Source organism: Amycolatopsis camponoti (assembly GCF_902497555.1).
Lineage (GTDB): Bacteria > Actinomycetota > Actinomycetes > Mycobacteriales > Pseudonocardiaceae > Amycolatopsis > Amycolatopsis camponoti.
Genome location: NZ_CABVGP010000001.1, coordinates 3,683,925 through 3,737,206, shown reverse-complemented (window position 1 = coordinate 3,737,206; position 53,282 = coordinate 3,683,925). Strand labels below are relative to the sequence as shown.

The 53,282-nt window shown below is 72.3% G+C and carries 61 protein-coding genes (2 of these 61 cut by a window edge); 32 read left to right on the top strand and 29 right to left on the bottom strand.

The features are described from left to right. Positions 1-369 carry the 5' end (the start) of an ABC transporter permease gene (locus AA23TX_RS17735; protein ID WP_155543605.1) on the bottom strand. Its footprint begins 591 nt before the window's first position, so 369 of the gene's 960 nt are visible here — the first part of the coding sequence; it begins with the start codon at positions 367-369; its stop codon lies beyond the left edge, outside the window. 13 nt (positions 370-382) lie between these two features. Continuing rightward, the gene (locus AA23TX_RS17730) at positions 383-1,981 is read right to left on the bottom strand and encodes an ABC transporter substrate-binding protein (RefSeq protein WP_155543604.1); all 1,599 of its coding nucleotides are present in this window, start codon (positions 1,979-1,981) and stop codon (positions 383-385) included. Between the two features lie 142 nt (positions 1,982-2,123). Between AA23TX_RS17730 and AA23TX_RS17725 the strand changes: the two genes are divergently transcribed. From AA23TX_RS17725 to AA23TX_RS17715, 3 genes are all read left to right on the top strand, one after another. After that, on the top strand, positions 2,124-2,849 hold the full coding sequence (locus AA23TX_RS17725) for a FadR/GntR family transcriptional regulator (RefSeq protein ID WP_155543603.1): 726 nt from the start codon (positions 2,124-2,126) through the stop codon (positions 2,847-2,849). Between the two features lie 112 nt (positions 2,850-2,961). After that, a complete protein-coding gene (locus AA23TX_RS17720; RefSeq protein ID WP_196425365.1) occupies positions 2,962-5,079 on the top strand; it encodes a hypothetical protein in 2,118 nt (705 codons plus the stop codon). Between the two features lie 12 nt (positions 5,080-5,091). Beyond that, complete coding sequence (locus tag AA23TX_RS17715; RefSeq protein ID WP_230862551.1) at positions 5,092-6,234, top strand: S53 family peptidase; 1,143 nt, start codon at positions 5,092-5,094, stop codon at positions 6,232-6,234. Between the two features lie 334 nt (positions 6,235-6,568). Here AA23TX_RS17715 and AA23TX_RS17710 read toward each other — a convergent pair whose 3' ends face one another. From AA23TX_RS17710 to AA23TX_RS17690, 5 genes are all read right to left on the bottom strand, one after another. Next, on the bottom strand, positions 6,569-7,210 hold the full coding sequence (locus AA23TX_RS17710) for a response regulator transcription factor (RefSeq protein WP_155543602.1): 642 nt from the start codon (positions 7,208-7,210) through the stop codon (positions 6,569-6,571). A gap of 2 nt (positions 7,211-7,212) precedes the next feature. Then, entirely contained in the window at positions 7,213-7,602 is a 390-nt protein-coding gene (locus tag AA23TX_RS17705; protein ID WP_155543601.1) for a hypothetical protein, read from the bottom strand. A 28-nt stretch (positions 7,603-7,630) separates the two neighbouring features. Continuing rightward, positions 7,631-8,839: a cytochrome P450 gene (locus tag AA23TX_RS17700; RefSeq protein WP_155543600.1), complete on the bottom strand. Its 1,209-nt coding sequence runs from the start codon at positions 8,837-8,839 to the stop codon at positions 7,631-7,633. 262 nt (positions 8,840-9,101) lie between these two features. Next, complete coding sequence (locus tag AA23TX_RS17695; protein ID WP_155543599.1) at positions 9,102-10,493, bottom strand: aspartate aminotransferase family protein; 1,392 nt, start codon at positions 10,491-10,493, stop codon at positions 9,102-9,104. A 117-nt stretch (positions 10,494-10,610) separates the two neighbouring features. Beyond that, positions 10,611-11,105: an Lrp/AsnC family transcriptional regulator gene (locus tag AA23TX_RS17690; RefSeq protein ID WP_196425455.1), complete on the bottom strand. Its 495-nt coding sequence runs from the start codon at positions 11,103-11,105 to the stop codon at positions 10,611-10,613. A gap of 170 nt (positions 11,106-11,275) precedes the next feature. Here AA23TX_RS17690 and AA23TX_RS17685 point away from each other — a divergent pair, with 170 nt between their 5' ends. Beyond that, positions 11,276-12,652, top strand: coding sequence for an APC family permease (locus AA23TX_RS17685; protein ID WP_155543597.1), 1,377 nt, complete (start codon positions 11,276-11,278; stop codon positions 12,650-12,652). A 1-nt stretch (position 12,653) separates the two neighbouring features. Here the strand turns inward: AA23TX_RS17685 and AA23TX_RS17680 are convergent, their stop codons facing one another. Further along, positions 12,654-13,202: a copper resistance CopC family protein gene (locus AA23TX_RS17680; RefSeq protein ID WP_155543596.1), complete on the bottom strand. Its 549-nt coding sequence runs from the start codon at positions 13,200-13,202 to the stop codon at positions 12,654-12,656. Positions 13,203-13,327: 125 nt separating this feature from the next. Here AA23TX_RS17680 and AA23TX_RS17675 point away from each other — a divergent pair, with 125 nt between their 5' ends. The 5 genes from AA23TX_RS17675 to AA23TX_RS17655 are packed head-to-tail and all read left to right on the top strand — an operon-like array spanning position 13,328 to position 16,546. Beyond that, a complete protein-coding gene (locus tag AA23TX_RS17675; protein WP_155543595.1) occupies positions 13,328-13,795 on the top strand; it encodes a hypothetical protein in 468 nt (155 codons plus the stop codon). Further along, positions 13,788-14,975, top strand: coding sequence for a PPE domain-containing protein (locus AA23TX_RS50755; protein ID WP_155543594.1), 1,188 nt, complete (start codon positions 13,788-13,790; stop codon positions 14,973-14,975). Before AA23TX_RS17675 ends, AA23TX_RS50755 begins: the two co-directional genes overlap by 8 nt. Continuing rightward, positions 14,972-15,268: a type VII secretion target gene (locus tag AA23TX_RS17665; RefSeq protein WP_155543593.1), complete on the top strand. Its 297-nt coding sequence runs from the start codon at positions 14,972-14,974 to the stop codon at positions 15,266-15,268. Before AA23TX_RS50755 ends, AA23TX_RS17665 begins: the two co-directional genes overlap by 4 nt. After that, positions 15,261-15,953: a hypothetical protein gene (locus AA23TX_RS17660; RefSeq protein ID WP_155543592.1), complete on the top strand. Its 693-nt coding sequence runs from the start codon at positions 15,261-15,263 to the stop codon at positions 15,951-15,953. Before AA23TX_RS17665 ends, AA23TX_RS17660 begins: the two co-directional genes overlap by 8 nt. Then, positions 15,950-16,546 carry a hypothetical protein gene (locus AA23TX_RS17655; RefSeq protein ID WP_155543591.1) on the top strand — a complete coding sequence of 199 codons (597 nt, stop codon included), beginning with the start codon at positions 15,950-15,952 and terminating at the stop codon, positions 16,544-16,546. Before AA23TX_RS17660 ends, AA23TX_RS17655 begins: the two co-directional genes overlap by 4 nt. Here the strand turns inward: AA23TX_RS17655 and AA23TX_RS17650 are convergent. Beyond that, positions 16,458-17,243, bottom strand: a complete 786-nt coding sequence (locus AA23TX_RS17650) for a helix-turn-helix transcriptional regulator (RefSeq protein WP_155543590.1) — start codon at positions 17,241-17,243, stop codon at positions 16,458-16,460. The two genes, AA23TX_RS17655 and AA23TX_RS17650, sit on opposite strands and share 89 nt — an antisense overlap. A gap of 48 nt (positions 17,244-17,291) precedes the next feature. Between AA23TX_RS17650 and AA23TX_RS17645 the strand changes: the two genes are divergently transcribed. After that, positions 17,292-18,065: an ESX secretion-associated protein EspG gene (locus AA23TX_RS17645; protein ID WP_155543589.1), complete on the top strand. Its 774-nt coding sequence runs from the start codon at positions 17,292-17,294 to the stop codon at positions 18,063-18,065. Between the two features lie 72 nt (positions 18,066-18,137). Here the strand turns inward: AA23TX_RS17645 and AA23TX_RS17640 are convergent, their stop codons facing one another. From AA23TX_RS17640 to AA23TX_RS17625, 4 genes are read right to left on the bottom strand one after another with little or no spacing between them, the layout of a single operon-like run. After that, positions 18,138-18,530, bottom strand: coding sequence for a hypothetical protein (locus AA23TX_RS17640; RefSeq protein ID WP_155543588.1), 393 nt, complete (start codon positions 18,528-18,530; stop codon positions 18,138-18,140). Beyond that, on the bottom strand, positions 18,527-18,781 hold the full coding sequence (locus tag AA23TX_RS17635; RefSeq protein WP_155543587.1) for a YbaB/EbfC family DNA-binding protein: 255 nt from the start codon (positions 18,779-18,781) through the stop codon (positions 18,527-18,529). The genes AA23TX_RS17640 and AA23TX_RS17635 overlap by 4 nt, the downstream gene beginning before the upstream one ends. Beyond that, a complete protein-coding gene (locus AA23TX_RS17630) occupies positions 18,778-19,791 on the bottom strand; it encodes a CHAP domain-containing protein (protein ID WP_155543586.1) in 1,014 nt (337 codons plus the stop codon). The genes AA23TX_RS17635 and AA23TX_RS17630 overlap by 4 nt, the downstream gene beginning before the upstream one ends. Position 19,792: 1 nt before the next feature. Beyond that, a complete protein-coding gene (locus AA23TX_RS17625; protein WP_155543585.1) occupies positions 19,793-20,512 on the bottom strand; it encodes a transglycosylase SLT domain-containing protein in 720 nt (239 codons plus the stop codon). 139 nt (positions 20,513-20,651) lie between these two features. Between AA23TX_RS17625 and AA23TX_RS17620 the strand changes: the two genes are divergently transcribed. The 8 genes from AA23TX_RS17620 (at position 20,652) to AA23TX_RS17585 (ending at position 25,999) form a co-directional block, all read left to right on the top strand. After that, entirely contained in the window at positions 20,652-21,152 is a 501-nt protein-coding gene (locus tag AA23TX_RS17620) for a L,D-transpeptidase (RefSeq protein ID WP_155543584.1), read from the top strand. Positions 21,153-21,164: 12 nt separating this feature from the next. Further along, the gene (locus tag AA23TX_RS17615) at positions 21,165-21,932 is read left to right on the top strand and encodes a putative protein N(5)-glutamine methyltransferase (protein ID WP_155543583.1); all 768 of its coding nucleotides are present in this window, start codon (positions 21,165-21,167) and stop codon (positions 21,930-21,932) included. A gap of 137 nt (positions 21,933-22,069) precedes the next feature. Then, on the top strand, positions 22,070-22,408 hold the full coding sequence (locus tag AA23TX_RS17610) for a hypothetical protein (protein WP_155543582.1): 339 nt from the start codon (positions 22,070-22,072) through the stop codon (positions 22,406-22,408). A 121-nt stretch (positions 22,409-22,529) separates the two neighbouring features. Continuing rightward, entirely contained in the window at positions 22,530-23,006 is a 477-nt protein-coding gene (locus tag AA23TX_RS17605) for an RNA polymerase sigma factor (RefSeq protein ID WP_155543581.1), read from the top strand. Then, entirely contained in the window at positions 23,003-23,596 is a 594-nt protein-coding gene (locus tag AA23TX_RS17600; protein WP_155543580.1) for a methylated-DNA--[protein]-cysteine S-methyltransferase, read from the top strand. Before AA23TX_RS17605 ends, AA23TX_RS17600 begins: the two co-directional genes overlap by 4 nt. A gap of 827 nt (positions 23,597-24,423) precedes the next feature. Beyond that, entirely contained in the window at positions 24,424-25,137 is a 714-nt protein-coding gene (locus AA23TX_RS17595; protein WP_155543579.1) for a 2OG-Fe(II) oxygenase, read from the top strand. Then, positions 25,134-25,511: a type 1 periplasmic-binding domain-containing protein gene (locus AA23TX_RS17590; RefSeq protein ID WP_155543578.1), complete on the top strand. Its 378-nt coding sequence runs from the start codon at positions 25,134-25,136 to the stop codon at positions 25,509-25,511. The genes AA23TX_RS17595 and AA23TX_RS17590 overlap by 4 nt, the downstream gene beginning before the upstream one ends. Further along, positions 25,511-25,999 carry a methylated-DNA--[protein]-cysteine S-methyltransferase gene (locus AA23TX_RS17585; RefSeq protein WP_196425364.1) on the top strand — a complete coding sequence of 163 codons (489 nt, stop codon included), beginning with the start codon at positions 25,511-25,513 and terminating at the stop codon, positions 25,997-25,999. Before AA23TX_RS17590 ends, AA23TX_RS17585 begins: the two co-directional genes overlap by 1 nt. Position 26,000: 1 nt before the next feature. Here the strand turns inward: AA23TX_RS17585 and AA23TX_RS17580 are convergent, their stop codons facing one another. Beyond that, complete coding sequence (locus tag AA23TX_RS17580; protein WP_155543577.1) at positions 26,001-26,603, bottom strand: LysE/ArgO family amino acid transporter; 603 nt, start codon at positions 26,601-26,603, stop codon at positions 26,001-26,003. Positions 26,604-26,672: 69 nt separating this feature from the next. Between AA23TX_RS17580 and AA23TX_RS17575 the strand changes: the two genes are divergently transcribed. Together AA23TX_RS17575 and AA23TX_RS17570 are read left to right on the top strand one after the other, a co-directional pair. Beyond that, a complete protein-coding gene (locus AA23TX_RS17575; protein WP_439328758.1) occupies positions 26,673-27,551 on the top strand; it encodes a LysR family transcriptional regulator ArgP in 879 nt (292 codons plus the stop codon). A 293-nt stretch (positions 27,552-27,844) separates the two neighbouring features. Then, complete coding sequence (locus AA23TX_RS17570; RefSeq protein ID WP_155543575.1) at positions 27,845-28,774, top strand: DMT family transporter; 930 nt, start codon at positions 27,845-27,847, stop codon at positions 28,772-28,774. Between the two features lie 51 nt (positions 28,775-28,825). Here AA23TX_RS17570 and AA23TX_RS17565 read toward each other — a convergent pair whose 3' ends face one another. Beyond that, complete coding sequence (locus tag AA23TX_RS17565; RefSeq protein ID WP_155543574.1) at positions 28,826-29,458, bottom strand: TetR/AcrR family transcriptional regulator; 633 nt, start codon at positions 29,456-29,458, stop codon at positions 28,826-28,828. A 65-nt stretch (positions 29,459-29,523) separates the two neighbouring features. On the opposite strand from AA23TX_RS17565, the gene AA23TX_RS17560 reads away from it, so the two are divergent. Then, positions 29,524-31,041, top strand: a complete 1,518-nt coding sequence (locus AA23TX_RS17560) for an FAD-dependent monooxygenase (protein WP_155543573.1) — start codon at positions 29,524-29,526, stop codon at positions 31,039-31,041. 45 nt (positions 31,042-31,086) lie between these two features. On the opposite strand, the gene AA23TX_RS17555 is transcribed toward AA23TX_RS17560, so the two are convergent. Beyond that, positions 31,087-32,106, bottom strand: a complete 1,020-nt coding sequence (locus tag AA23TX_RS17555) for a hypothetical protein (RefSeq protein ID WP_155543572.1) — start codon at positions 32,104-32,106, stop codon at positions 31,087-31,089. A 123-nt stretch (positions 32,107-32,229) separates the two neighbouring features. Here AA23TX_RS17555 and pip point away from each other — a divergent pair, with 123 nt between their 5' ends. After that, positions 32,230-33,156 (top strand): prolyl aminopeptidase, encoded by a 927-nt coding sequence (gene pip, locus AA23TX_RS17550; RefSeq protein ID WP_155543571.1) that lies wholly within the window; start codon positions 32,230-32,232, stop codon positions 33,154-33,156. Positions 33,157-33,181: 25 nt separating this feature from the next. On the opposite strand, the gene AA23TX_RS17545 is transcribed toward pip, so the two are convergent. The 4 genes from AA23TX_RS17545 to AA23TX_RS17530 form a co-directional block, all read right to left on the bottom strand. After that, positions 33,182-34,105 (bottom strand): NADP-dependent oxidoreductase, encoded by a 924-nt coding sequence (locus tag AA23TX_RS17545; RefSeq protein ID WP_155543570.1) that lies wholly within the window; start codon positions 34,103-34,105, stop codon positions 33,182-33,184. A gap of 105 nt (positions 34,106-34,210) precedes the next feature. Continuing rightward, positions 34,211-34,600 (bottom strand): MerR family transcriptional regulator, encoded by a 390-nt coding sequence (locus tag AA23TX_RS17540; protein WP_155543569.1) that lies wholly within the window; start codon positions 34,598-34,600, stop codon positions 34,211-34,213. A 45-nt stretch (positions 34,601-34,645) separates the two neighbouring features. Then, positions 34,646-35,701 (bottom strand): 4-hydroxy-2-oxovalerate aldolase, encoded by a 1,056-nt coding sequence (gene dmpG, locus AA23TX_RS17535; RefSeq protein WP_155543568.1) that lies wholly within the window; start codon positions 35,699-35,701, stop codon positions 34,646-34,648. Next, positions 35,698-36,597 carry an acetaldehyde dehydrogenase (acetylating) gene (locus AA23TX_RS17530; RefSeq protein WP_155543567.1) on the bottom strand — a complete coding sequence of 300 codons (900 nt, stop codon included), beginning with the start codon at positions 36,595-36,597 and terminating at the stop codon, positions 35,698-35,700. Before AA23TX_RS17530 ends, dmpG begins: the two co-directional genes overlap by 4 nt. A gap of 75 nt (positions 36,598-36,672) precedes the next feature. On the opposite strand from AA23TX_RS17530, the gene AA23TX_RS17525 reads away from it, so the two are divergent. Both AA23TX_RS17525 and AA23TX_RS17520 read left to right on the top strand, forming a co-directional pair. Next, positions 36,673-37,056: an OsmC family protein gene (locus AA23TX_RS17525; RefSeq protein ID WP_155543566.1), complete on the top strand. Its 384-nt coding sequence runs from the start codon at positions 36,673-36,675 to the stop codon at positions 37,054-37,056. A gap of 78 nt (positions 37,057-37,134) precedes the next feature. After that, positions 37,135-37,350, top strand: a complete 216-nt coding sequence (locus AA23TX_RS17520; RefSeq protein WP_155543565.1) for a hypothetical protein — start codon at positions 37,135-37,137, stop codon at positions 37,348-37,350. A gap of 206 nt (positions 37,351-37,556) precedes the next feature. Here AA23TX_RS17520 and AA23TX_RS17515 read toward each other — a convergent pair whose 3' ends face one another. Beyond that, on the bottom strand, positions 37,557-39,041 hold the full coding sequence (locus AA23TX_RS17515) for a rhamnogalacturonidase (RefSeq protein ID WP_196425454.1): 1,485 nt from the start codon (positions 39,039-39,041) through the stop codon (positions 37,557-37,559). Between the two features lie 197 nt (positions 39,042-39,238). Next, on the bottom strand, positions 39,239-40,426 hold the full coding sequence (gene tuf, locus AA23TX_RS17510) for an elongation factor Tu (protein ID WP_155543564.1): 1,188 nt from the start codon (positions 40,424-40,426) through the stop codon (positions 39,239-39,241). Between the two features lie 326 nt (positions 40,427-40,752). Between tuf and AA23TX_RS17505 the strand changes: the two genes are divergently transcribed. Further along, positions 40,753-41,046: a hypothetical protein gene (locus AA23TX_RS17505; protein ID WP_155543563.1), complete on the top strand. Its 294-nt coding sequence runs from the start codon at positions 40,753-40,755 to the stop codon at positions 41,044-41,046. Here AA23TX_RS17505 and AA23TX_RS17500 read toward each other — a convergent pair. Then, positions 41,043-41,618, bottom strand: a complete 576-nt coding sequence (locus AA23TX_RS17500; protein ID WP_155543562.1) for a helix-turn-helix domain-containing protein — start codon at positions 41,616-41,618, stop codon at positions 41,043-41,045. The genes AA23TX_RS17505 and AA23TX_RS17500 overlap by 4 nt on opposite strands. A gap of 18 nt (positions 41,619-41,636) precedes the next feature. On the opposite strand from AA23TX_RS17500, the gene AA23TX_RS17495 reads away from it, so the two are divergent. Next, on the top strand, positions 41,637-42,131 hold the full coding sequence (locus AA23TX_RS17495; RefSeq protein ID WP_155543561.1) for a GNAT family N-acetyltransferase: 495 nt from the start codon (positions 41,637-41,639) through the stop codon (positions 42,129-42,131). A gap of 22 nt (positions 42,132-42,153) precedes the next feature. Next, positions 42,154-43,143, top strand: a complete 990-nt coding sequence (locus AA23TX_RS17490; protein WP_155543560.1) for a sigma-70 family RNA polymerase sigma factor — start codon at positions 42,154-42,156, stop codon at positions 43,141-43,143. A 63-nt stretch (positions 43,144-43,206) separates the two neighbouring features. Here AA23TX_RS17490 and AA23TX_RS17485 read toward each other — a convergent pair whose 3' ends face one another. Then, on the bottom strand, positions 43,207-43,791 hold the full coding sequence (locus AA23TX_RS17485) for a helix-turn-helix domain-containing protein (RefSeq protein ID WP_155543559.1): 585 nt from the start codon (positions 43,789-43,791) through the stop codon (positions 43,207-43,209). Positions 43,792-43,868: 77 nt separating this feature from the next. On the opposite strand from AA23TX_RS17485, the gene AA23TX_RS17480 reads away from it, so the two are divergent. The 3 genes from AA23TX_RS17480 (at position 43,869) to AA23TX_RS17470 (ending at position 46,027) form a co-directional block, all read left to right on the top strand. After that, positions 43,869-44,804: an NAD(P)/FAD-dependent oxidoreductase gene (locus AA23TX_RS17480; RefSeq protein WP_155543558.1), complete on the top strand. Its 936-nt coding sequence runs from the start codon at positions 43,869-43,871 to the stop codon at positions 44,802-44,804. Positions 44,805-44,844: 40 nt separating this feature from the next. Next, positions 44,845-45,300, top strand: a complete 456-nt coding sequence (locus tag AA23TX_RS17475) for a group II truncated hemoglobin (RefSeq protein ID WP_155543557.1) — start codon at positions 44,845-44,847, stop codon at positions 45,298-45,300. 160 nt (positions 45,301-45,460) lie between these two features. Then, on the top strand, positions 45,461-46,027 hold the full coding sequence (locus AA23TX_RS17470; RefSeq protein WP_155543556.1) for a TIGR03086 family metal-binding protein: 567 nt from the start codon (positions 45,461-45,463) through the stop codon (positions 46,025-46,027). Here AA23TX_RS17470 and AA23TX_RS17465 read toward each other — a convergent pair. Both AA23TX_RS17465 and AA23TX_RS17460 read right to left on the bottom strand, forming a co-directional pair. Beyond that, entirely contained in the window at positions 45,999-46,904 is a 906-nt protein-coding gene (locus tag AA23TX_RS17465) for an NAD-dependent protein deacetylase (RefSeq protein ID WP_155543555.1), read from the bottom strand. The two genes, AA23TX_RS17470 and AA23TX_RS17465, sit on opposite strands and share 29 nt — an antisense overlap. Continuing rightward, positions 46,904-47,806: a bifunctional helix-turn-helix transcriptional regulator/GNAT family N-acetyltransferase gene (locus AA23TX_RS17460; protein WP_155543554.1), complete on the bottom strand. Its 903-nt coding sequence runs from the start codon at positions 47,804-47,806 to the stop codon at positions 46,904-46,906. The genes AA23TX_RS17465 and AA23TX_RS17460 overlap by 1 nt, the downstream gene beginning before the upstream one ends. Before the next feature lie 64 nt (positions 47,807-47,870). Here AA23TX_RS17460 and AA23TX_RS17455 point away from each other — a divergent pair, with 64 nt between their 5' ends. Next, positions 47,871-49,301, top strand: coding sequence for a serine/threonine-protein kinase (locus tag AA23TX_RS17455; RefSeq protein WP_155543553.1), 1,431 nt, complete (start codon positions 47,871-47,873; stop codon positions 49,299-49,301). Here AA23TX_RS17455 and AA23TX_RS49625 read toward each other — a convergent pair. Continuing rightward, on the bottom strand, positions 49,291-50,205 hold the full coding sequence (locus AA23TX_RS49625) for a DUF3800 domain-containing protein (RefSeq protein WP_196425363.1): 915 nt from the start codon (positions 50,203-50,205) through the stop codon (positions 49,291-49,293). The two genes, AA23TX_RS17455 and AA23TX_RS49625, sit on opposite strands and share 11 nt — an antisense overlap. Before the next feature lie 669 nt (positions 50,206-50,874). Here AA23TX_RS49625 and AA23TX_RS17445 point away from each other — a divergent pair. Further along, complete coding sequence (locus tag AA23TX_RS17445) at positions 50,875-52,386, top strand: hypothetical protein (RefSeq protein ID WP_155543552.1); 1,512 nt, start codon at positions 50,875-50,877, stop codon at positions 52,384-52,386. On the opposite strand, the gene AA23TX_RS17440 is transcribed toward AA23TX_RS17445, so the two are convergent. Next, positions 52,383-52,808: a Rieske (2Fe-2S) protein gene (locus tag AA23TX_RS17440; protein ID WP_155543551.1), complete on the bottom strand. Its 426-nt coding sequence runs from the start codon at positions 52,806-52,808 to the stop codon at positions 52,383-52,385. The two genes, AA23TX_RS17445 and AA23TX_RS17440, sit on opposite strands and share 4 nt — an antisense overlap. A gap of 9 nt (positions 52,809-52,817) precedes the next feature. Further along, on the bottom strand, positions 52,818-53,282 hold the 3' portion of the coding sequence (locus tag AA23TX_RS17435; protein ID WP_155543550.1) for a DUF6529 family protein. 81 nt of this gene lie beyond the right edge of the window; only the last 465 of its 546 coding nucleotides appear in the window; its start codon lies off the right edge, out of view; it ends in the stop codon at positions 52,818-52,820.

The following is a 53,282-nucleotide window of genomic DNA, read 5'->3' as shown; positions in this document are numbered from 1 at the left end:
CGTCACGCCGAGCACCAGCGCCGTCACCAGCGCGAGGACCAGGCCGAGCAGGGTCAGCTGGACGGTCAGCGGCAGCGCCGTCGAGATCGTGTCGCCGACCGGCTGCTTGGTGATCACGCTGGTCCCGAAGTCGCCCTGGGCCAGGTGCCAGACGAAGTGGACGTACTGCAGCGGCAGCGGGTCCAGCAGCCCGTTCTCGAGCCGGAACTGCTGCAGCTGCTCGGCGGTGGCGTTCGCGCCGTCGAACGCGGCCAGCGCCGGGTCGACCGGCGCGAACCGCATCACGATGAACACGAACAGGATCACGCCGAGCAGCAGCGGGATCAGGGCGAGGATGCGGCTGAGCAGCATCCGCACGACGACGGCCACGGGTGTTCTCCTCCTAGACCGGCTTGGCCTGGTTCAGGTAGATGCCCGGGTAGCCCTGGGCGCGCACGCCGCTGAGCGCCTTCGGGTCCCACGCCGTGCCGAGCTGGGTGAACACCACCGGGTAGATGACGGCCTGCTCGGAGATCAGGTCCAGCAGCTGCTTGTTCAGCGCCGTCCGCTTGGCCTCGTCCGTCTCCGCCGCGGCCTGGTCCTGCAGGGCGAGCAGGGACTGGGCGTCGGGGCCGGTGAAGCGGGCGTACTTGCTCGTGAGGATGGACTTGGCGTCGTAGTAGTACCGGATCATCAGGTCGGGGTCGTTGCCGAACTGCAGCGGGTTGTTCGTCGTGGCGACGACCTGGAAGTCGGTGCCCGCGTCCAGCTTGGAGAACAGCGCCTTGGTGTCCTGGCTGTCCAAAGTGGTCTGGACGCCGATCGCGTCCCAGCCCTCCTTGATCACCTTCACGCAGTCGGCGACCAGCGAGGTGTTCGTCGTGGACAGCGTGACCTTGAGGTTGCTCACGCCGGCCTGCTGCAGCAGCTGCTTCGCCTTGTCGGGGTTGTAGGCGAAGTCCTGCGACGCCGGCTGTGAGGACGGGAGCTTCGGGTTGATGAACGACGTCCCGGGCGAACCGGCGCCCTTCAGCCCGATGTCGATCATCTTCTTCTTGTCGATGGCGTAGTGCAGCGCCTGGCGCACGAGGTTCTTGTCGAACGGCGCGTGCGCGGTGTTGAAGAGCAGGAAGAGGTTGTTGCCGCCGTCGGCGAACTCGACCGTGCGACCGGCCTTGCGCAGCTGGTCGGCGTTGGCGGCCGGGATGTTCTCGGCGATCTGCGCGTCCGGCTTGGCACCGGAGATCGCGGCGACGCGCGGGGCGGAGTCCACGATGGACTTCCAGAGCATCTTGTCGTAGGCCGCCGGGCGCGGGCCGTTGTAGTCGGCGAACTTCTCGAAGCTGGTGTGGGACAGCGGGGCCTGCTCGACGACCTTGTACGGGCCGGAGCCGACGACCTTGCCGCCCTTGGCGTCGTCCCACTTGCCGTCGTAGACGTGCTTCGGGACGATCTTGCAGCACTGGATCCGCTGCAGCGCGTACGGGAACGGGAACTTGAGGACGAACTCGACCGCGCGGTCACCGGTCTTGCGTACCTCCTGCAGCCAGTGCGAGAAGAAGCTGTGGATCAGCACGTTCTCCTTCTCGTCGAGCGCACGGGCGTAGGTGAAGACGACATCGTCGGCGGTCACGGGCTGGCCGTCGTGCCACTTCGCGCCGTCGCGCAGCTCGAACTTCAGGCTGGTGCCGCTCGCGTCGGCGGGCAGCGCCTTCGCCAGGCCGGGGAAGGGAGCGCGGGTGATCGGGTCACCCTCCACGAGGGACTCGTAGCAGTGCAGGATCGCGGCCATCGAGAACGCGGACGCGGTCTGCAGCGGGTCCCACGTCTGGTTGTTGCCGTAGCCGATGACGGCGGTGAGCGAGCCCGCCGAGCTGCCGGTCTTGTTGGTGGACGCCGGCCCGCCGCACGCGGCGAGCACGGTCGGGAACGTCATGGCCGCCCCGGCGAAGGTGGTGTAGCGCAGCAACTGGCGGCGGCTGAGCGACGGGCTCTGGGACATCGGTGTCTCCGGCTGGCCTCGAACGGTAGGACATGGGACGTCCTATGACCGGCGTGAGCCTAGGATGGGTTCGCGTGCTGGTCAACCCTTCTGGACGTATGACGTAGGATGTCCTCTCACGACGCATCCGGGGAGGACAGCAGTGGCCCGTCCGCAGCGCAGCGAAGAGATCACCAAGCGCATCATCGACCTGATCGTCGAGCGGGAGCTCCCGCCGGGCGCACCCATGCCCACCGAGCTGAGCCTGATGGAGGACATCGGCGTCAGCCGCAACTCCATCCGCGAGGCGATCAAGGCCCTGCAGGCCCTCGGCATCGTCGAGATCCGCCACGGCTACGGCACGTTCGTCGGGTCCGCCGGGTCGGAGTCGCTGCAGACGTGGCTGCTGTTCCGCACCCGCGCCCGCGGGGCCACCGACGTCGGACGGCTGCGCGACCTCCTGGAGGTGCGGGAGATGCTCGAGACCGAGCTGACCCGCCGCGTCGCCACCGACCACCGGCCCGGCCTGGTCGAGGAGCTGCAGGCCTGCGTCGCGCGGATGAAGCGCAAGGGCCCGGACGCCGCGGAGGCCGACCGCGAGTTCCACGACCTCATCTGCGCCGAGGCCGGGTTCGACCTGGCGCGCGAGCTCACCGGGCTGTTCTGGGACGTCTACCGGATCGCGGAAAGCGAGCTGGGCGGACCCGCGTCGTCGCCGACGGCGACCGCGAAGCGGCACCAGGCCATCGTCGACGCGCTCCTGCTGCGCGACGCGGACGCCGCGGCCGAGGCCGTGCACCGGCACTTCGACGAGGTCCGCAAGCGCGCGAAAGCCGGTCCGTACGGCGGTTTCGGCGTCGCCCGGCCGGTGCCCGCGGCCCATTCCTGACTCTCGGTCGTTGACCCGATCGAGGTAACTTCGCGAAGATCGAGAACCGGCCTCAACGGCTTCGGCGTCTGGCTCGTCGGTAGTGGTGATCAACCACCACACGGAGGTGCCAGTGCGAAGAACTTTGTCCGTCCTGGGGGTCGTGCTCGCCGGGCTCGGGGGAATCGTTCCCCCGCAGGCCGGCGCCGCGGTGCCCACGACGTCCGCCACCTTGATCACCGGCGAACGCGTCAGCGTCCGGACCACCGCCGACGGCCGGTCCCTGTTCGACGTCCGGCCGGCCGCCGGGAAGGGCATGGCGCGGGCGCTGGTGCACCTGCGGCTCGGCGCCCGCGACTACGAGCTGCCCGGTACCGCGCTCCCCTACCTCGGGCGCGGGCTGGACCTGAGCCTGTTCGACGTCGGCGCGCTGCTGGCCGGCGCACCGCTGCCCGCCGACCCGGCGACGTTCGGGCCCGCGCTGGCGAAGCAGTTCAAAGAGGACAACGCGCGCGGGCACTTCGGCGGGCAGGGACTGTTCGCCGGCGGCGCCCGGTTCGCGCTCCCCGGTGCGCGCCCGGCCGTTCAGCCGCGCTCGGTGATGCGCACGGTGTCGGTCGACGCCACCGACATCGCCGGCCACCCGGCCGACACCGGCGTCGCGTTCCTCTACAACACCGACGACGGGAACCTGCTCGACCCGGTCGAGAGCGTCAACTACTTCGCGAGCGGCACGGCGAAGTTCAGCGCCCCGGACGGGAACTACAGCGCGCTCGGGCTGTTCTGGACGGCCGACGCCGACGGCAACCCGACGGAGGTGCGGTTCAGCGCGCAACCGGAGTTCGCGGTCAAGGCGGACAAGACCGTCCGCGTCGACGCTTCCCGCGCTTCGAGCAAGCTGACGTGGGTGACGCCGCGGCCGGCGCTGCTCGACGACACCGGGTTCCTGTTCCGCCGGGCGGCCACGACGGGACCGGCGCTGCTCGTCGACTTCGACGCCGGGCCCGGCGTCCCGATCGCGGTGTCGCCGACGGCGGTCCCGGTGCGCACGGGCGCGCTGCAGACGTACCCGTACAGCAGGCTGGTGTCCCCGCCGGGGCCGGGCACGCCGTACGAATACGTGCTGCAGAAGGCCTCGCTGGGAACGATCCCGCAGCAGCGGTACGTGATCACCGCTCGCGACGTGGCCGCGGTCGACTCGACCTACTTCAGCGAGTACTCGTCGCTGGGGTTGCGGCAGCGCAGCGGGATGTTCTCCTTCGAGGACGTCAGCGGCCGTGTCTCGCACCCGATCCAGCTGCCGCGCAAGCAGGTCGAGTACGTCTCGGCGGCACCGGACCTGCGCTGGTTCGGCGGGTTCTCGAAGTACGTCCTGCCCGGGCCGTTCCCCGGCTGGGCCGGCGGCCAGTACGAGCCGTTCCACGCCTACCGGGGCGGTTCGACGGTCACCGAGGAGTGGAACAAGTTCCCGCTGCACCCGGCGGGCGAGGTCGCGCTGCTGCCGCCGGACGACGGCAGCGCGCCGGTGGCGCCGGCCGCGACGAGGGCCGGGGACCTGCTGCGGCTGTCGATCACGCCGTTCAGCGACAACCAGCCGGGGCACACCGGCTTCGGCTTCTACGGCGAGTCTCGCGACACCGTCACCGGGCACTACACGCTGACCCAGGACGGCGCCACGCTCGCCGAGGGCGACCCGGCCGGGACCACCGAACTCACGCTGGAGCAGCCGGTGGCGTCCGGACCGTCGACACTGGGGCTGACGATCGATGCCGGGCGCACCGGGCCGATGTACCGCCAGAGCACGGCGACCCACACCGAGTGGACGTGGAAGTCGCAGCACGTCGAGGGTGCGCAGCTCCCGCCGTCGCTCGTCTGCCTGCGTCAACGGGGCGGAGTCGACCGGTCGTGCGCGGTCGAGCCGATGCTGACCCTCGGGTACGCCGTCGGCGGGCTGCGTCCGGACGGCTCCACGGTGTCCGGGCCGCAGAGCCTCGACCTCACGGTCGGGCACCTGCAGCAGAGTGTCGCCTCGCCGATCACCGGCGCGACGGTCCAGTACTCGACCGACGGCACGACCTGGCTCGACGCGCCGGTGACCGCCCGCGGCGCCGGGGTCTTCCACGCGGACTTCACCGCGCTCACGGAGGCCTTCCGCGGCGCGGACGTCTCGCTGCGCGTGACGGCGTCCGACGCGGCCGGGGCCACCGTGGCCGAGTCGATCACCGCCGCCTACCACGTCTACCCGGCCTGAGGAGAGTCCACTGTGAACAGAAGATGGATCGGCCTGCTGGCCGCGCTGGTGGCGGTGGCCGGGTTCGCGCCGGCCGCGACGGCCGCCACGGCACCTCGCGCGGCGTGCCCCGACCCGGGACCGGGCCTGCTGCGCTGCCTCACCACGTACACCTCCGCGCCCGCGTTGGCCGACGGTCCGATCGGCTGGGGTGCGGACGACCTGGCGTCGGCCTACCGGCTGCCCGCTTCGCCGGGCCCGGAGACGGTCGTCGGCATCTCGATCGCCTACGACGCCCCGAACCTGGAGGCGGACCTGGCGGTGTACCGGGCGCAGTACGGCCTCCCGCCGTGCACGACGGTGAACGGCTGCTTCCGCAAGGTCAACCAGCAGGGCCTTGCCGCACCGCTGCCCGAAGCGGACTTCGGCTGGGCGCTGGAGTCCACTTTGGACGTCTCGATGGTGTCGGCGGCGTGCCCGTCGTGCCGGCTGGTGGTCGTCGAAGGCAACACACCGGGCTTCGCCGACCTGGCGGAGACGGAGGACACCGCGGTCCGGCTGGGCGCTTCGGTGGTCTCGAACAGTTACGGCGCACGGGAAGGCGGCGCACCGCTGGCGTTCGCGAGCCACTACCGGCACCCGGGCGTGACAGTAGTGGCGTCCTCGGGAGACGCCGGCTTCACGGCGGCGAGCTACCCCGCGGTCCTGGCGACCACGGTCTCGGTCGGTGGGACGACGCTGGCCCGCGACCCGTCGTCGGCCCGAGGGTGGGCGGAGTCGGCGTGGCAGTACGGCGGCAGCGGCTGCTCGGCGTACATCGCGAAGCCGTCGTGGCAGAAGGACACCCACTGCGGCAAGCGCACAGTCGCGGACATAGCGTCGGCGGCGGAGGACATCGCGATCCACTACACGGACGCGGGCGGCTGGCTCCCGGTGAACGGCACCAGCGCATCGGCGCCGTACATCGCGGGGTTGATCGGCCGCTCAGGCCAGGCGGGCGCGACACAGCCGTCGAGCCTGTACGCGAAGGCGGCGTCGTTCGTGGACATCACGACGGGCAACAACGACCCCTCGGGCGCGGGCAGGAAGTGCGGCAATGACTACCTGTGCGTCGCAGGCCAGGGCTACGACGCCCCGACGGGGCTGGGGGTACCCAACGGCCTGACCGGCTTCTGACGCTCGCACCACCGAGGTGATCGCCCCTGGGCCGCTTCGCCGGGCTTACTCGGCGAGGCGGCCCTCGGGCGGCTGTCAGCTCGCTGGTCACCTGCCCGGCCGGGTCGGCATCCGCCCCGGCGGCCGCCCGCGCCCGGCCACTCACAGACTCCGCCGGGCGACTGCCGGTCCGCTGGTCAGCCGCCCCGGTCGACCAGTACCCCGCCAAAGGCCGTCCCACATCCGACCGCTCACGGACCCCGCTGGAGCCACCTCCGGCCGCCCTCAGCCGACCCGGCTCAGCCGCCAACCCCGCCTCCGCCCGGCGCCACCAACTCCGCACCACCAGCCTCACTCAGCCAGGCCGGCACAACCCCCGCTCATACGCCAGCAACCCCGCCTCGGTCCGATGCGCACACCCCAGCTTCCGCACCACCTGGGCCACCAAACTCCGCACCTCCGGCTCACCCAGCCCGAGCCGCGCGGCGATCTCGGCGTTCGTCAGTGCGGAACCCACCCCGACCAGCACCTCACGCTCGCGCACCGACAACCGGTCCACTCCGGCCAGCCGCTCGTCCCTCGGGCCCGACAGCCGCGTCGCCGCCGATACCAGGCGGCGGGAAGCGTCCGGGGACAGCACCACGTGCCCGTCGGCCGCCAGCCGGACCACCTTGATCAGCTCGTTGCGCCGGGCCGAGCGCAGCACGTACCCCGAAGCGCCGTCGCGTAGCGCACGGAGGATCCCCGCGTCGGAGTCGAACGTCACCAGCGCCAGCACCGCCGGGCGGCGGAACACCGGCCCGAGCGGCCCCAGCCGCAGGTCCAGCAGCACCACGTCCGGCAGGCGGCTGCGCAGCGTCGTGCGGGCCGCCGTCGCGTCCGGGGCCGAGCCGATCACCTCGATGCCGTCGGTCTCGGCCAGCAGGGAGCCCAGGCGGGCCCGCACCGCCGGGTCGCGTTCGGCCACCAGAACGCGGACCGGGGGCGGGGGCAGCACCGTCAGTCCTTGGGTCGCAGGCGGATCAGCGGCAGGTCGGTCCGCGACGCACCCACCAGGTCACGCCCGCCCGGGCCGCGCAGCCGCAGCTCGCGGAACCGCACCGAAGACAGCTGCGCCGCTTCGATCGGGTACACGTCGCCGTAGCGCTTGATCTTCTCGACCAGTTCCTTGCCCAGCAGTTCCACCAGGCCCGCGTGCCGGCTCGCGCCGCCGCCGAGGGGCACGTCCAGCTGCTTGCGCACCTCGGGGAACCGCTGGTCCAGCTCGACGGCCAGCTGGTGGATCGTGACGTAGGCCGGGCCGAACTCCGACGCGTCCGGGCCCGGAGGGATCTCCTTCAGCACCTTGATGAGCTTGTCGTCCATCCCCAGTTTGTCCCACAGGGTCACGTTTCCTCCTGTCGTGGCCGCCGCAGGTCTACCAGAGGACCGGCACGCGGTCCACTCCCCCGGTCACCCGGTTCGACCGGACCTCCAGTTGCCCGACCGGCACCGCGAGCCGCAGTCCGGGGAACCGGCGGAACAGCGAGCCGAACACGACGCGCAGTTCCGTGCGGGCGAGACTCGCGCCGATGCAGAACCAGCCACCGTAAGCAAACGACACGTGCGAGTTGGGCTTGCGCCCGGGGTCGAATTCCGCGGCGGCGGGGAACACCGACGAATCCCGGTTCGCGGCCGCCAGCGAGAGGACGACCGCGTCCCCCCGGGCGACCGTCACGCCGCCGAGCTCGACGTCGTCGTGCGCGTACCGCAGCACCCCCAGCCCGCCCGGCGCGGACAGCCGCAGGATCTCCTCGACGACGCCGTGCACCCGGTTCTCGGGGTCGGCGGCCAGCGCGTCGCGCCGCGCGAGGTCGGTGAGCAGGTACAGGACGCCGAGGTCGATCCGGTTCGACGTCGTCTCGTGGCCGGCGAACAGCAGGCCGGCGCCGAGGCGCGCGAGGTCGTCGTCGGTGAACGCCGGGTCTTCGGCCTGGGCCCGGACCATGTCCGAGACGACGTCCTGGCCGGGTGAGCGCCGCTTGGCCGCCGCCAGCCGCCCCATGTAGGCGGCGAACTCCTCGAGCGCCGCGTCGGCGCCGGAACCGATGTCCATCCGGCCCATCCGCTCGGACAGCACGCGGAACGTGTCGCGGTCTTCGTACGGCACGCCGAGCAGCTCGCAGATCACCAGCACCGGCAGCGGGAACGACAGGTGCTCGTGCAGGTCGACCGGCTCGTCCGCGTGCCGGGCCCGCTCCATGGCGGCGAAGCAGCCGTCGGCCAGTTCCTGGACGCGACCGGCGAGCCGCCGGATCCGGTTGGCGGAGAACGCGGGCACGAGCATCTTCCGCATCCGCGCGTGCGCCACGTGCTCGGTTTCGTGGTCGCCCTGCGGCCGGCCGAGGATCGCCGCCTCCGACAGCGCCGACGCGGTTTCCGGCGCCGGGTGCGACCGGCCGAAGCGCGGGTCGGTGAACACCGCGCGGACCTCTTCGAACCCGGTGACCAGCCACGCCGGGTCGCCGGCCGGCGTGGTCACCGGCACGACCGGGCCCTGGCGGCGCAGCACCTCGAAGAGCGGGGCGATCTCCAGGACGTTCGGCCGTTCGAACGGCAGGCGCGGCGTGTCCGTGGACGCGGTCATCGGGTTCTCCTCCCGGCTGCGCGACCGGTCGGCGCGGACGCGGGCGGTCCGGTCACCGGCCGCTCCCCCCGGTCCCCCTGCGCTCCACGGTACCCAGAAACCCGCGCGAGAGCGGGGAACGCGCGATTCCCCGCCCTTTCGGGCCAACGCCCTATCCGGCGAACCGCCCGCAAAGTCTCGAATGGGTCATACACGTCGACGGAGGCACGCCAAACTGTCGGTGCCCTCCGCTACCGTGGAAATCGGGGGCCGGAGGCACGCCCTACAGCAGTTTCCACGCCCGGGTGAGCGTGTCACGCAGGATCTGCTCCATCTCGTCGAATTCCCGCTGGTCGCAGATCAGCGGCGGCGAGAGCTGCACCACCGGCTCGGCCCGGTCGTCGGCGCGGCAGTACAACCCGGCCTCGAACAACGCGTCCGACAGGAACCCGCGCAGCACCCGCTCGGACTCCGGACCGCTGAACGTCTCCTTCGTCGCCTTGTCCTTCACCAGCTCGATGCCGTAGAAGAACCCGGCCCCCCGGACGTCCCCGACGATCGGCAGGTCGGTCAGCTTGTCCAAAGTGGACCGGAACGCGTCTTCCCGCGCGAGCACGTGGTCGTAGAGGCCCTCGCGGGAAATCAGGTCGAGGTTCGCCAGCGCGACCGCGCACGACACCGGGTGCCCGCCGTAGGTCGAGCCGTGCATGAACGTCGTCGCACCCCGGGTGAACGGCTCCATCAACCGCTCCGAAGCCAGCACCGCCCCCAGCGGCGCGTACCCCGACGTCAGGCCCTTCGCCGTCGTGATGATGTCCGGCTGGTAGCCGTAGCGCTTGGCGGCGAAGTCGTACCCGACCCGGCCGAACGCGCAGATCACCTCGTCGGACACCAGCAGCACATCGTGCTTGTCGCAGATTTCCCGCACCCGCGCGAAGTAGCCCGGCGGCGGCACGAAGCAGCCGCCGGTGTTCTGCACCGGCTCGAGGAACACCGCGGCGACCGTGTCGGCGCCCTCGAACTCGATCGCCTGCTCGATCTGATCGGCGGCCCAGCGCCCGTAGGCCTCGTAGTCGTCGGCGTGCTCGGGCGCGCGGTAGAAGTTCGTGTTCGGCACGCGCAGGGTGCTCGGCACCAGCGGTTCGAAGTCGGCCTTCGCGCCGGGGATGCCGGTGATCGACAACGCGCCCTGCGACGTCCCGTGGTAGGCCAGCGAACGGCTGATCACCTTGTGCTTGGTGGGTTTCCCGACGAGCTTGAAGTACTGCTTCGCCAGCTTCCACGCCGTCTCGACCGACTCGCCGCCGCTCACTGTGAAGAACACGCGGTTCAGGTCGCCGGGGGCCGCGTCGGCCAGGCGGGAGGCCAGCTCGATCGCCGTCGGGTGGGCGTGGCCCCACAGCGGGAAGTACGCGAGCTGCTTCGTCTGCCGCGCGGCGGCTTCGGCGAGCTCCTCGCGGCCGTGGCCGACCTGGACCGCGAACAGCCCGGCGAGCCCGTCCAGGTAGCGCTTCCCGCGGGCGTCCCAGATGTAGGCGCCTTCGCCCCGCACGATCACCGGGACGTCGGTCTCGTCGTAGGCGGAGTGGCGCGTGAAGTGCATCCAGAGGTTGCTGCGAGCTGCCTGGGCGAGGCCGGCGGCATCGACGGAGGCGCGGTCGGCGGTAGTGGTCATGCCTCGGTTATCGCACGCGGCGACCACAGGACGCAAGCGATTCAGTCGTCCAGACGAACATCATCAACTAATCCGTGGCCAATATTTCCGCGAAACCTTCGGATTTCGTCGTCACGGTCAGCGAGAGCCCCACTGGTAGGTCTGCTTCCGCAGCTTGAGGTAGACCATCACCTCCGCGTGCCGGACGCCCGGCAGCGCGCGGATCCGCGCCGAGATCAGCTGCAGCAGTGCCTCGTCGTCCGCGCAGACGGCTTCGCACAACAGGTCGTAGCGCCCGGCGCAGAGGATCACGTACGCGATCTCGTCCATTTCGGCCAGTGCGTCGCCGACCGGCTCGAGCGGCCCTTCGACGGTGATCGCGATCATCGCCTGCCGGAACAGCCCGACCTGCAAGGGATCCGAGACCGCGACGATCTGGATGACGCCGGAGTCGGACAGCCGCTGCACCCGCTGCCGGACGGCGGCCTCCGACAGGCCGACCGCCTTGCCGATGGTCGCGTAGGCGCGCCTGCCGTCCTCTTGGAGTTGCGCGATGATCTGCCGCGAGAGGTCGTCGAGCACCGGCGGGGCGGGCCGGCTGGGGGTGTCCTGGCTGCTCACGCCCCGGATCATCCCCGACGCGGGTGACACAGGGCAAACGCTGCACCCTGGTCACGATGAGTGACTAAATCCGAAGGCACTGTCCCCTGTGGACAACGATTTCAGTCGTCTTCGCGGCGTTGACAACACCGAATCGGTGCTGTTCCATCCGTCGCACCTTGCCCCGGCCGGAGGGAACGCCGATGCCCCGCACTCCCGCCCCGCCCCAATCCGCCGCCGCCACCGCACCCGCCGGACCCCGCACGCTGACCCGGTCCATCGGCGTCGGCGGCGGCACCCTGCTGACGCTCAGCTGCGTGACGCCGGCGTCGTCGCTGTTCGTCCTCGTGCCGCCGCTGTTCGCCGACCTCGGCACCGGCACCGCGCTCGCCATCGCGCTCGCGGTGCTGCTCTGCGTCGGGATCGCCTTCTGCTACTCCGAACTCGGCACGCTGGTCCCGAGCGCCGGCGGCGAGTACGCGATGGTGACGACGGTGGCCAACCGGTTCGCCGGCTGGCTGACGTTCATGCTCTCCTTCATCGTCATCCTCGTCGTGCCGCCGATCATCGCGATCGGCGTCGCGGACTACGTCGCCGCGGTCGCGCACATCGACCCGTCGGTCGCCGGGGCGCTGGTGATGCTCGCGTCCACCGTGATGGGCCTGCTGAACCTGCGCTCCAACGCCTGGATCACCGGGATCTTCCTGGTCGTCGAGATCGTCGCGATCTTCGTCGTGTCACTGCTCGGGTTCACCCACACCACGCAGAGCGCGGCCGTGCTGGTCAAGCCGTCACTCGGCACGAGCGGGATCGGGCTGATCGCCGTCGTCGCGGGGCTCGCCGTCGCGTTGTTCGTCGTGCAGGGCTTCAGTACCGCCGTCTACCTCGCCGAGGAGATGCGCGAGCCGCGGAAGACGGTCGCCCGGACCGTGTTCTGGACGCTCGGGATCAGCGCACTCGTCATCCTGGTCCCGGTCGTCGCGATCACCCTCGCCGTCCCGGACGCGGCCGCGCTCGCCGGCGTGGACCTCACCGCGCTCGTCACCGGCTGGAGCAACTCGGCCGTCGGTACCGCGATCAGCCTGTGCATCGCGGCGGCGATCGTGAACGCGGTGATCGTCATGGTCATCCAGAACTCGCGCGTGCTCTACGCCTCCGCGCGCGACCGGGCGTGGCCGACGCCGGTGAACCGCGCGATGAGCGTGGTGAGCGCGCGGTTCGGCGCACCCTGGGTCGCGACGCTCGTGGTCGGGCTGTCCGAAGCCGTGCTCTGCTTCGTGCCGGTGGACACGCTCAGCGGCGTCACCGGGGTCGCCGTCGTCGCGCTCTACCTGTGCGTGGCCATCGCCGCGCTGCGCGCCCGCCGGGCGGCACACCGGAAACCGCACGTGTGGCGGATGCCGGCCTGGCCGGTCGTCCCGGTGGTCGCCGTCGCCGCGCTGGCCTACGTCCTGGTCGAGCAGAGCGCGCTCGACCTCGGCATCACCGCCGGCGTGCTGGTGGTGTCGGCGCTGTACTGGTGGGGCTACCTGCGCCGCCGTCCCGAACGCTGGGTCGTGACGGTCCCGGTGGAGGACTAGCTCAGTCCTTCCCGCGGCCCCTCAGCTGACGCAGGCCGACGACGATCACCGCGAGCAGCCCGACGACGCCGACCACCACCCAGATCCAGCCGGGGATGCCGCTGGTGTCCACCGCGGTCGGGGCGGTGGGTGCCTGGGCCTGCTCCGGCACGGACGTCGTCGGCGCCGCGGCGGACGAAACCGCGGCGGCGAGGGTGAAGTGCACGGTGCCGGTGAGGTTGTCGCCGTCCTCCGCGATCACCTTCCAGGTCAGCGTGTAGGCCTGGGCCGGTCCGGCCGGGGTCACCGGCGCGGTCACGACGGCGCCGGCCACCGCGGGCGTGCCGACCGTCCAGGCGGTGCCGTCGCGGCCGGTGATCTTGACGGCCTCCGGCGGCAGGGTCACGGGCTCGCCGAAGGTCAGCCGGACCTCGGTCGGCGCGGCCGCGAGCGTGGCACCTTCGGCGGGTGAGCTGGACTCCAGCTCGGTGTGGGCCGAGGCCGGCCCGGCGAGCACGACGAGCCCGGTGAGGGCGGCGAGAACGGCTCCGAACGCACGACGCGGGATCATCCGGACATCCTGCCCTATCCGCCCGTGCAGTCTTCGTGTCCACCCGTGCACGCGGGTGGGGGTCCCTTCTCATCGCGGCGCGCATTGGCCAGGATGGACGCCTGGGTGGCGAGGGAAGGACCTCCATGGCGACTGTGCGCGACGAGGCCGACGCGCGGCGGCAGCTGCGTGCGGAGCACCGGCGGGACGAGGACGGACCGAGGGAAAGCGCCTCGGCGGTCGCGAGGCCGCAGGGCACCGGCGCGGCCGCGCTGGTCGCCGACGGCACCGACGTCCTCGAGCTGGACTACGCCGAGATCGACGCCGCCAAGAACGCTCTCGACGCGCGCCACCAGGAGCTGTCCGGCTACCTCGAAAGCGCCCGCGAGCTGGGCACACCGCTGGCCGACGGCAAAGGCCCGGTGTCCCACTGGATGCGCCGCTCGTTCGGGCTGCGCGGCGGCGCCGAGGCCGGCGGCGTACAGGCCGCGCTGGAGTCCTACCTGACCGAGCTGGCCTCGTTGCGCCAAGCCCTCGACACCGTCGCGGCGTCGCACCGGAGCAACGACGAGGAGGCCGCGGCGTCGTTGCGGGCGGGTGAGCGCGATGCCTGAGTTCCACTCCACGCACCACCGGCCGACCGCGCGCGAGCAGGCGAAGGCGCGGCGGGTGCGTCGCGAGAAAGCCGTGAACAACCGCGAAGACGCGTTCGGCAAGATCAACTGGGACTCCTACGACCACCGCGAGCTGTGGGACATGGTGCAGTCGGCCGACCCGCCGCGGCTCGGCGAGCAGGCGCACCGGTGGGCCGAGCTGGCCCGGGGCGTCGACACGGCCACCAGCGACGTCCACACGCTGGTGCAGAAGCTGCTGCTGTCGTGGCGCGGGCCGTCGGCGGCGCAGGCCGCGGACTCGATCCAGCGCCTGACCGGCTGGGCGAGCACGGCGGGCGAGAACGCCCGCCACATCGGCGACGGCCTCGACACCTACACCGCGGCGATCGGCGAAGCCCGGCGGAAGATGCCGGAACCGGTGCACTACTGGGCCGAGCGGTGGTTCAAGGAGGGGTACGCGGTCAAGCGGCTCGACGGCCCACAGGGCGCGTACATGCTGGACGAGCTGCTCGACGACCAGCTGCCGACGAAGAAGCAGGCGGACGACGCCAAGGCCGAGGCGGTCCGCGTGATGGAGCAGTACGAGAGCGCGAGCCACGACGTCCGCCACCGCCTGCCCCCGGCGTTCGACGCGGCACCGCAGGTGAGCGCGGCCGGTTCGGACGCGGTGGCCCCACGGGTGCCCTCTACGCCCGTGGTCACGGACCCACATACGCCCGTGGTCCCGGACCCGCCGCTCGATCGGGGTCCGGACGAGGGCCGGGCGACGGTGCCGGGCCGGGTGCCGGACGACTCGACGTCGACCGCGTCCGCCTTGCCGCCCACGTTCAGCGGCGCCGGGGTGCTGCCGGGCGGACTCGACGGGGTGATCGGCACGGGCGGGACGGTCTCCGGACCGGGTTTCGCCGGCTTCGTCGGCCCAGGCCCTGGCGGCTCGGGTGGGTCGGGTGGCTCGGTGGGTGAAGGCGGCCGGGCCGGCGCGGGTCGCTTCGGGAACGCGACGTCGGGTTTCGGCCCGGGAGCGGCGGGCGGTCGCGGCGCGGGCACCGGGTACGGCATGTACCCGCCGGGCCAGGGCACGCGCCGCGAAGAGGACACCGAGCACCGCGACAAGTACGCGGACGGCTACGACCTCCTGGACGACCTGCCCCCGGCATATCCCCCGGTGTTCGGCGAATGACCGGCTTCCACGCGGACCCGGCGGCCCTCGACGCGCTGGCACTCCGTCTCGAGGGGACGGCAGAGGAGTACGGCGCGGCCGCGGCTTCGGTCGAGACGGCAGCGTCCGGCGACTTCGGACCCCTGGCGATCTCGGGCGCGCTCGCGGTGCTGACGGGCGAGTGGTCGGGCAGGATACGAGCGGTGGAAACGGACTTCACCACGGCGGCGAGCAGCGTCCGCGCGGCCGCGAAGGCCTACGGGACAACAGATGCGGCCGCGGCCGAAGACCTGGGCCGAGCCGCCGATGGCTGAGTTCCGCGGCCTCGGCTTCAACCCGGTCCCCGGCCGTCCCGACGCCGTCGCCGAAGCCGCCCGCCACTACGCCGCCGCGGCGGCGCGGCTCGACCAGGCCCCCACTCCCGGCGAAATCCCCGAGTGGGCCGGAAATTCCGCCCAAGCCCTCGCCGACCGCGCCGGACGGGCCGCGACCGGCCTCGCCGCCGTCCCCGAAGCCCTCCGCGCGGCCGCAGCCATCCTCGACGACTGGGCGGGCACCCTCGTCGCCCACCACCGCCGCGCCGAGGACCTCGACCGCCAGGCCACCGTCGCGCGCCAAGCCCTCACCACCGCTCAGGACGACGTCGACCAAGCCGAAACCGAAGCCCAGTTCTCCCCCGCCGCTCAACCGAACCTCACCACGGCCCGTGCCCGGCTCGCGACGAGACAAGACGACCTCGACCGCGTTCTCGCCGAAGCCCGCGAGCTGGAACGCGCCCACACCACGGAAGCAGCCCGCGTCGCCGACCGCCTGCGCGCCCTCGGCGACGGCTCCCCCCTGCCGAGCGCCCCGGATTTCCCCGCCGTGACAACACATCTGGAGACGTTCTCGGCCGCCGGGCGCGAGCTGGGCGTGACCGTCGCGAAGACCCCCGTCGCGCCCGTGACACCGCCGCCGGGCGCGGTCGGCGCCTTCGCCGCGGCACTGGGTGGCCGGTGAAACTGCCCGCCGTTCCGGGGATCACCCCGGTGAGCCTGGACTCGGTCGAGCGCACCACCGCCGAGCTGCACGCGCTGATGGCACGCCTGCGCGGCCCCGACGCCGCCCGCGACCTCGGCCTGGAAGCGGCGGCCGTCCAGTGCGCGGAGATCGCCCACGAGCAGCGGGCCGGGCTGCTGGCCCTGGTCGAGCACCGGGACGCCGATCCCGCGGTGCTCATCGCCGGGGTCGTCCCGATCGAGGGCACCCTCGACGATGCCGCGGACCTCGGCCACTTCGTCGCCGACACGACCCCGGGCATCCGGGAGGTCAGCCACGCGAACACCCGCCGCGGCTACCCGGTGGTGATCGTCGAGCGGATCGGCCTGTCCGGCGCGCAGCTGCAGGCCGTCGTCCTCGACCCGGATCGCCCGCGCGCGGCCGTGTTCACCCTGCACTCCCCCGGCGGCCGCGGCTGGCTGGAGGTCGCCGGCCTGGCCGGGACGCTCGTCGCCGGCGTCGACCTCACCCCCGCAGCGCCCGCTCCCGGAACTCGCGCGGAGTCCGGCCGGTCGCGCGGCGGAACGTCCGCGAGAAGTGCGGGGCGCTGGTGAACCCGCAGTCCCGCGCGATCTCCGCGATCCCCCGCCCCGCCTTCGCCGGGTCCGCCAGCAACGCCTTCGCGCGCTCGACGCGCAGGCCCTTCAGCCGTTCCGCAACACCTTGGCCGTCATCGAAAAGCTGGTACAGCCGCCGACGCGAGATGTACAGCGCTTCGGCGATCTTGTCGGCGCTGAGCGACTGCTCGCCGAGGTGCGCGCGCATGTACTCGAGCGCTTCACGCCTTCGCGCCGCCAAAGCGTCGACACGATCGAGTTCGACGCGCAACGCGCTGCGCAGCACCAATTCCGCCAGGCCGAGCAAGTGGTGGGCCAGCCCGTGCGGGTCGAGCCGAGGACCGGCCGCCACGACGTGCGCGACCGCGCCGGCGAACAACGACCGCAACGGCGCGTCGACCTCGACCGGCCGGAACATCAGCGGCCGCAGCTCGGCGAACGAGATCGACAGCTTCGCCGCCGCGACCGTCAGCATCACGACGCCGGAGGGCTGCAGGTGCAGCGTGGCGTCGGCGAACGTCAGCTTCGCGCCGGACTCGGCGACCGCCCGCGGGACGGGGCAGCGCAGCAGCAGCTGGATGCCTTCGGGGTCGCCGCGGCCGCCGAGGATCGCGGCGCGGGCGGCCGCGGCGCCGGAAGCGCGGACGACGAGGTACCCGCTCGCGGGGACGTCCATCGACTGCGGCTCGGCCATCGGCACCATCGTGCCCGACGGCGGCCGCGCACCACGGGAAGGGTGACCATGGCGCGGCGCACCGCGACGGCGGCCGGAGTGATCCTGTCGCATCTCGAATTCGATCTCCTCTGGGCGGACCTGGGGCCGGGCGGGCCGCCGCCCTACCCGTTCGACGTGCCGGTGCACGGCGCCACCCAGGCCGAGCGCGACGACCTGGGCGTGCGGGTCTTCGCCGGGCTGGCGGAAGCGGGCCTCACCGACGGCGACGACGTCGACCCGGCGCTGGCGGACCTGGTCGTGCTGCTGGGTGCGCCGTCGCTGAGCGTCGACGCGCTGGTGCTGGGCGAAGCGCCGTGGCGGCTGCTCGCGGCCGTGCGGGACGCGGCCGGGGTGCTCGCGGTCCTCGACGAGCGCGAGCTGGTGCTGGAGCCGCTACGCCCCGCCGACCTGGTCGCCGCGGTGGCCCGGATGCTCGGTGACGCCGAGGCGGGCCCGGGCGACCAGCTCCGGCTTCCCCGCGCGACGTACTCGGCGGCGATGGACGCGTACGCGCGCAACGGCTACGACGCGTTCGAGCGGGCGCTGAGCGCGGCCGGGATCACCGGCCGCGCGGTCCGTCCACTGGCGACGCTGGTGACCGCCGAGCGCTACGCGGCGGGCCAGCTGGCAGCGACGGCCCCGGCGGGCCGCGGCCCGGTCCTGGCCTGGTTCGACACGGCGGCCGGGCGCTACGCGGTGACGCCGGAGGACGTGGCCGGCGAACCGTGGGTGATGGTCACGCCGGCCGACGGCGCCTGGCTGGCCGACCGGCTGACCCGCATGCTCGGCGACGCCCGCTGAGCGGTCTGCCGCGGCGGTCGTGAGTGAGAAACAGTGTTCTAACCCAGTTTCTCACTCACGACCGCCAGCCGGTCAGGTCGCCCAGGTCGTCGGCAGGAACTCGTCGGGGGCCGGCCGCGGCCGGATCGCCGGTCCGCCCACCTCACCGGGTGGCTCGCTCGAGGGCCGCGGACCGAACCTCGGGCCTTCCGCACCGTCCGGCAGCACGTCCCCCAGCACCTCGCGCCCCTGCCGCAGGGCATCGGCGCCCGCCTCCGATGCCAGCCGCCGGATCACCCCGGCCAGCTCCCCCGGCGACCGGTTCAGCGCCCACCGGTCGAACCGCAGGTCCACGAGCGCGCCGTGGAGGTCGACCAGCACCGACACCCCGTCGGCCTCGGCGGAGGCGCGGATCGCGGCCAGCCGCGTCCCATACGCCGGTTCCGGGGCCTCGAAGGCCGCGTCGGCCAGCTCCGAAGCCTTCACTGGGACCGCCAGCTGTCCGGGGTGGTCGCTTCCGCGTCCTCACCCGCCTCGGGCAGACCGAGACCGTCCACGTTGTGCCACAACGAAGCCGTGGCGCGTGCCGACGCGGCCGCGGCCAGCACCAGGATCCGGCGGGCCAGCTCGTCCGGCTCCAGCCTCAGCGCCGACGCCTCCAGCGTCAGCTCCTGCAACGCGCCGCCGGGCGCGACTTCGACGGCGACCGTGCGGTCGGCGGCTTTTCCGGTGATCACGGGTGGACCCCTCCGTAGAACGTGGACGCCGAGAGCGTGTGCGTGTTCCGGCGGACGGCGTCCCCGGAGTTGCCCTCGATCATCGTGACCTGGTTCCCTTCGACCTTCTCGACGATCCCGATGTGCGTGCTCGTCGACGTGTTCTGCGGCCCGGTGCCGAAGATCAGCACGTCCCCCGGCTTCGCTTCGTGCAGCGAGTGCTTGCCATAGGCGTGGCCGTTGCGCTCGCCCCAGTGGAAGACGTCGCCGCTGAAGGGCAGCACCGGGATCTTCACGCCGGCCTTCCGCCACATCGCCGTCGCGAACGACGAGCACCACGCGGCGGTCGGGCCGTACGGGTTCCGGTTGCTGCCCGGCGGGTTCTCGCGGACACCGAGCTGCGTGCGCGCGGCGTGGACGACCTCCTGGCCGCGTCCGCCGGCCTTGCTCGGGTGCGTGGTCTTCGTGGGCACGGCCTTGTCCATGACACCGTCGTGGGTCAGGTCCTTCCGCAGGTCGTGCAGCTTCTCGGCCGCCGCCTTCAGTTCCGCGTCGACGTGCCGCAGCGTCGACGCCGACTGCCGCGTGTACTGCGGTGCCAGGTCGGCCGCGTGCCCGACCGCGCGCATCAGCGCGGCCTGCGTCCCGGCCGCGACGCCCGCGTCGAGGACCTGCTTCGCGCGCGCGGTGTACTCGTCGACCAGCCGCTGCACGGCCGTGTGCCCGCTGTCCACTGTGGACGCGACGTGCGCGACGACCTTCTCCGCCGCCGCCCCGGCCGCGCCCGTGATCCGAAGCTCCTTCGTCAGCTTCGCGCTGGTGTGGCGGAAGCCGTCGGCGCCGTGGCCGTGCCAGTGCTCGAGGACGGTGGCGCTTTCCTTGTGGTAGGCGTCGTGCTGGGCGTCCAGCGCACCCGCCACCTGGTGCAGGGCGTACTCGGCCCGGACTGCGTCCTCGGCCTTCCCGGCGAGCTTGTCGCGGTGGGCGACGAGGTCCTTCGCGAAGGAGTGCGCGAGCGCGGCGGTGTCCATGTCAGCCCAGTCCGTTCAAGGCGGCCACGGTCGCCGTCTCGTGGTCGCGATAGGACTTCGCGGCCTTCCGCGCCGCGGCGGCCAGCCCGTCCGCGTGCGCGCCGACGCCCTTGACCTGCTTCTGCAGGGCCAGCCCGAAGCCGGCGAGCGCGTCGGCGAACCCCGACTCCTCACCGATCTTGCCGAAGCTCTCGCGGCCGATCTCCCGGACGCCGCGCAGGTGCCCGGTCGCGGTGCCCAACGCGTCGCCGACGTGCCGGGTCCGGGCCACGTAGGAGTGCAGCACGCTGTCGTCCACTCTGAGCGGACGGCCGCTCGCGGTGCCGGTCCCGGCGGACTTGCCGTGGTGCTTCGTGACGTCCTGAGCCGCCTGGCGAGCGGCCGTGAGGTGGTGCTTGTAGGCGCCGTTCGTGTACGTCGACCAGGGCGTGAAGTCGTGGCCGTCGCTCGAGATGCTGTTCGCGACGCGGGCGTTGGTGTCCGGGTCGAACAGCCGGTCGTCGGACTTCAGGTGGTACTGCCGGCGCCGTTCCGGGCCGAGCGCGCCCAGCATGTTGATCTGCCAGAGGCCGTAGGAGTCGTCCGGTGGCGTGGCGTTGTGCGCGGTCGTCCGCCCGCCGGACTCGGCCAGCGCGACGGCGACCGCGGTGGTCAGGCCCTGGCCGCGGAACCCGGCCGCGTAGGCGTGCCGGGCGATCTGCTCGGCGCTCAGCTTCGTCATGGTTCGACCTTGACCGTCCGGGTACCCCCGGCGGTAGCCGCGGTGCACGCAGGGACAACCCGGGTGCACGCGCGGCTCAACCTTCGGGGCCGTTCACGCGTACTGATCCCCGGGAGACCTTCGACGAGGGGATGCACGGATGCGCGGCGCCGGGGTGGTGACCCTGCTGGGGTTGACGCTGGTCACGTCGTCGTGCGCGGCACCACGCACGACGACGCCGAGCCCGATCGCCGAACCGGCGCCGCTCGTCCGCACGACCACTCCGGTGCCCACGACGACTCCTCCTCCGCCCGCGCCGCCCTGCGCCGTCACGACCGGCGCGTGCGTGAGCCTGGCGCAGCGCCTGGCCTGGCTGCTGCGCGACGGCCGGGTCGTGCGAGGCCCGGTCCCGGCCGGCTTCGGCCCGCCGGACCAGGCGACGCCGGCCGGATCGTTCCACGTCGTCTGGAAGGACCGCGAGCACACCAGCAGCGTCTACGGCACGGACATGCCCAACTCGGTGTTCTTCGCCGCCGGCGGCATCGCCTTCCACGCCGGGCCGCTCGACGCGCCGTCGCACGGCTGCGTCCACCTCACCGACGCCGATTCGGCGGCGTTCTTCGACGGCCTGAACGTCGGGGACGCGGTGCAGGTCCTGTAGCGTCACTCCCCGGTGGACACTTCGACTGTCGTTTCGCGCCTGCGCGCCGCGGGCTGCGTGTTCGCCGAGGACGAGGCGGACCTGCTGATCGCCGCCGCCACGACCCCCGCCGAACTCGGCTCGCTGGTGGAACGCCGCGTTGCCGGGCTCCCGCTGGAGCACCTGCTCGGCTGGGCGGAGTTCCACGGCCTGCGGATCACCGTGCGGCCCGGGGTGTTCGTCCCGCGTCGCCGCACCGGGTTCCTGGTCGACGTCGCCGTCTCGCTCGCGCCGGCCGAGCCGGTGGTGCTCGACCTGTGCTGCGGCTCGGGTGCGCTGGGCGCCGCGTTCGCCGCCGCGCTGCGCCCGCGTGAGCTGCACGCGGCCGACGTCGAGCCCGCGGCCGTCGCGTGTGCACGGCTGAACCTCCCGGAGGCCCGCGTGTACGAAGGCGACCTCTACGACGCGCTGCCGTCGTCGCTGCGCGGCCGGGTCGACGTACTCATGGCGAACGTGCCGTACGTCCCCTCGGACGCCGTCGCGACCATGCCGCCGGAGGCTCGGCTGCACGAACCCCGCGTGGCGCTCGACGGCGGGACCGACGGCCTCGACCTCGCCCGCCGCGTCGCCGCGGGCGCGTCGCGATGGCTCGCGCCGGGCGGGACCCTGCTGACCGAATCGAGTGAACGGCAGGCGCCGGTATTGGCCGCGCTGTTCGCCGCCGCGGGGCTGGCTCCGCGCGTGCACGATTCGGAAGAGCTGGGCGCCACCGTCGTCAGCGGGACCGCCCCACCGTCGTGATTTGCCCGGTGGGGCAACGACTTTCGTTCACTCCTTCGTCGGAGTGACCACCCGGATCGACGTTCGACGAGTGCGACAAGGACATCCGCGCCGGGTACTGGACGAAAAACCGGTTGGCCGGCTGCACCATCACGGACATGGCCTACCAGCGGTACGCGTGTCCCGAGGCGGGCTGCGCGGTCTGGGCCCGCGTGATCTCGACCAGCAACCTGCTGCCGGCGCAACGGAAGCTCGAAGTCGCGACACAGGTCGTCAAGAGCATCGCCGACTGGCGGGCGCAGTCCGACGAGACGCACGTCTTCACCATGGAGGGCACCGACGCGCCGGTGGCGACTGATTCGGCCGCGGTGCAGGCGGAGCAGCGCACCTGGTACGTCGGCGAACGGCACCTGGTCGCCGAGGACACCGGCGACCGCACGACCTGGTCACCGGCGCCCACAGCGCGTTCCTGCGCTGCGACATCGCGCGGCTGCTGAACCCGAGCATCGGGCAGTTCGTCGTGAGCAACCACATCCTCGACGGGGACGGGTACTGGGTTTACCCGTACGCGTGACAAACTCGATCTCACGTTCCGGCGCCGGCGGACGTCTACAGGGTGTGATCGTGAAACCGTTCGAGCAAGTCGTGACCGAGCACGGGCCGATGGTCCTCCGGGTCTGCCGGGCCGTGCTCGGCCCCGCCGACGCCGAAGACGCCTGGTCGGAGACCTTTCTCGCCGCCCTCAAGGCGTATCCGGAGCTGCCCGCCGAGGCGAACGTCCAGGCGTGGCTGGTCACGATCGCGCACCGCAAGGCCATCGACGTCACCCGCGCCCAGGCGCGCGTCCCGGTGCCGGTCGGCGAGATCCCGGACCGCCCGGGCGGAGCCGGCCCGCTGGACGGCGACCTGTGGGACGCGCTGGCGAGGCTGCCGGACAAGCAGCGCGTCGCCGTCGCCTACCACTACCTGGCCGGGCTGCCGTACGCGGAAATCGCGGAGATCACGGGAGGCAGTGTCGACGCCGCCCGCCGCGCGGCCGCCGACGGCGTCAAGACCCTGCGGGCCACCTACCCCTTGGAAGGAGCGCACTCATGATCGACATCATCCCGTCGCCTCCGGTGGCTTGCGAACTGCTGCCGGACCGCCTGCACGACCGCCTGACCGCGGCCGCCGAGCGCGAGGGCCTGCTGGACGTCGCCTACCGCACGCTCGACACGCCGGTCGGTTCCCTCCTGCTGGCGGCGACGTCCCAGGGCCTGGTGAAGGTGGCGTTCGACCGCCAGGACCACGACGCGGTCCTGGCCGAGCTGGCCATGGCGATCAGCCCCCGGCTCCTCCACGCCCCGGCCCGCCTCGACCCGGTGGTCCGCCAGCTGGACGAGTACTTCACCGGCGGTCGCCGGTCATTCGACGTCCCCCTGGACTTCCGCCTGGCACGCGGCTTCCGGCTGTCGGTGTTGGAACACCTGCCGGAGATCGAGTACGGCCGAACGGAGAGCTACGCCCAGGTGGCCACGGCGGCGGGCAGCCCCAAGGCAGTCCGGGCAGTCGGCACGGCGTGCGCGCTCAACCCGCTCCCGGTGGTGGTGCCGTGTCACCGGGTGGTGCGGTCGGACGGGTCGTACGGCCAGTACGCGGGTGGTGAGGAAGCCAAGCGGGTGCTGCTGACGATGGAAGCGGCCTGAGCTTCGGGCTTTCTCTGCCGGTCGGTGTGGAGGGCGACCGGGGCAGGCCGGGCAGGCCGGGCAGGCCGGGCAGGCCGGGAGGCCGGGCAGGCCGGGCAGGCCGGGAGGCCGGGTGGGCCGGGAGGCCGGGTGGGCCGAGCCGAGCAAGCCGGGCCGGGACAGGCCGGGCGGGCAGGGCGGCCGGGCCGCGCCGGGCAGGGCCCGGTGGGCCGGGCAGGGCCCGGTGAGCCGGGCAGGGCCCGGTGGGCCGAGCCGAGCAAGCCGGGCCGGGGCGGGCAGGGCAGGGCAGGGCAGGCCGAGCGGATCGAGCCGAGCCGGGAGGCCGAGCAGGCCAGAAGGCAGGGCAAGCCGGGCCGGACAAGCCGGGCCGGGCAGGCCGGGTCAACACCCCGCCGCTCCCCGCCAGAATCCCCGTACTACACACCGCTGCTGGCCGCGCCCAGAACGGGTCGGCCAGGCCGAACCCGTTCGCCACGGCCACCAATCCGGACATTCGCTCCTGCTCGGCACCGCCAACCGTCCGGCCAGCTGTCGCTGCGGCCCACCCGGCACCTTAGGTAGCAACCTTTCGGTCTCCGGCACTCACCGCGAACCTGCCGCCCCGCGGCACGACCTTGAACCTGTCGCCGCATCCGGCCAAGGCCCACCCCGGCCGACACGTTCCTTGGCCAACCTGGTGCCCACCAAGAAACCTGCCACCCACCCGACCGGCTCGTCGCCCCTGCCCACAACCACGTAGACCGAGCCGTTCCCCAGCGACCCCCAACCCGACCGGAAATCTCGCCCAGCCGATCTCACGTTTCGCCTCGCCGGAGCGTCTACCTAATATGAGCACTTACGAGAAACGCGTCGCCGCAGCCGATTGGGGGGCGGTGGCCGCCGAGGTCGATGACTACGGCTGCGCGCTGCTTCCCCAGCTGCTCACCCCCGCCGAGTGCGCGAAGCTCGTCGCCCTCTGGGACCAACCAGAACACTTCCGCGCGACAGTGAACCTGCGCCGCTACCGCTTCGGCGACAATGGCGACTACCACTACTTCGCCGCACCTTTCCCGGAGCCGGTTGAGCGGCTGCGGCAAGCGCTCTACCCGCGTCTGCTGCCGATCGCGCAGGACTGGTACGCCCGCCTCGGCCGCGATCCGGAATGGCCGTCCACTTTGGACGAATGGCTGAAGGTCTGCCACGACGCCGGCCAGCAGCGGCCGACCCCGATCCTGTTGCGCTACGAAACCGGCGGTTGGAACGCCCTCCACCGCGACCTCTACGGCGACAAGGTGTTCCCGCTGCAGGTCGTGATCAACCTCAACGACCCGGGCACCGACCACACCGGCGGCGAATTTCTCCTCGTCGAGCAGCGGCCGCGAGCGCAATCGCGCGGCACCGCGACGCTCATCCCCCAGGGCCACGGCCTCGTGTTCACCACCCGCGACCGCCCGGTCCGCTCGGCCCGCGGCTGGTCGGCGTCGCCGGTGCGCCACGGCGTCTCGGCGGTGCGTTCGGGCCGCCGGCACACCCTGGGCCTCGTCTTCCACGACGCGACATGACCGCCGCGGAACTCGAGGCGCTCGTGAAGCTGATCGGCGAGGCCCGGCACATCGTGCTCGGCACCGCGGCCGACCCGGCGTCACGGGCCGATGGCGAGCGGATCGCCGAAGCCTGGGGCGGCCTGGTCCTGGCGACCGTGACGTGGCCGGAGACGGCGGCATCGTGGCTGCGCCAGGCCCAACGGTTCGCGGCGCCGGACCCGGACGTGTGGGTCGTGGCCGCCACCCCGACCGGCTGGGCCGGCCTGTCGCGGCGGCTGCTGATGTCGACGAGATGGAGTCCTCATCGGACGGTCGTCACAGCAACCCTGACGGATTCCCGCCTGCCCGGCCTACGCGGCGCACGAGCAGACGGCACTACTTGGGAGAACTGATGAAGCACGCGATCATCGACTCGCCGATCGGCGAGCTCACCCTGGTCGGCGACGGCGACGTCGTGACCGGCCTGTATTTCCCGCACCACTGGACCCGCCCGGACCACACCACGTTCGGCCCGCGCGACGACTCGGCGTTCCCGGCGGCGACGGAGCAACTGAAGGAATACTTTGCCGGCCAGCGCAAGGAGTTCGATGCACCCACGCGCGCCGAAGGCAGCGAATTCCAGCGCGCGGTGTGGGCCGAGATCACCAAGATCCCGTACGGCTCGACGGCGACGTACGGCGACCTCGCGACGGCCGTCGGCGGGCTACCCCACGAGGTCGGGGCGGCGGTCGGGCAGAACCCGCTGAGTATCTTGGTGGCGTGCCACCGGGTCGTCGGCAAGAACGGGAAGCTGACCGGCTACGCGGGCGGCTTGAAGCGCAAGCAGTTCCTGCTGGAGCTGGAGCGCCCGCCGGCCGCGGAGCGCGGCCAGCTCTGGTGACTCACACGTGGCTCAGCAGCATCGCGGCGCCGAGCCCGGTCATGGTCACGGCGATGACGACGTCCAGAACGCGCCACGCCACGGGCCGGGCAAAGACGCCCGCCAGCTTCTTCGCGCCGAAACCGAGCGCGCTGAACCAGACGGCGCTGGCGATCCCGGCTCCAAGCCCGAACAACCACCGTCCATCGCCGTGAGCGACCGCGACGGAGCCGAGCAGCAAGACGGTGTCGAGGTAGACGTGCGGGTTGAGCCAGGTGAAGGCAACGCAGGCAAGCACGGCCTTCCGCAGCGGCGTCCGTTCGGCGCCGACGGTCATGACGGAGGGCCGAAACGCCCGCCGCGCGGCCAGCGCGCCGTAGCCCAGCAGAAAGAGCCCGCCCCCGACAGCGATCACCCCGATGGCGGTCGGCCACTGCTCGATCACGGCCCCGATCCCACTGACCCCGAGTCCGATCAGCACCAGATCCGACACCGCGCAGATGACGACCAACGGCGTCACGGCGCCCCCACGCAGCCCTTGCTGCAGGAGAAAGGCGTTCTGTGAGCCGATGGCGACGATGAGGGACAGCCCGGTCCCGAAGCCGGCGAGGAGCAGGGGAAGCACCGTTCCACGGTACGACCGTACCGCTGGATTACTCCACCTAAAGATTCTTACGTAACATTAGCGCTCGTGATGTCAGATCTCCCACTGGACCAGGTCAGAACGCTGCTGGCCGTAGTGGACGAGCAAAGCTTCGACGCAGCGGCGGCCGTCCTCCACGTGACCCCGTCGGCGGTCAGCCAGCGCATCAAGGCGTTGGAGCAACGCACCGGCCGAGTCCTGCTCCTGCGCACGAAGCCGATCTCCCTGACGGCATCCGGCCAGGTCCTGATCCGGTTCGCGCGTTCACTGGCCCAGCTGGAGCAGGACGCGGTGTCCGAACTGGGCCTGGACTCCTCCACACGCACGCTGTCGATAGCGGTGAACGCGGACTCCTTGGCAACGTGGTTCCTCCCATCCCTGTCCCGCGTCCCGGCGCCCCTCTCGCTCGCGTTCGACCTCCAACGAGAGGACCAAGACCACACGGCAGCCCTCCTCCGCGAAGGCTTGGTGATGGCGGCGGTAACGGCATCGCCCCAACCAGTCCAGGGCTGCACATCAACCCGCCTGGGCCGCATGCGCTACCGGGCCATGGCCTCCCCGGCGTTCATCGCCCGCTGGCTGACTTCTCCCCTACCCACGTCGCTCCCGGCAGCGCCGGTGATCATGTTCGACCGCAAGGACGACCTCCAGGACCGCTTCTTGCGCAGCCTCACCCGCCGCCGGACGTTCACCCCGGTCCGCCACCACATCCCCGCATCGGAGTCGTTCGTGGAGGCGGTAGCGGCCGGCCTGGGCTGGGGCATGATCCCGGAACTCCAAGCAGCCCCCCGCGGCGACGCCCTGGTGGACTTGGCACCGGATCGTCCGCTGGACGTACCACTGCACTGGCAGCAGTGGAAGCTGGACTCGCCGGCGCTGGCCACCGTCGCGAACGCCGTGGCCGCCGGTGCGGGGAAAGCACTTCGCTGAGCGGCACGGCAAGCCCGAACGCGACTGACGTGGGTGACCGCCCCAGCACCCATGGTGACGACAACCAGCTGACCAGCAAAGGAATCCCGAACCTCGCCCTGCCTGTTCCGAGTGCTTCGCGGTAGGGAAAACTCCACCCCGCACGGTGGGGTCGTCCCCTGGACCGGTCGGGGTGCCACCTTGATCGCGTGCGGCGCCAAAGCCGGACAGGCTTGTGCCGTGGCCCAGATGACTGACTTTCAGCCCCGCCCCGCGGACGGCGGCCGGTGGCGGCGCGTATCGGAGGGTTCCGGATGACCATCATCGGGATCGCGTTTGCCATGGCGGGCGCCGTGTTCGCCGCGCTGGCCGCGCACATGCAGCACCGGGCGGTGCACACGACGATGCGGGACGCCGACGACGGGCCGACGCTGCGATTTCGTTCGTTCAGCCGGTTGCTGTGCCAGTCAGGCTGGCTGCTCGGCCTGCTCGTGATGATCGTCGGCGGGAGCTTGCACGCGGTAGCGCTCGGCGTCGCACCGGTCATCGTGGTGCAGCCGGTCGGCGTGCTCGCGGTCGGTGCGACCGCACTGTTCGCCGCCCGGGCCGGCGGCCCGAAGCTCACCGGACGCGGCTGGCTGGCGGTCGGCGCGATCGCGGCAGGCGTGGCCGGTTTCGTGGGGATCGCGGCCAGCAACACCACACCGACCGAGGTGAGCGGTTTCGCCGGCCTTCAAGCCGGCAAACTCGTCGCCGTCGGCGTGGTCGGCATGTCCCTGCTCGCCATGACGACGAGAGGTCGGGCACGCGGTCTCGCGTTCGCCACCGCCGCGGCCACGGCCTACGGGCTGGTATCGGTCTTGACCAGGGCAGTGCTGCAGCAGGTTCAGCACGGCGGTCCGCTCTCCGCGCTGATCGTTTCCGTGATCGCCATCGTGCTCGCGCTGCTCCTCGGCGCCTGGCTGGTGCAGCAGGCCTATGCCAGCGCACCACCCCACACGGTCATGGCGTGCATCACCGTGGTGGACCCGATCGTCGCCGTGGCGATCGGGGTCGGGCTGCTCGGCGAAGCGAGTTCGATCAGCGGATGGGTTGCTGTGTCCGGGCTGCTCTGCGCGCTCCTCGCCATCGGGGGCGTACTGGCACTGGCCCGGTTCACCGAGCACCGCGGCGAGAACGTACCGCCGCACCCGGTCCCCGATTCGACCAAGCAACCAGCGCCGGAACCCGTTCGCATAGGGTGACCCCAGGGTGCCGACGGCGCTGGGCGAGGATGACATTCGCGGCCGGAAAACTCACCCTGTCGCCGGTGGGAAGTCACCCACTCCGTGTTCTGCCAGGTCGAAAGCCTGGTCGATCACCGCGACCTGCTCCCGCCGGACCACCTCGACATCATCCCCGGCCAAGATCCGCTCCATCGCGTGAGAAAACACCGTGGTGATCGCCGTGGTCAACAACCCCGCGACCATCCGCGACCGGAACGCATCCCCCGTCTCCTCGACGAACACCTCCGCAAAAGCCGAAGCGATCTCCCGCTCCTGCTCGTACCACCGGGCCATCAGCGCCGGGCTCGAAGTCAGCACCCACCAGAACCCCGGCCCGCCGGCGATGGCGCCCGACAGCGGATGGCCCGAAGCCAGGAGCGAGTGCTGGTGCGCGCGCAAAGCCGCGCATGCCGATACCCCCGCCGGGCGGGACTGCACCACTGACACCAGCTCGGCCAGCCGGTCCGCGTGGCGGTCCAGGAAGAGATCTTCCTTGCGCGGGAAGTAGTTGAACACCGTCATCTTCGACACGCCCGCCGCTTCGGCGATCTCCGCCACCGTCACCTCCGCGAAGCCTCGCTGGATGAACAGGCCCGAGGCCACGTTCGAAATCAGCTGGCGCGTGGCCCGCTTCTTCCGCTCGCGCAGTCCGTGATCCGCCATGAGCCAAGAGTATAGACCGAGCCAAAAGTTTGACTCGGTAAAAGTTTCGCGGCATCATCGGTGGCATGAACTGGGATGTGGTGATCTCCGGGGGCGGACCGGTGGGGTTGATGCTGGCCTGTGAACTCCGGCTCAAGAACGTGGACGTACTCGTCGTCGAACGGCTCGCTGAGCCGGATACGACGATCAAGGCCGGGTCGGTCAACCTGACCACCGGCGAAGCCTTCTACCGCCGTGGCCTGCTGCCCGCGGTGGACGCGATCGTGCAGCAGAACGCGGAACAGATCCGGAAGTTCCTCGAGTCCCGGGGCGGGGGTGGGCCGAAGCCGGCGATCCCCGTGGGGCACTTCGCCGGGATCATGGTCGCGTCGAACGGCGTCGACTTCGAGGATCCGGCCTTCCGCGATGTCGGGCCCGCCGCCAAGGTCGTCGTGATCCAGCAGCAGGCCGTCGAGGCCATCCTCGCCGAACGCGCCGCCGAGCTGGGGGCCGAGATCCGGCGGGGCGTCGAGGTGATCGGGTTCGACGCCGATGACGACGGTGTCACCGTGCGGCTCGGCGACCGGACCGAAGTCAGGGCCGGGTGGCTCGTCGGAGCGGATGGGGGCCGCAGCTTCGTCCGGAAGCACGCCGGGTTCGAGTTCCCCGGGACCGATCCCGCCGTCACCGGACGGCAGGCGCTCACCGAGATCACCGGCACCGACGCCCTGCCCGGCGGCTGGCAGCACGGCACCGGCGGGCTCTACGTCCACGGCCCGATGCCCGGCCGGATCCTCACCGTCGAGTTCGACGGGCCGCCCGAGGACCGCGACGCCCCGGTCACCGCGCAGGAGCTCGAAGACAGCTTCCGGCGGGTCTCCGGCGCCGACGTCCACGTGACCAAGGTCCACAGCGCGACGCGCTTCACCGACAACGCGCGGCAGGCCACCACCTACCGCCGAGGCCGCGTGCTCCTGGCGGGCGACGCCGCGCACGTCCACTCCCCCTTCGGCGGGCAGGGGCTCAACCTCGGCCTCGGCGACGCGGTCAACCTCGGCTGGAAGCTCGCCGCGACGATCCGGGGCTGGGCGCCCGACGGCCTCCTCGACACCTACACGACCGAACGCCACCCGATCGGCGAGTGGGTCCTCGAGTGGACGCGGGCGCAGGTCGCGCTGATGCGGAGCGACGTCCGGACGAAGGCGCTGCGCCAGGTCGTCACCGACCTGCTGCTCACCGACGACGGCGCGACGTACCTGGCCAAGAAGCTCTCCGGTGTCCTGCACCGGTACCCGATCGAGGGTGAGCACGACCTCACCGGCCGCGGCGCGCCCGACTTCGCGTTCGCCGACGGCACCCGGCTCGGCGAGCACCTCCAGGACGGCCGGGCGCTCCTGCTCGACCTCGCCGACAACGCCGAGCTGCGCGACACCGCGAGCGGCTGGGCGGGCCGCGTCACGACGCTGACCGCCAAGTGCGACAGCGAGCCGGCCCTGACCGGCGTCCTGATCCGGCCGGACGGGCACGTCGCCTGGGCCCGGGAAGACGGCGCGACGACCGGTCTGGACGCCTCGCTGCGCCGATGGTTCGGCGAACCCACCTGACGCCTGCCAGGGGCGCGACGGGAAACCGGCGCGCCCCCCACCGGATCAGTAAGCGACCGCGAAGGCGTGGCTCATCGCGTCGTTGTGCGTCGCGGTCGAGCCGACCGCGTCCGGCAGGCCACTCGCCGCCAGCTGTACCGCGCCGGTCGATCCGCTCAGCCAGTCCGTCTTCACGTAGAAGTTGAACTTCGGCACGCAGCCGTTGCCCGTCGCCGCCGCGAAGTGCGTGTTCAGCGGCACCACCAGGTGGTGGACGTCGCGCCGGACGACCGCGGTCTCGCTCGCGGACGCGTCCGACTTGCACAGCGTGCCGTCGGCCTTCCACTGGTTGACGAACAGCGTCACGCGCGCCGTCATGCTGTTCACCGGGCAGTCGTAGTTCGCCGGTTCCGGGTAGCAGGCCATGAGTTCCATGTCGCCGAACACGCTGAGCCCGGTCACCGGCGCGGTCTCGAAGACCTCGGTCGCCGGCTCGCGCACCGTCGGCGCCGCCGAGTTCAGCGCGATGACGCGCCCGGACGGCGTGTCACCGTCGTCGGCCTGCGGCGGCGTGCCCGCGGTCGTGTTCGCGACGCTGGTGTCCGCGAACTTCAGCTCCCCGCTCACCAGCCGCACGGTCGAGTTGCCCGACCCGAGGTCGGCGCTGCGCAGGTACGTCGTGCAGGTGACGGTGCCGGCCGCGCCGGGGTGCACCAGGAACCGGGTCGTGACGCCGATGTCCCGCAGCGACGCCGGGGCGTCGGCGCTCGCGATCAGGACGTTCTGGCCGAGTACCTCGTTCTTCGTCCAGCCGCTGGTGCTCACACAGCGGACCTCGTTGTCGATCAGCGTCGTGTTCGACGCGTTGTTCGCTCGCAGCGTCGAGTAGACGTACGCGGTCTGGCCCGCCGTCATGGCCAGCTGCACCGAGCCCAACGCCGCGACGTACTGGGTTTCGTGCGGCGAGGTCACCGTGCGCGGGGTGAACGTCACCGACGTCGCCGCCTGCGCGGCGGGCGCGGCGCCGACCAGCCCGGCGACCGTGGCCGCGCAGGCCAGTGCCGCGGCGAAGATCCTGCGTTTCATCGAAATCCCCTCGGAGGAAGTGGGTGCGGTCCGGCATGATCACCGGCCGGACCCGAGTCTGGATGGCTTCCGGCCCGGCCGGACCGGTCTGTTCCGGACATTGACCGAAGGTGGACACGCGCGATGCCCGAGATGTACCCGATGACCGAGCCCGATGACCAAGGCCTGCTCGACGTCGGCGACGGGCACCGGATCTTCTGGGAGACCAGCGGCAATCCTCGCGGCAAGCCCGCGGTCGTGCTGCACGGCGGACCCGGCCAGGGCAGCAGGCCGGGCATGCGGCAGATGTTCGACCCGGCCCGTTACCGGGTGGTACTGCTCGACCAGCGCGGCTGCGGCCGGAGCGTGCCGCACGCCACGACGTCGTTGCGCGACAACACCACCGACCACCTGGTGGCCGACTTGGAGAAGCTGCGTGAACACCTCGGCATCGACCGCTGGCTGGTCACCGGCGGCTCGTGGGGCACGACCCTGGCGCTCGTGTACGCCGAACGCTTCCCCGAACGGGTGACGGAACTCGTGGTGAGCGCGATCAGCACGACGCGCCGTTCCGAAATCGACTGGCTCTACCGCGGCGTGGGCCGGTTCTTCCCCGAGGAGTGGGCGCGGTTCACGCTGGGCACCGGCGACGACGTCGCCGCGTACGCGCGGCTCATGGCCGACCCCGACCCGGCGGTCCGGGACCGGGCGGCGGCCGCCTGGCGCCGCTGGGAGGACGTCGTGCTGTCGCTCGAGCCCGGCGCTCCCCCGGTCCGCGACGAACCGGTGGACGACGCGACCCTCGCGTTCGTCCGCCTCACGACGCACTACTACGCGAACGCGGGCTGGCTCGACGAAGGCGCGGTGATCCGCGACGCGGGACGGCTCGCCGGCATCCCCGGCGTGCTGATCCACGGCCGGCTCGACCTCAGCTGCCCGGTGACGACGGCGTGGGAGCTGGCCGAGGCGTGGCCCGGGGCCGAACTGCTCGTCGACGACCACGCCGGGCACCGGGGAAGCGACGTCAAGCGCGACTGGAAGCTCGCCGCGCTGGACCGGTTCGCGCGCTGACCGCCGCGGCGAGCACGGGCCTCGCTCACGCCACCTTGATGACGACCTTGCCCGAGGGGTGACCGTTCTCGACGGTGGCGAGGGCGGCCGGGGCGTCGGAGAGCGGGTGGACCGCGGTGATCACGGGGGCGAGGACTCCGTCGAGGGCCAGCCGGGCGGAGCGCGCCAGGTTCTCGCGATCGAGGCGACGCTCGACGAACCGCCCGCCGAGTTCGGCCACCGACATGTCACCCACCGAGATGACCGTGCGGGCTTCCCGGGCCAGCGGGGCGACCGTCCGCAGCGACGGGCCGCCGGCCAGGTCGACGATCCCGTCGAAGCCGTCCGGAACCAGCTCGCGCGCCGCGGCGCCGACGTCCCCGGCGGTGTAGTCGATGAACCGCGCCCCGACGGCTTCGGCGGACTCGCGCTTGGCGGTGCTCCCGGTGCCGATCACCCGCAGCTCGCGGGCCACGGCCAGCCGGGCGACCGCGAGCCCGACCCCGCCCCCGACCCCGTTGACCAGGACGGTGGCACCGGCCGGGAGACCGAGCTGGTCGAGCGCGTCCACCGCGGTCGTCCCGGCCACCGGCAGCGTCGCCGCCACGGTCGCGGACAGACCCGCCGGGATGCGCGCGGTGTTGGGCGCGGACAGCACCGTCGTCTCGGCGTAGGTGCCGCCACCGGTGAGCGCGAAGCCGAAGACCGCGTCACCCACCTCGAGCCCGTCGACGTCCTCGCCCAGGGCGAGAACGGTTCCCGCGGCCTCCATGCCCAGCACGCGGGGAAACGGGCGCCCGCCGTCGAGCCCGGGGACCAGGCCCGAGCGCAGGAGGTGGTCGAGGGGGTTCACACCGGCGACGTCGACCCGGATCAGCACCTCACCGCTGCCGGGGACGGGATCGGGACGATCGAAGAACTCCTGCACCTCGGGCCCGCCGTGCCTGCCGAAACCCCACGCCTGTCCCATTTTCCGCTGCCTTCCGGGTGACCGGCCCGGTCGTTCCGGGCCTGTCGCCATCCTCATCTTTGACACCGATGTGAGGGGCAAGCGGCCGAGACGCAGGTCACAGGTTCAGGCGGATCGGGTCACCGGGGTCGTCGACAGCTCCGCCCGGTGCCGGCTGTTGGCCTTGATCAGCACGTCGAGGGCATCCCGCGTCTCGACCAGGTGCGCGATATCGGCGTCGATCCGGTCGCGCTCGCGCATCATCGCCGTGAACGTCTCCTCGGCGATGCCCAGGTCGTCGGGGACGTCGACGCACGGCAGCACGGTCGCGATCACCCGGCTGGACAGACCGGCCTCGAACAACCGCCGGATGAGCGACACGCGCTGGACCTCGGCATCGGAATAGTGCCGCTGCCCCGTGTCGGAGCGTGAGCTGGTCAGCAAGCCTTGCTCTTCGTAGTACCGCAGTGAGCGCGGACTCACGCCCGTGCGCCTGGACAGCTCGCCGATCCGCATTCCGGAAAGCCTACGCCCGCGTGGCCCGGGTACAAGGCGAGCTGCCTACCCCTCCGCCGCCAGCGTCACCGCGACGTCGATGATCATGTCCTCCTGGCCGCCCACCAGGGCGAGTTCCCCGCAGCGGCGCAGGATCGCCTGCGCCGGGACGCCGTACCGCTCCGCCGCGCGCTCCGCGTGCAGCAGGAAGCTCGAGTACACCCCGGCCCAGCCCTGCACGATCGCGTTGCGGTCCATCTTCGGCCAGCGGTTCAGGTACGGGCGGACGACCTCCTCCGCGCCGTCGAGCAGGGCGCCGACGTCGAGGCCCGTGTCGACGCCCAAGCGGTCGAACACCGCCGCGAGAACCTCCGTCGGCGAATTCCCGGCGCCCGCGCCGAGCGCGCACAGCGACCCGTCGATGTAGCGGACGCCGGCTTCGTACGCCAGGACCGAGTTCGCGACGCCGAGCGAGAGGTTCTGGTGGCCGTGGTAACCGACCCAGGCCGTGTCGCCGACTTCGGCGACCAGCGCTTCGAACCGTGCGCGGGCTTCGTGCATCAGCAGGGCGCCGGCCGAGTCCGTCACGTACGCCGCCTGGCAGCCCGCGTCGACCATGATCCGCGCCTGCTTCGCGAGGTCCTCCGGTGGCGTCCGGTGCGCCATCATCAGGAAGCCCGCGGTTTCCATGCCGAGTTCGCGCGCCAGCCCGAAGTGCTGCGGGGAGACGTCGGCTTCGGTGCAGTGCGTCGCGACCCGGACCATCTCCGCGCCCGCGTCGAACGCGCGCTGGAGGTCTTCCGCCGTGCCGATGCCCGGTACGAGCAGCACGGCGATCTTCGCCCGCTTCGCCTCTTCGCGGGCCGCGGCGATCAGCTTCAGCTCGTCGACGGCGGAAAAACCGTAGGTGAACGACGAACCGCCGAGCCCGTCGCCGTGGGTCACCTCGATCACCTCGACGCCGGCGCGGTCCAGCGCGCGCACGGTGTCGCGCACCTGCTGTTCGGTGAAGCGGTGGGCCATCGCGTGGCTGCCGTCGCGCAACGTCGTGTCGACGATCCGGACGTCGTGCTTCAGTTCCGGCCGCGCGGTATTCCTCGATTCGTTCGCAGGCTCGCTCATGCGGACACCTCCTGCTTCGCGCGCGCCATCAGCTCGCCGACCCGGGCGGCCGCGGCGGTCATGATGTCGAGATTTCCGGCGTACTCGGGCAAGTAGTCGCCGTTGCCGCGGACTTCGAGGAAGATCCCGACGCGCGCGTTGCCGTCCCACTCCTCGCGCGCGTCGTCGAATTGCGGATCGGCGCGCAGCGAATAGCCGGGGACGTACTTGCGGACCTCGTCGACCATCTCGTGGATCGACGCGGTGATCGCGTCGCGGTCGGCGTCGAGCCCGATCGCGCAGAACACGGTGTCGCGCATGATCATCGGTGGCTCGACCGGGTTGAGGATGATGATCGCCTTCCCGCGCCCGGCGCCCCCGATCTCGGCGACCGCCTGGGACGTCGTGCGCGTGAACTCGTCGATGTTGGCCCGCGTCCCCGGGCCCGCGCCGCGTGAGGCCACCGACGCGACGATCTCCGCGTACGGCACCGGCGTCACCCGGGAAACCGCGTGCACCATGGGGATCGTGGCCTGGCCGCCGCAGGTGATCATCGAGACGTTCGGCGCGTCGAGGTGCGCGCCGAGGTTCACCGGCGGGCAGACCATCGGGCCGAGGTGCGCCGGTGTCAGGTCTATCGCCTGGATGCCGGCCGCCTCGTACCGCGGGGCGTTGGCCGCGTGGGCCTTGGCCGATGTCGCCTCGAACACGAGCTCCGGCAAGGGGTCCTGGCGCAGCAGCCAGTCGACGCCTTCGGCCGACGCCGCGATCCCCTGCGCGCGAGCACGTTCGAGCCCGTCTGACTCGACCACGCCGACCACGTAACCGACTTCGAGAACTTCACTGCGTCGCAGCTTCGCCAGCAAATCGGTGCCGATGTTGCCGGGGCCGACGATCGCCGCCTTCACGGGAGCCATGCTCCGACGGTCGCACCGCCGCTCGTGACGAGGACAGTCTTGCGTTCCGGCCAGTGGAACATCGACACTGGGGCCATGGCATTCGAGGTCGTGGCCGGCGCCGGCTCCCTGCGGAGCGAGACGGGCGTGCGATTCCCCCACCGCTGGACTCCCGGCGGCGTCAGCGTGGACACCGAGTTCACCGGCGGGCACCTGCTGAACCTCGCCGCGGCGGGCTGCGTCCTCAACGACCTGTACCGCGAGGCGGAGCAGCTCGGCATCGAGCTCGCCGGAGCCCGGGTGACGGCCTCCGGCGGCTTCGACACGACGACGTGGACGTCCACCGGGATCACCTACTCCGTCGAGCTCGACTCACCGGCCCCGGACGGCGAGCTGTCCCGGTTAGTCGAAATCGTCGACGAGGTCGCCGAGATCCCCCGGGCACTGCGGGCCGGGGCGCCGGTTCGCCGGGCCCGCTGAGCCACTGCCCTCGGCACGTCGGTTTGATCGACTCGCGTTCGGGGCAGATCGGGGAGAGATCCCGACGGAGGAGGTCCGATGGCCGAGCGGCGTTGGCATTTCATCCCGAGCACGGCTCCGCTGTGCTGGCTGAACCTGGGAGTGGGGGCGGTGCTGCTGGTGTCGAGCATCCTCACCCTGGCGAGAACGGACGCGCCCGCCCCGGTGCTGTCGGTGATCGCCGGGGTGGCGGCGGTGGCGTTGATCGTCCTCGCGACGGTCGGCTTGACGCGCCCCGGTCTCCGCGGCCGCTGAGTTCAGGGTCACTTGCAGCGCTTGTGCCCCGCGCACACGTCGTACTTCGTTTCGTCACCGTCCCGGCACTGGTAGCCGAACTGCGGAGGCTTCCGGGTGGGTGTCTTGCGGACTGAGGTCAGCGTGGGCGCTGCCCGGCGGTGGGTGCGGCGAAAACACAGCACCGGCCGGGCCCCGCGGCGGCGGCGGGGCCCGGCCGGCCGTTCTTACAGCTCCTGGTGGTCCGCGTGCTCCACCCGGGCCTCCGCCACCGGGCGCCCGTCGCTCACCCGGAAGTCGTCCACGCCGTCCAGTACGAACGTCGGGGTTCCCGGCTCCGCGCGGCAGTGGTGCACGTCGAGATCCGCGACGTCCCGGATGACGAACGCCGGGCGCGTGTCCGGCGTGCCGACCCGGACGTCCACGTTGTCCAGGCTGATCCCCCGTGCGTGCCGGATGAAGAACCCGTGCGCCGGCAGTGTGCCGAACATCGACGGCTCCGGGTACGCCGTCTCCAGCTCCGGTGGGTTCTGGACCGCGTCGCCCGGGGTGAGGCCGCCCGCGAGGTGGTGGCGGATGTTGCTCAGCTTCACGTCTTCGATCGGGTGGCCCGGGATTCCCGCGAAGCACGACGGATACCGCGGGTCCGCGTCGAAAGTCGTCACGTCGCTGATGCTCACCCGGCGCAGGAAGCCGACCGGAATGCCCGCCGGGCCGCGCATGCGGGCGCCCAACCGCAAGAACAGCGGCATCTGGACCTTGCGCATCGTCAGGTTGGTGATCGTCACGTCCTCCAGCCAGCCGCCGTCGACCGTCTCCAGCGCCAACCCGCGGCAGTACTCGAAGACCACGTTGGAGATCGCGATGTTGCGGAACCCGCCGTTCGCTTCCGTGCCGAACTTGACGCGGCCGGTGCGCCCGTACGACGACGTCTTGTACGTGCCGTCGACCAGCGTGCCGAGGTTGTAGCCGCTGACGAAGCAGTTGTCGATGGTCACGTTTTCCGTGTCCCGCACCGTGTTCAGCGCATACGAGCTCTTCAGCACGATCGCGTCGTCGTTCGGTGAGTTCACGGTCGTGTTGGCGATGCGGACGTTCTTGCAGCAGTCGATGTTGATGCCGTCGCGGTTGGTGTCGATCACCAGGCCGTCGATGCGGAAGTTGTCGACGCCGGTGGGCAGGATGCCGAAGTGGCCGCCGTTGACGATCGTGATGTCGCGGATCGCGACGTTGCGGCACAGCTTGAGCGCGATCGCCTTGTTTCCGTTGAGCGGCGCCGACTCCGCGCTGCCGCCTGCGACGAGGCCCTTGCCGTCGATCTTGCCCGGCCCCTCGATGGTGACGTTCTCCAGGTTCTCGCCCCAGATCAGGCTGTTGTGCCAGTGGCTGTGCCCGAAGTCCTGGTACGGGTTGCCCGCGCCCGGCTCGGCCGGGTCGTAGCCCTTGCCGCCGGCGGGCGCGGCCGCGAGGATCGTCGCGTTCGCCCCCAGGTACAGCGCCACGTTGCTCTTGAGGTGGATCGAATAGCTCGCGTACGTGCCGGCCGGGAAGTACACGGTCCCGCCGCGGGCCGCGGCCCCGTCGATGGCGCGGTTGATCGCCGCGGTGTCGATGGTGCGGCCGTCGCCCTTCGCGCCGAACTTCGTGACGTCGAAGAACCGCCCCGCCGCATTGTCTTCCGCAGCGACGGCCGGAGATCCGATGAATGGCAGTGCGGCGCCCGCCGCCGCTCCCCAGGTGACCGCACGACGGCGGCTGAACGCTTCGCCCACGAAAGCTCCCTTTTCTCGCCACAGCGGAAACACCACGCGGTGTTTCCGACGGCGGATCGGGAATGCGCGAGATCAGGCTAGGAGCAAATGATCGGATGAGTCAAGCGCGGCCCCCGCCGAAGCAGGGGCCGCGCCCGTCAGTCCAGCACCTCGCGGACGGTGCCCGCGGCCACCGTGAGACGACCTTCGCGCATGGCGAAGCCGAGGCCCGCGCTCATCGCGATCGGCTGGCCGAGCTCCACCGTCAGCGAAGCCGCCTCACCCGGCCGGACCACCGTGACGCCCTCGGCGAGGGTGACCACGCCGACGACGTCGCTGGTGCGGAAGTGGAACTGCGGCCGGTAGTTCGCCGCGAACGGCGTCCGCCTGCCCCCTTCCGCGGCCGACAGCACGTGGACGTCCGCGCGGAACCGAGTGTGCGGCCGGACGCTGCCCGGCAGGCAGACGACCTGCCCGCGCCGGACCTCGCCGCGCTTCACCCCGCGCAGCAGCACCGCGGCGTTGTCGCCCGCCTCGGCGCGCTCCATCGGCTTGCCGAACGTCTCGAGCCCGGTCGCCACGCTCGCGACGGCCGGGCCGAGCCCGACCACCTCGACCGCGTCGCCGACACTCAGCACACCCTGCTCCACCGCGCCGGTCACGACGGTGCCGCGGCCGGTGATGGTCAGGACGTTCTCGATCGGCATGAGGAACGGCAGGTCGAGCCGCCGCGGCGGGATCGGGACGTGCTCGTCGACGGCCTCGAGCAGGTGGAGGATCCGCTGGGTCCACCGCGGGTCGCCGTCGAGCGCGCGCAGCCCGGACACGCGCACGACCGGCACGGCCTCGCCGTCGAACCCGTAGCGGGTCAGCAGCTCGCGGACCTCGAGCTCGACCAGGTCGAGCAGGTCCTCGTCCTCGACGAGGTCGGCCTTGTTGAGCGCCACCACGAGGTGCTCGACACCGATCCGGCGCGCCAGCACGACGTGCTCGCGCGTCTGCGGCATCGCGCCGTCCTGGGCCGAGACGACCAGGACGGCGCCGTCGAGCTGGGCCGCGCCGGTGATCATGTTCTTGACGTAGTCGGCGTGGCCCGGCATGTCGACGTGCGCGTAGTGCCGGGTCGGCGTCTCGTACTCGACGTGCGCGATCGTGATGGTGATGCCGCGCTCGATCTCCTCCGGCGCACGGTCGATGCGGTCGAAGGCGACGTAGCGGTTGGTGCCGTCGCGCTCGGCCAGCACCTTGGTGATGGCGGCGGTGAGCGTGGTCTTGCCGTGGTCGACGTGGCCCATCGTGCCGATGTTGAGGTGCGGCTTGGTGCGCACGTACTGCTGCTTGGTCATGGGATTTCCCTGTACTGAGAACGAAAGCGCGCGAAACCGGGAGAAGTCGTCAACCCTCCCCCGGCGGTTCCGCGCTCGTGACAGGGGAATCGGGGAAGGGTCAGCTTCGAGCGCCGGTGAGCGAGGCCGGAAGCGGCCGTGCCGAAAGGGCGCTCGGCAGGGACGAGCCTGCGAGCGTCGCGCTATCGGACACGGGGAACATGATCCGCAGGGTGCCACGCGGAAGGTCGTGGTGTCATCCGGTTTTCCGCGGGGGATGGCGCGTAACACCCGGCTCGCCGGGGGCGACTCTGGGCGCTGTCACCGGTCTGGCTTGGGAGGGCGCCATGGACCACCGCGACCTCGCGGCTTCGGCGATCGGCGCCATCGCCGACCACTTCGGCGCCGTCCGCTCGGGAGTCCGGGTTTCGGAAGCGGCAGCGCGGATCGCGAACGAGCTCGTTTCCGTGGTCGGGGCGGTGTGCGGCCTCGCCTCGCCCGTGCTCGACGACCTGCGTCGGAATCCGGCGAGCGGGGGCATCCGGACCCACGCGGCGACGCTGCTGTGGCGGGCGCTCGACGAGGACCGGAGCGCCGGTCCGGCGCTCGGCAAGGCACTCGGCCGCGGCGATGTCGTCTAGTGAGCCCGGCCGACGCGCGGACGCATCACGAGCGCCGCGACGTGGTACTCGCACGGCTCATCACCGCGGTTCGCGTACGAATGCGGTGCGTCGGCGGGAAAGTAGACCGAATCCCCGGCCCGCAGCACGTATTCCGCCGAGCCGGCACCCAGCCACAACGTACCCGACTCCACCGCCACGAACTCGTGGGAACCCGGCGCGTACGCGGGAAAAGTCCCGGCGTCACACCGCGGCGGCAGAGTCGTGCGGATCCATTCGAAGTTGACGCCCGGCACGACCGGCGTCAGCACCGTGCGGTGCCAGCCGCCCGGTTCGGCGACGTGGTCCTGCTCGGCCGCGCGGCGGACGATCACCCGGTCGGTCTCCAGGTCGGCCAGCAGCCGGGACGCCGACAGCCCCAGGCCGTCGGCGATGCGGGACAGCACCACCACCGTCGGGGTCTTCTCGCCGCGTTCGATGGCCGACAGCATGCTGACGCTCACCCCGGCTTCGCGGGCCAGCGCGCTCAACGCCAGGCCGCGGCCGGTCCGCAACGCGTGCAGGCGGCGGCCCAGGCTCACCGGATCGATCATTCCACTATAATAACTGCCGTGTCCACTATAGCGGAAATCCGGTCGGCGACCGAGGCCGACGCCGACGGGATCGCGGCCGTCTTCGCGCCGTACGTCACCGGCTCGGTCGTCACGTTCGAAACCACCCCGCCGGCCCCGGACCAGTGGCGCGCGAAGATCCGCGAGAGCGACCTCCCGTTCCTCGTCCTGAGCGACCCGAAGATCGCCGGCTACGCGCTCGCCGCGCCGTGGCGGCCGAAACCCGCCTACCGACACACGGTCGAGACGACCATCTACCTCGCCCCCGAAGCCGCCGGCCAGGGCCACGGCCGGCGGCTGCTCGACGAGTTGCTCAAGCGGTGCGCCGACGCGGGCGCCAAGCAGGCGATCGCCGTCGTCGTCGACTCCGGCAGCCCCGCGTCGCGGCGCCTGCACCGCGCGGCCGGGTTCACGGACGCGGGCGTGCTGCGGCGCGTCGGGTTCAAGGACGGCCGGTGGCTCGACACCCTCCTGATGCAGCGCGAACTCGGCTGAGGCGTCGGGCAGGATGCGGGGCATGGACACCGAAGCCGACCTCCTCGAAGCGGCCCGGCGCGAGGACCGCGGCGCGTTCGACCGGCTCGTGCGGCCCTACCAGAGCGAGCTGCGCGCCCACTGCTACCGGCTGCTCGGCGCCCTGCACGACGCGGAAGACGCGCTGCAGGAGGCGTTGCTCGGCGCGTGGCGCGGGCTGGCCGGGTTCGAGGGGCGGAGTTCGGTTCGCGCGTGGCTCTACCGGATCGCGACGAACGCCTGCCTGCGGCTGATCAAGCAGCGGCCGCCCCGCCTGATGCCGCGCGACCACCACCCGGCGGCGAACCCCGGCGACGCGCTCGCCGAGCCGGTCGACGGCGAGGCGTACGTCGAGCCCTACCCCGAGGACGACTGGGATCCACAGCGCCGTTTCGAGCTGCGCGAGAGCGTCGAACTCGCGTTCATCGCCGCGTTGCAGCACTTGCCCGGCACCCAGCGGGCGGTACTGATCCTGCGTGAAGTGCTCGCCTTCTCCGCCGCGGAGGTCGCCGAAGCCCTCGACACGTCGGTCGCTTCGGTGAACAGCGCGCTGCAACGGGCCCGCAAGACGCTCGACCAGCGGACGCCGTCGCAGAGCCAGCAGGCCACGCTGCGCAGCCTCGGCGAAGACGCGGAACGCGCGCTGGTGGCGGACTTCGTCGCGGCGTGGGAACGTGCGGACGTCCCGGCGCTGCTCGACCTGCTCGCCGAGGACGCCCGCTTCACGATGCCGCCGCTGCCCGCGTGGTTCCACGGCCGCGACGACGTCGCCCGCTTCCTGTCCGGCAGCGTGTTCGCGACACCGTGGCGGCTGGTGCCGGTCCGGGCCAGCGGCCAGCTCGCGTTCGCGTGCTACCAGCGCCACCCGGACGGCGTCTTCCGCATCGGCTGCGTGAACGTCCTGACCCTGCGCGGGAACCGGATCGCGGAGATCACCGGCTTCCTCGACCCGGCGATGTACGCGGGTTTCGGGCTGCCGCCGGAACTCCCGTAGTCGCGCCGGTGCCGCCGGCCACCGTGCGGCCGCACCGGATCTTCGCCGGCGCGCGCCCGGGCGCTACCGGGACTTCGCCCGCAGGTGGAGCCGCTCCCCCTGTTTCCCGAACAGGCTGAGGATCTCCGCCGGGCGGCCGACCGCGCCGAACCAGTGCGGGAGCCTCGTGTCGAACTCCGCCGCCTCGCCCGGGCCCAGCGTCATGTCGCGGTCGGCCAAGATCAGCCTCAGCCGGCCCGACAGGACGTACAACCACTCGTAACCCTCGTGGACCTGGGGGTCCGGCTCGCCCGTCTCCGGCTCGAGGATCATCTTGAACGCCTGGGGCGCGCCCGGCTGGCGGGTCAGCGGGAGAACCGTCATCGTCGCTCCGTTCGAACGCGGGAAGCGGCGGGCGGTCAGCCGGACCCGGGGGTCGCCGACCTCGGGCGCGCCCACCAGCTCGTCCAGGGGTACCTGGTGGGCCTGCGCGATCGGCAGCAGCAGCTCGAGGCTCGGCTTGCGCTGGCCGGACTCCAGCCGCGACAGCGTGCTCTTCGAGATGCCCGTCGCCGTCGAGAGGTCGGCCAGCGTGACCCGCCGCTGGGTGCGGACCCGCTTGAGGCGCGGGCCGACCTCGGCCAGTGCGTGGGTGATGGCGTCCGTCATGTCTCCAGGAAACGCTCTTGTCCCGGAAACGGCAACATTTGTTGTCGGAACCGCGAAGGCGGGCGCAGGGTGGCGGCATGACCGAAAACAGCTATGACGTCCTGGTGGTGGGCGGCGGGGCCGCGGGCCTGAACGCCGCCCTGATGCTCGGCCGCGCGCGGCGGCGCGTCGTGGTCGTCGACGGCGGCGCGCCCCGCAACGCTCCCGCCGAGCACATGCACGGCTTCCTCTCCCGCGACGGCCTGCCGCCGTCCGAACTGCTCAAGATCGGCCGCGAGGAGCTCGCCGGCTACGGCGTCGAGATCCTCGACGACCAGGTCAGCGCCCTCGAACCCGGCTTCACCGCGACACTCGCGAGCGACGGCCGGAAGCTGACCGCCCGGCGCGTCCTGTTCGCGACCGGCGCCCACGACGACCTGCCGGGCATCCCGGGCCTGCGCGAAAGCTGGGGCACCGACGCGGTGACCTGCCCGTACTGCCACGGCTACGAGGTCCGCGACCAGCCCCTCGGCGTGCTCGGCACCGAACCCGCGAGCGTCGAGCACGCGCTGCTCGTGCGCCAGTGGTCGCCGGACGTCGTGTACTTCGCGCACACCGCGCCACCGTCCGAAGAGGACCGCGCACGGCTCGACGCCCGGGGCATCAAGATCGTCGACGGGACCGTCACCGCCGCACGACGCGAAGACGGCCACCTCACCGGCCTCGAACTCGGCGCGCGGTTCGTCCCGCGGGTGGCGCTGTTCATCCGCACGCAGACCGTCGCGCACGACGGGCTCATGCGCGCACTCGGCTACGAAGAGACCGACGCGATGGGCAAGACGAACGTGCCGGGTGTGTGGGCGGCCGGGAACGTCGTCGACGCGCGGGCGACCGTGATCATCGCCGCGGCCCAGGGCGCGGCCGCCGCGGGCGCGCTCAACCACGACCTCGTGGCCGAGGACGTCCGGCGGGCGGTCGACGCGTTCGGCGGCTTCACCGCCGAAGCCGAACGCGCGGCCGCGGCGGTGCGCTGACGTCCTGGCGTTCGGCGGCCCGCCGTGCCAGGCTCGGCGGGTGCGTCCGACGCTGTACGAATTCGCCGGCGGCGACCCCGCGTTCCGCGCGCTGGCCGCCGCCCACCACGAGCGCTGCCTGGCCGACCCCGAGCTGAACCACCCGTTCTCGCACCCGGGGCAGCACCCGCAGCACGTCGACCGGCTGGCCCGGTACTGGGCCGAGGTCATGGGCGGGCCGCCGCGGTTCTCGCAGGAGTGCAACGACCACTCGGCGGTGCTGCGCATGCACGCCGGCAACGGCGACATGTCCGACCTCGGCCGCCGGTTCGTCGAGTGCTTCGTGCGCGCCGCGGACGATGCCGGCCTGCCCGCCGACCCGGAGTTCCGCGCCGCGCTGCGGTCCTACATGGAATGGGCGGTCGCCGAGGTCCTCACCTACCCGGGCCCGGCCCGAGACGTGCCCGCCGGCCTCGCGATGCCGCACTGGTCGTGGACCGGGTTGCAGGCGGTGTAACGCCCGGGGCGCGCGCCGCGTCTTGTGAGCAACGACCGGCTGTGGAGGTCCGTCGCAGAGCCGGCCCTGGCGCGTTTCCCCCAACCCGCCCGGGCCGGCTCGCCCACGACGTCCGAAACCCGCGAGCGGCGCCACCGCCGGCCGGGCCAGAGTGGACACCATGTCCCTCGACCGTTTCCTGCTCGCCGGCAAGGGTTTCGAGCAGCATCTCCGCGCCGTGCCGCCCGACGGCTGGGACGCGCCGACGCCGTGCGCTGAATGGGACGTCCGCGCGCTGGTGAACCACATGACGCGGGGCAACCTCAACTACATCGGGCTCCTGCGCGGCGCCACCCGCGAGGAGTTCCTGGCCGCCCGCGACGCCGACGCGCTCGGCGACGACCCGGTCACGGCGTTCACCGAATCGGTCCGCGCCTGCGCGGCGGCCTTCGCCGAGGACGGCGCGCTGGACCGGGTCGTCGACTACCCGCTGGGCGAGCTGACCGGACGGCGCGCGCTGGCCGTCCGCACCGCCGACAGCACCGTGCACACCTGGGACCTCGCCCGCGCTCTCGGCGCCGACGACACCCTCGACCCCGGTCTCGTCGCGTGGATCGACGAGAACCACGACGACATCTTCGCGGGATTGGCGCTGAACTCCCGGGTCTTCGCCGACCCGCCGGCCGGCGTCGCGGCGCAGTCCAGACAGGACCGCGTGCTCACGCGCTTCGGCCGCGATCCTCGCTGATCTCGCAGCCCAGGCGCGCGGCCAGCTCGGTCAGCGCTTGGCCCAGCGGAAGGTCGACGCGCACCGAGGCGTAGCGGTCGCCGCGGGTCTCGCCGTGGTTGACGATCACCACCGGCTTGCCCGCGGCCGCCGCGTGCCGGACGAACCGCAGGCCGGACATCACCGTCAGGGACGACCCCAGCACCAGCAGCGCGGCGGCCTCGTCGACCAGGCGGTAGCACTGCTCGACGCGGGGCCGGGGCACGTTCTCGCCGAAGAACACCACGTCCGGCTTGAGCACGCCCGCACACGACGCGCACGGCACCGGAGTGAACCGGCGGACGACGGCGTCGGGCAGCTCGACGTCACCGTCCGGGTTGATCCGGGTCGCCTCGCCCTCGAAGTCCGCGTTGGCCGCCCGCAACCGCCGGTCCAGCTCGGCGCGCGGGCTGGTGCGGCGGCAGTCCAGGCAGATCACGCGGTCCAGGCTGCCGTGCAGCTCGACGGCGTCCGCGGTGCCGGCCGCCTGGTGGAGGCCGTCGACGTTCTGCGTGATGACACCGCCGAAGTACCCGCCGCCGCGCAACGCCGCGACCGCGCGGTGGCCGTCGTTCGGGTCGGCGCGGGCGATGGTGCGCCACCCGAGGTGGCTGCGCGCCCAGTAGCGCTGGCGGCCCTCGGCGCTGGTGACGAACTCGTCGTAGGTCATCGGCGTGTGCCGGCGCAGGCTGCCGGTCTCGCCGCGGTAGTCGGGGATCCCGGACTCGGTGGACAGCCCGGCGCCGCTGAGCACGGCGACCTCGCGCCGCGCGACGACGTCGGCGAGCTCGTCGAGGCTCGAGGTCCGGGGCAGCGGCGCGTCCGGGGACGTCCACGTCAGGGTGGGGCGGGTCCGCACTACGCCAGGGTACGTGGGCCGGGGAGCTGCTTCTCGAACCAGTGGTCGGCGTAGTGCTCGTCGTTGAACGGCGCGACTTCGCGGTAACCCGCCGCCCGGTACAGGCCGATCGCTTCGCCGAGCGAGCGGTTGGTCTCGAGCCGGAGCGCGCGGACGCCGAGCCCCGCCGCGTGCGCCTCCAGCTCGGCCAGCAGCCGCCGGCCCAGCCCGAGGCCGCGCGCTGCGGGCGCCACCCACATCCGCTTGATCTCCGCCGGCGCCTCGCCGTGGACCTTCAGCGCGCCGCAGCCGACCGGCTCGCCGTGCAGCGTCGCCACCAGCAGTACGCCGGCGGGCGGGGTCATCTCCTCGTCCGCCGCGGAGATGCTGAGCCCGGGGTCGAACCCGTCGTCGAACCGCAGGCCCAGCTCGGTGAAGTAGGCGCGCAGGCAGAACCGGGCGTCGGCGTGCCCGGGCGGGCACGGCGCGATGTCGACCGCCGAGGCCGTCAGAAGCCGCTCGACCTCGGCCATCGCGGTGACGAGCCGGGTGCGCTGCCCGCCGGACAGCGGGGCGAGCAGCGCGGCGGCCGCGTCGTCGGAGAGCCGGTCGAGCGCGGCGCGTTCGGCCTGCCCGGCTTCGGTGAGCCGCGCGGTGCGGACGCGCCCGTCGGCGGCGCTCGGCTCGACGCGCACCAGGCCGTCCCGTTCCAGCCCGCGCAGCAGCCGGCTCAGGTAGCCGGAGTCGAGGTCGAGGCGTTTCCGCAGCTCGCGGACGTCACGTCCGGCGGCGCCGATCTCCCAGAGCACCCGCGCCTCGCCCAGCGGCCGGGCGCGGGCGAGGAAGGCGTCGTCGAGCGCGCCGATCCGCTGGGTGACCGTCCGGTTGAACCGCCGGACACCGTCGACGAGGTCGGAGTCCATTACCTGACTATAGTCAGGTAATCCGGCGTAGGGCAGAATTCCCGGCGTCTGCGGAGGGAAACGCGTGAGCTGGCAGTTCGGGCCGTACCGGGTGGAGTCGCTCATCGCCCGCGGGGGCATGGGCGAGGTCCACCGCGCCTACGACACCCGCCACGACCGCGTCGTGGCACTGAAGCTGCTGTCCGCGGACTTCGCCGCCGACCACGAGTTCCAGGAGCGGTTCCGGCGCGAGGCGCACGCCGTGGCGCGGCTGCGCGAGCCGCACGTCATCCCGATCCACGCCTACGGCGAGATCGACGGGCGCCTCTACCTCGACATGCGCCTGGTCGACGGCGACGACCTCGGCACCCGGCTGAGCGCGGGCGGGCCGCTGACCCCGGCCGAGGCGGTCGACGTCGTCGGACAGGTCGCCCAGGCCCTGGCCGCCGCGCACGCCGAGGGGCTGGTGCACCGGGACGTCAAGCCGTCGAACGTGCTGGTCGGCGCGACCGGGTTCGCCTACCTGGTGGACTTCGGCATCGCCCGTGCGGCCGGGCCCGGCACCGAGCTGACCGCCACCGGCGGCGCCGTCGGGACGCTCGACTACATGGCCCCCGAGCGCTTCACCGACGCGCCGGTGGACCACCGCATCGACGTCTATTCGCTCGCCTGCGTGCTGCACCAGTGCCTGACCGGCAGCAAGCCGTTCCCGGCGTCGACGGCCGCGTCGCTGATCGGCGCGCACCTGCACCAGCCGCCCCCGCGCCCGAGCACGCTGCGGCCCGGGCTGCCCGCGGCGTTCGACGCGGTGATCGCGCGGGGCATGGCGAAGAACCCCGCGGAGCGCTTCGGCGGCGTCACCGAGCTGGCCGACGCCGCCCGGGCCGCGCTCGGCGGTACGAGCCCGATCCCGGCCGCCGCTCCCCCGACCCGGCCGGCCACCCGGGTGGAGCCGGCCGTGAGCCCGCCCCGGGCTTCGAAGGCGCCGTGGGTGGTCGCCGGCGTGGCGCTGCTCGCGCTGCTCGGAGTCGTCGGGTGGTTCGCGGTCCTGCAGCCCTCGACCCGGGCCCAGCCGGCCGCGACCTCGGCGCCGCCGACGTCCTCGGCCCCGGCCGCGCCGCCGTCGAGCCCCGTGCCGGTCACGACCACGCGGGTGAGCGTCCGGACGTCCGTCGCCACCAGCGTCGCGAGCGGCGCCGACCTCGGCCTGGCGACCGCGATGAGCACGCCGGCCTGCGACGGTTCGTACGTCGTCGTGCTCGGCTCCGCGATCACGCCCGCCCGCTACCGCGCCGACGTCCAGCGGCTCCTCGACGCCCACCCGGGCGCCCGTTACCTGCACACGCCGACCACCGGCTGCGGCTCGCTGCGGCAGCAGGTGAACGGCGCCGACGTGTACGCGGTCTTCGACGGGCCGTTCACCGCCAAGGAGTCCGCGTGCGCGCGGCGCGGCGGGAGCGCGTACGTCAAGCGGCTCGACAACACGACGTCGCCCGCGCAGGTCGTCAGCTGCTGAGCCCGTTCCAGACGGATTCGATGTCCACAAAGGACCGCAGCAGGGTGGTCAGGACGGCGTCGCCGCGTCCGTTTAGCGCGTCGGAGGCGATCCGGCGGGCGACCCCGGCGAGGAAGTCGGCGACCTGCACGCGGGCGTCGGACCGGGAGTCGACGAACCGGACGCCGGCGAGCCGGTGCCCGAGCGTGACCTTGAGCTGCAGCACGCGCTCGGCGGTCAGGGCGAGCTGTTCGTCGTGGACCAGGGCGACCGGGGTGCCGTCCGCGCTGAAGTGCCGGACGGTGTGGATCACCGCGGGCACCAGCGGGTCCAGCACCGGGACCAGGCCGGGGTCGCTCGCCAGCCGGGCGCGGTAGGCGGCCACGCGGTCGGCACCGGTCGCGAGCCGGGCCATGATCTCGCCGGCTTCGCCCTGGCCGGCCAGTTCGCTCGCCAGGGCGAAGAATTGCTCCGGAGACGTCGTGATGCCGCGACGCGGGTTGAGGCGCAGGACGCTGGTGAACGCGGCGAGGAAGTACGCCCATCGCCCGGGGCCGAAGGCGGCGGGGCCGGCGCGGTGGAGGGTGCGGGCCATGGCGTCGGTGCCGTCCTCGGCCAGCAGCGTGACCGCGGCTCGCACGGCGAAGAACGTCTTGTCGGTCAGGTGGACGTGCCCCCGCCCGGCGAGCGGGCCGGCGGGGTCGAGCAGCCATTCGAGCACCGGCCGGTGCTTGCCGCGCAGGAGGTGGTTGGCCTTGTACTCCTCGGCGGGCGACCCGATCCGGGCGCGGATCTCTTCGACGCAGCCCCGCGCGTCTTCGGGGGTCAGCCGGACGCCGGCGTGGGCGAAGACATCGGTTTCCCCGCCGACCAGGTTTTCGCCCTCCGAGCCCGACTCGTCGCAGGCGATCTCGACCGGGCTCACCGGTCCGATGGTGCCAGACGGCAGGACTGACGGCGACCGATTACCGGCGGCCGCGGCCGTCCTCGCCCGCCGAAACGCCCCCGCCCTTCCCTGGGGGGCGTCCCCGGTCCAGTCTATTGGCGAGGTGCGACGGAACGGCCGGAAATCGGCAGCCGAGCCGAAGCTGTCCACAATCGGCATCGGGTGTGGATGGTCCGGCGACGCCCACGGGACCGCGACGTTCACCTCCGCCAGCTCGGCCACGGCGCCAGACCAAGCCCCCGCGCGGTCAATGAGCCGCACGATCGCGCCGAGACACTCTCGAAACCGGCCATCACCGGCGCGCACGTGACTTGGACCTGAGCCACCACCGCGACCGACCAACTCCGTCGTCGCCACAGCGAACCGCCCAGAACTTCCGCAAAGTCGGCGATTCAACGGAGCGCCCGGCCGTCCTCGGCCGCCGACCCGAGCCACCACCGCGCCGGACCGTGCTGGGCGCCGTCACCACGACCGCATCGAGAACTTCCGCGAAAAACAGCGGTCACCGGATCGCCCGAACGCCCGCGCGACATTAGCCTGAGCCACCACCGCACCGGGCCGGCCCCGGCCGTCACGGTTGGGCCACGGCGGCTAACGACCATGACCGGTCCGGTGACTAGCGAAGAGTACGTGCTCTGGGAGGCTCCGATGGCCACGAACGACCGGCCCGCCCGGCTCGCGCTGGCCGCGGCCGTCGCCCTGTCGCTGCTGGGCGGTGCCGGAGTCCTCGTGCAGCAACGGTTCGCGGCCGGTCCGGGTGGGACGGTCGCCGTCGCCGGGGTCGAGGTCGATGCGCCCGCCGGGACTCGCGTTTCCGTGCGGCCCACGGGGGAACCCGGGTTCGCGGCGGCCTTCACCCGGCGGATCGGGGGCGGGGCCGACCTGAGCTTCGAAGGCGTCCGGCCGCCGCGGGTGCGGATCCTCGTCCCCGGCGCGCCGCCGGCCGGGTTCGCGCCGGTCGTCGTCACCGGGACCCGGCTCGTGCCCGCGATCTACGACGCCCCGACCCGGAGCATCGTCGCGGAGCTGAACCGGAACGGCGCTTTCTGGGGCGGGCTGCTCGACTTCGCCGCGCTGGGCCGCGAGGTCGTGCCCGACCCGGCGCCGCGGCCGGACTGCGCCGGGCGCACGGCCAGCTCCGACGGCGTCGTCATCGGACTCGGCGGGGCCGGCCCGGCGGCCCCCATCTCCACCTGCGTCACCGCCGGCAACGGCCGCGCGAGCGTCACCCTGACGTCGAACGCGCGAGTCCCCTACCGGCTCGCCCTGCCGTCCGGCTGGCCCGACCCCACCGCCCGGACCACCGCCGCGAGCACGTCCGCCGTGCAGCTGTTCGGCCGCCCGCGCCAGCGCGACCTGCTGTGGCCCGGCTCCGGCGTGACCTACGACGTCCCGTTCGGGCAGCTGCCGGCGACGCTCAAGGGCCAGGCCGAACCGGGCCCCGGCATGGGCACGACGCTGACCGCGGCCGCACACCGCCTGGCCGCGCTGTTCGGGCTGCCCGGCGCCCCCGAGCCGGCCGCCGGGGTGCTGGCCTGTGCCGCCGAGGCCGGCGCCGCGCACCACACCGCGGACCGCCCGGCGGCCGCCGTCTGGGCCGCTCTCGCGCCGTGCCGGCCGGACGGCGGCGACGTCGTGCGCCGGTTCCTCGACGCCGGGATCGGGCCGGTGACGAACGGCCTGGCGGCACCGGCACCCGCCTTCGAGGTCACGGTCACCACCAGCCGCGCGCAGCGGTTCACGCAGACCGTCGAGTACCGGCCCCGGACCGGCGCCACGACCGCACGGGCGACCGGCGCCTGCGGCTCGGTGTCCGCGGTCTCCGGCCGCCACGACGCCTACCGCTGCACGACCGGCGCCACCACCTACGACCCGTGCTTCGCCGCGACGGGAACGCGCGTCGTCTGCCCGACGTCGGCGACGAAGGCCGTGCTGCTCACCTACGCCGGCGCCCTGCCGTCCCCGCCGCAGCCCGGCGGGACCGCCGACCCGTTCCTGCTCACGCTGGACGACGGGACGCAGTGCACCGCCGTCGCGGACGACTCCGCCCCGGACACCCGCTTCGCCTGTGCGGACGGCGAGCCCCTCCGCGGCCCACCGGACCGGTCGAGTCCACTGTGGACCATCGACGGGAAGACCGTGGCGAAGGCCTACGTCTAGGCCAGGGTGATCTTGCCGTTCGCGACGGTGACCGTCTTCTTCTCCAGCGCCCGCGACGCCGGGCCGTTCGCGACCGAGCCGTCGGCGATCTTGAACTTGCTGCCGTGGCACGGACAGTTGATCGTGCCGTCCGCGACGGCGTCGACCGTGCAGCCCTGGTGCGTGCAGATCGCCGAGAACGCCGCGAACGTCCCCGCCGCCGGCTGCGTCACCACCACCTGCTTGTCCGCGAACACCTTGCCGCCGCCGACCGGGACGTCACCGGCCGCGCCCAGCTCCGTCCCCGCGGCGGGCGGTGGCGCCGCGGGCGACGACGTGCCCGAACCGCCGCCGTAGGTGCTGCACCCCGCCACCAGGCCGGCGCCCACCGCCGCGAGCGCCGTCCGGCGGGCGATCCCCGGATCGATGTCCTCGTTACCCACGATCGCCCCCTAGAAGGTCAAGCCCGATTGGGTGAAGAACCACAGCGACGCGCTCAGCCAGAGCCCGACGAGGGCGGTGAACACGAGGCCGCCGAAGACCGGGAGCGACCAGCCGGGCGCGCCGTCCCTGCGCAGCAGCAGCATTTTCGCGACGAACGCGCCGTAGAAGAAGCAACCCAGCAGGGAGTGCAGGAGCACGCGGGTGTCGAACGACTGGAACCCGAGCGCGTAGAGGCAGTGCAGCGCCACCGGGATCGACACGAGGAACGCCAGCCGCCCCGACCAGCGGTGCACCGGCGCGACCCACGCGGGCGCGGTCCGGCCGAGCTTGCCGTACATCGCCAGCGCCGAGAGCAGCTGGACGACGGCCAGCACGACGACGACCGTCGCGAGCCACGCCTTCACCGACATCGGGCTCGAGAACCCGGCGACGTTCACGGCCACGCCGGTCGGCGTGTGCAGGCTGCCGTAGAC

Excerpts from the sequence above, each read along its gene's own strand:
- AA23TX_RS17730 (WP_155543604.1), bottom strand. The coding sequence starts at position 1,981 with ATGTCCCAGAGCCCGTCGCTCAGCCGCCGCCAGTTGCTGCGCTACACC.
- AA23TX_RS17700 (WP_155543600.1), bottom strand. The coding sequence starts at position 8,839 with ATGACCGCGTCCACGGACACGCCGCGCCTGCCGTTCGAACGGCCGAAC.
- AA23TX_RS17695 (WP_155543599.1), bottom strand. The coding sequence starts at position 10,493 with ATGACCACTACCGCCGACCGCGCCTCCGTCGATGCCGCCGGCCTCGCC.
- AA23TX_RS17690 (WP_196425455.1), bottom strand. The coding sequence starts at position 11,105 with ATGATCCGGGGCGTGAGCAGCCAGGACACCCCCAGCCGGCCCGCCCCG.
- AA23TX_RS17685 (WP_155543597.1), top strand. The coding sequence starts at position 11,276 with ATGCCCCGCACTCCCGCCCCGCCCCAATCCGCCGCCGCCACCGCACCC.
- AA23TX_RS17680 (WP_155543596.1), bottom strand. The coding sequence starts at position 13,202 with ATGATCCCGCGTCGTGCGTTCGGAGCCGTTCTCGCCGCCCTCACCGGG.
- AA23TX_RS17675 (WP_155543595.1), top strand. The coding sequence starts at position 13,328 with ATGGCGACTGTGCGCGACGAGGCCGACGCGCGGCGGCAGCTGCGTGCG.
- AA23TX_RS50755 (WP_155543594.1), top strand. The coding sequence starts at position 13,788 with ATGCCTGAGTTCCACTCCACGCACCACCGGCCGACCGCGCGCGAGCAG.
- AA23TX_RS17665 (WP_155543593.1), top strand. The coding sequence starts at position 14,972 with ATGACCGGCTTCCACGCGGACCCGGCGGCCCTCGACGCGCTGGCACTC.
- AA23TX_RS17660 (WP_155543592.1), top strand. The coding sequence starts at position 15,261 with ATGGCTGAGTTCCGCGGCCTCGGCTTCAACCCGGTCCCCGGCCGTCCC.
- AA23TX_RS17650 (WP_155543590.1), bottom strand. The coding sequence starts at position 17,243 with ATGGCCGAGCCGCAGTCGATGGACGTCCCCGCGAGCGGGTACCTCGTC.
- AA23TX_RS17645 (WP_155543589.1), top strand. The coding sequence starts at position 17,292 with ATGGCGCGGCGCACCGCGACGGCGGCCGGAGTGATCCTGTCGCATCTC.
- AA23TX_RS17630 (WP_155543586.1), bottom strand. The coding sequence starts at position 19,791 with ATGGACACCGCCGCGCTCGCGCACTCCTTCGCGAAGGACCTCGTCGCC.
- AA23TX_RS17625 (WP_155543585.1), bottom strand. The coding sequence starts at position 20,512 with ATGACGAAGCTGAGCGCCGAGCAGATCGCCCGGCACGCCTACGCGGCC.
- AA23TX_RS17620 (WP_155543584.1), top strand. The coding sequence starts at position 20,652 with ATGCGCGGCGCCGGGGTGGTGACCCTGCTGGGGTTGACGCTGGTCACG.
- AA23TX_RS17610 (WP_155543582.1), top strand. The coding sequence starts at position 22,070 with ATGGCCTACCAGCGGTACGCGTGTCCCGAGGCGGGCTGCGCGGTCTGG.
- AA23TX_RS17600 (WP_155543580.1), top strand. The coding sequence starts at position 23,003 with ATGATCGACATCATCCCGTCGCCTCCGGTGGCTTGCGAACTGCTGCCG.
- AA23TX_RS17595 (WP_155543579.1), top strand. The coding sequence starts at position 24,424 with ATGAGCACTTACGAGAAACGCGTCGCCGCAGCCGATTGGGGGGCGGTG.
- AA23TX_RS17590 (WP_155543578.1), top strand. The coding sequence starts at position 25,134 with ATGACCGCCGCGGAACTCGAGGCGCTCGTGAAGCTGATCGGCGAGGCC.
- AA23TX_RS17585 (WP_196425364.1), top strand. The coding sequence starts at position 25,511 with ATGAAGCACGCGATCATCGACTCGCCGATCGGCGAGCTCACCCTGGTC.
- AA23TX_RS17575 (WP_439328758.1), top strand. The coding sequence starts at position 26,673 with ATGTCAGATCTCCCACTGGACCAGGTCAGAACGCTGCTGGCCGTAGTG.
- AA23TX_RS17570 (WP_155543575.1), top strand. The coding sequence starts at position 27,845 with ATGACCATCATCGGGATCGCGTTTGCCATGGCGGGCGCCGTGTTCGCC.
- AA23TX_RS17565 (WP_155543574.1), bottom strand. The coding sequence starts at position 29,458 with ATGGCGGATCACGGACTGCGCGAGCGGAAGAAGCGGGCCACGCGCCAG.
- AA23TX_RS17560 (WP_155543573.1), top strand. The coding sequence starts at position 29,524 with ATGAACTGGGATGTGGTGATCTCCGGGGGCGGACCGGTGGGGTTGATG.
- AA23TX_RS17555 (WP_155543572.1), bottom strand. The coding sequence starts at position 32,106 with ATGAAACGCAGGATCTTCGCCGCGGCACTGGCCTGCGCGGCCACGGTC.
- pip (WP_155543571.1), top strand. The coding sequence starts at position 32,230 with ATGCCCGAGATGTACCCGATGACCGAGCCCGATGACCAAGGCCTGCTC.
- AA23TX_RS17545 (WP_155543570.1), bottom strand. The coding sequence starts at position 34,105 with ATGGGACAGGCGTGGGGTTTCGGCAGGCACGGCGGGCCCGAGGTGCAG.
- AA23TX_RS17540 (WP_155543569.1), bottom strand. The coding sequence starts at position 34,600 with ATGCGGATCGGCGAGCTGTCCAGGCGCACGGGCGTGAGTCCGCGCTCA.
- dmpG (WP_155543568.1), bottom strand. The coding sequence starts at position 35,701 with ATGAGCGAGCCTGCGAACGAATCGAGGAATACCGCGCGGCCGGAACTG.
- AA23TX_RS17530 (WP_155543567.1), bottom strand. The coding sequence starts at position 36,597 with ATGGCTCCCGTGAAGGCGGCGATCGTCGGCCCCGGCAACATCGGCACC.
- AA23TX_RS17525 (WP_155543566.1), top strand. The coding sequence starts at position 36,673 with ATGGCATTCGAGGTCGTGGCCGGCGCCGGCTCCCTGCGGAGCGAGACG.
- AA23TX_RS17520 (WP_155543565.1), top strand. The coding sequence starts at position 37,135 with ATGGCCGAGCGGCGTTGGCATTTCATCCCGAGCACGGCTCCGCTGTGC.
- tuf (WP_155543564.1), bottom strand. The coding sequence starts at position 40,426 with ATGACCAAGCAGCAGTACGTGCGCACCAAGCCGCACCTCAACATCGGC.
- AA23TX_RS17505 (WP_155543563.1), top strand. The coding sequence starts at position 40,753 with ATGGACCACCGCGACCTCGCGGCTTCGGCGATCGGCGCCATCGCCGAC.
- AA23TX_RS17500 (WP_155543562.1), bottom strand. The coding sequence starts at position 41,618 with ATGATCGATCCGGTGAGCCTGGGCCGCCGCCTGCACGCGTTGCGGACC.
- AA23TX_RS17490 (WP_155543560.1), top strand. The coding sequence starts at position 42,154 with ATGGACACCGAAGCCGACCTCCTCGAAGCGGCCCGGCGCGAGGACCGC.
- AA23TX_RS17485 (WP_155543559.1), bottom strand. The coding sequence starts at position 43,791 with ATGACGGACGCCATCACCCACGCACTGGCCGAGGTCGGCCCGCGCCTC.
- AA23TX_RS17480 (WP_155543558.1), top strand. The coding sequence starts at position 43,869 with ATGACCGAAAACAGCTATGACGTCCTGGTGGTGGGCGGCGGGGCCGCG.
- AA23TX_RS17470 (WP_155543556.1), top strand. The coding sequence starts at position 45,461 with ATGTCCCTCGACCGTTTCCTGCTCGCCGGCAAGGGTTTCGAGCAGCAT.
- AA23TX_RS17460 (WP_155543554.1), bottom strand. The coding sequence starts at position 47,806 with ATGGACTCCGACCTCGTCGACGGTGTCCGGCGGTTCAACCGGACGGTC.
- AA23TX_RS17445 (WP_155543552.1), top strand. The coding sequence starts at position 50,875 with ATGGCCACGAACGACCGGCCCGCCCGGCTCGCGCTGGCCGCGGCCGTC.